The organism is Bacillota bacterium (assembly GCA_040757205.1).
Taxonomy (GTDB): Bacteria; Bacillota; Desulfotomaculia; order Desulfotomaculales; family Desulforudaceae; genus Desulforudis.
Map to the genome: position 1 here is coordinate 1 of JBFLXL010000003.1, position 54,106 is coordinate 54,106.

Consider the following 54,106-nt stretch of genomic DNA (forward strand, 5'->3'; position numbering starts at 1 on the left):
CTCGATCCAAGAGGTCCGGGGGCCGGGAACGTCAACTGTCACGGCTCCCGGTGCCATCCACTCCCGGCAATGACGAGTGCCATTGGCACGCGTCAATCAGTGACAAATAGCTCCGGCAGCAACACCCGGCCCCTTAGGGCGGTGCGTTATGCTGGTCAGCTTTCAGGAAGAGGTTCGCGCATCTGAAGATGGTGAGGTTGCCCGGCCCCAGGGCGGTGCGTTATGCTACAAGTGAGGCGGCGGTTTTTGCAGGGGGTGGGGTCAGGTGTTTTCTTTCGACGAGAGCCAGCTGATCAAGGGTTTGCGGAGTTGCCTGGAGAATGCGGACCGGCTGGTTCAGGAGTCGGACCTCCTGTACGGGGCGGGGCACCTGGAGCGGTCCCTGGCGCTGGCGGTGCTGGCTCTGGAAGAACTGGGCAAGCTGATCTGCATCAACGGGCTGGCCTTCTCCCTGACCCACACCAACCAAGGCGAAGAGTCTTTCCACCACGTCCGCAAGACGCACCAGGCCAAGCTCTCGGCGCTCTACTCCTTCCCCCTGGTCATTTTTCAGTTTGCGGGGCTGAATGAACACGTCTTCGCGGACGAGATGCGCAACAAGAGCATACATAAAATCATTCAGGACTTTCATAGCCATATGGAACGACTTGAACCGTGGATCGGCGGCATCGACAACCTGGAAGGCTTGAACCGCTGGAAGCAACGGGCCCTTTACGTGGACTTCGACGATGAACAGGGTTTCACCGGCCCGTCCGGGTGCGACCCGGAACTGGTGACCGCGGTGCAGGGACTGGCCCGGCATATGGTCGACGGCCTGAAGAAAGTGCTTCTCGGCAACCTGGACCGTTACGCCGAAGCGATCCGGGCGATCCGCCGTACGGTGACCCCGGAGGAGTTCAGCGAGATTCAGCGGTGGATTACCGAAGAACTCAAGCAGATCAGGGGCTAGACGGACGGCGATTATGTCGGCGGCACTGCAAAACGCCGAAGCCCGGCGGCAATCAGCCCGGGACCGACGCCTACCTTCGAGGCGCCCGATCGGTCTCGATCAGCCGATCAGCCCGAGCACCTTGAAACCTGGCGCCGGTTGTGGTAAACTGAACTTCACCGGGGCGGCGTAGCCAAGTGGCTAAGGCGACGGTCTGCAAAACCGTTATTCGGCGGTTCAATTCCGCCCGCCGCCTCCAAAGAAGATAAGAACGGCAAGGATTTGCGGGTTCGCAGTCCTTGCCGTCTTGTTTTTTCAAGGTCGCTTTCGAGGACAAAGGCCATTAACCCGCGGTAAAACCCGCCGGCGGTTGAAGGGTTGACGACAACCGAAAAATTGATGGTTTCAACGATTTTTGGGTAAATCCCTATTGACAATCCGGTGCTGGCGGGGTAATCTGTTCATTGAAGATTATATATATCTAAGATTATTAACGTTACCGCAGATCATTGGTTTTGCCTAGTTTTTATTAAGGGGTGAGGCGGGGATGGACGCAAAAGAGGCGAAAACGCTCAACAAGCTCCGGCCCGGGGACGGCGGCAGGGTTGTCGGCGTGGTCGGTTCCGGCCTTCTCAAGCGGCGTATTCTGGAAATGGGCCTCGTGCCCGGTACCGAAATCAGGCTGAAAGGGATGGCCCCCCTGGGCGATCCGATTGAGGTGCTGGTGAAGGGTTACAGCCTGACCCTGCGCCGGCGGGAGGCCGAGGCGGTGACGGTGGAGGTGGATTAAGTGTTGAGTTCGGTACTGCCTCTGGGGTTCCTTGCACCGGGCCGGGAGGCCGTGGTGCGGGAGGTGAGCGGCGGGAAGGAACTCCGCCGGCGGTTGGGCGAACTGGGGTTCGTCAGGGGCAGCGTGGTAAGGGTGGTGCAAAGCCAGTCCTGCGGCCCGCTGATCATTTCCCTTGGTGACGGCCGGGTGGCACTGGGCCGGGGAGCTGCGCAGAAGATCATGGTGGAAGAACTGGATGGTCGAGAAATGGATGGTCGGTCGCCGGTCAAATAGCGAGTGATTTGAATTTTATTCATTGGGGGGGCGAAATGGTGCAGTCAAGCCAAGCGGCGGCGAAAGCACCGAAAGAGATTACCGTCGGTCTGGCCGGCAACCCGAATTCCGGCAAGACCTCGATGTTCAACAACCTGACCGGGGCGCGGCAGCACGTGGGGAACTGGCCGGGGGTCACGGTCGAGAAAAAGGAAGGCCGGCACATCCGGGACGATGTGGTCGTCCGGGTGGTCGACCTGCCGGGCACGTACAGCCTGGGGGCCTTCTCGGAGGACGAGGCGGTGGCCCGGAACTACATCCTCTCCGGAGAACCGGACCTGGTGATCAACATCGTCGACGCCTCCAACCTGGAGCGCAATCTGTACCTCACCACCCTGCTCATGGAGATGGGCGCCAATGTGGTTATTGCCCTGAACATGTTTGACGAGGCCGAAAAGAAGCAGATCAGGATTGATCTGGAGGCTTTTGCCGGAATCCTGGGCGTGCCCGTGGTGCCCACCGTGGCCGTGCGCAACAAGGGCACTTCCGAACTGGTGGCCGCGGCGGTCGGTGCGGCCGGGAAAGGACCGGGCCGGGCCTTCACGGTGAACTACGGCAAAGAGGCCGAGCCGGGCATTGCCAGGCTGGAGGCGGCCCTGGCCGGGGTGGAGACAATCCGGAACCTGCCCGGGCGCTGGGTGGCCGTCAAGCTGCTGGAAGGTGACGAGAGCATTTACGGCCGGGTGATGCAATCCCCGCGGGCCGGCGAGATCATTAAGCTGCGCGACGAGGTGGCCGCGCACATTGAGCGTGTAACCGGACTGGACCCGGAATCCCTGTTCGCCGACCGGCGCTACGGGTTCATCGGGGGGCTGATCAGGGAAACGGTGACCCGCAAGAGCACCGTCGAAGACCGCCTGTCCGTCTCCGACCGGATCGACCGCGTGGTGACCAACCGCCTTCTCGGCATACCAATTTTCTTCCTGTCCATGTATGCGGTGTTCCAATTCACCTTTGTTTTGGGCGACCCGCTGATCGGTTACGTGGAGGCGTTCTTCGGGTGGCTGGGCGCTAGTGCCGGAGCGCTCATCGCCAACGAACTGATCGCTTCTCTGGTGGCCGACGGCATCATCGGGGGCGTCGGCTCGGTGTTGGTCTTTATCCCGCCGATCTTCCTGATCTTCTTCGCCATTTCCCTGCTCGAGGACAGCGGTTACATGGCGCGCGCGGCCTACGTCATGGACCGCTTTATGCACCGGCTGGGGCTGCACGGCAAGTCCTTCATTCCGCTTTTGGTCGGTTTCGGCTGCAACGTGCCGGCGATTATGGCCTGCCGCACCCTGGAGAACCGGCGTGACCGGATGATCACCATCCTGATCACCCCGCTGATGTCCTGCGCGGCCCGGCTGCCGGTTTACGTGCTTTTTGTGGGCGTCTTCTTCGCCGCCTATCAGGGTCTGGTCATCTTTTCCCTGTATCTTCTCGGGATCGTCCTGGCGATTGTGATGGGTGTTTTGTTCAAGCGCTTCCTGTTCAAGGGCGAAGTGTCGCCCTTCGTGATGGAACTGCCCCCCTACCGGGTGCCCACCCTCAAAGGGGTGCTCATCCACATGTGGGAACGGGGCTGGGCCTTTATCAAGCGGGCGGGGACGGTCATCTTCTCGGTCGTCATCATTGTCTGGGTTCTGGCCAGTCTGCCCGCCGGCGCGGAGTTCGCCGGCCGGGAGAGCTATCTGGGCGCCATCGGCGGCTTCATGGCGCCGGTCTTTGCGCCGCTCGGATTCGGCACCTGGGAAGCGGCGGCCGCCCTCATCTTCGGCCTGCTGGCCAAGGAGGTCGTGGTCGGCACGCTCGGCGTGGTTTACGGCATCGGGGAGGAGGGGCTGGCCGCGGCGATTCAGACCTACTGGACGCCGCTCTCGGCCTACGCTTTCATGGTGATGTCCCTCATTTACATTCCCTGCGCGGCCACCATCGCCACCATCAAAAGAGAGACCAATTCGTGGCGCTGGACCGGTTTCGCGGTGGCTTACAGCCTGACCCTCGGCTGGGTAATGGCCTTTCTGGTTTACCAGGGCGGGCGGTTGCTCGGCCTCGGTTGATCCGGGCCGGCGCCGCGGGTTTTTTGTTTGAGGACGGAAAAAGTGTTAGGGGCCAGACCCCTTTTCTTGCCCCGGGCTGCGGCGGAAAAAGGGGCCAGGCCTCTTTTTGGGCATGTTTGAGGACGGGAGGCGGGTAGCGTGGAAACGGTGGTTATCGTCGGCATCGGCATCGCGGCGGTCGTGCTCATCGGTTTGCAGTTTCGGGGCAAGATGAACCCCAAAGACGGTTCGTCGTCCGGTTGCGGCTGCGGCTCGGGCTCGGGCTGCGGCGGGCGCACAGGCACCGAAAAGCATTGCTCGGACGACCGGAACCGGTCTTAAACCAGAGCAAAGAAAAGAGCAAGAAAAAGGGGGACAGTCCCCCTTTTTCTTGCTCAGTGCAGAAGGCTACATCGCTGTAGCCGTCAGGGCGAGGATCACATCTACTCGGCAAAAAAGGGGGACTGTCCCCCTTTTTTGGTGGGCGGGTCCGCAGAAAATTTTTCGTTTTCTTGCGGGGTTTTCATTGACAAGCTCGGCCGGGTCGGATAAACTAGGGATAAAGTTAAGGTACCTTAATATTATTAAGGTCCTTTACTAAATGCGGGGGGTTATAAGATGTCTATTCTGATCATCGGCGGAGACAGGCTGGGCAGCATTTTGGACAACCTGCGCCGTCTCGGATTCAAGGATATCCGGCACGTTTCCGGGCGCAAAAAGGGCGACCTGGAGCTTAAGGTCACCCAAAACGTGGATGTCGTGCTCGTCTTAACGGACTACGTGAACCACGGGCTGGCCCGGAAGATCAAGGGAACCTGCCGGAATGGACCTTGCCGGACCGTCTTCGCGCGTCGTGCCTGGTGCCACATCAAAAGCGAGATGGACCGGGTACTGTGCGATGAGTGCTGCGGTGCCGGAAGCTGTCCCCGCCGCGCCAAGGGAGCCTGAGGCGGATGGTCGCACGGCCGGGTCTGATGGTGTGTAGCAATGCGCTCGAAGGAGAACACACCAAAACCGTATTTGGGGATGGTCGCACGGCCGGATCTGATGGTGTGTAGCGTCGTCCCGCCCGCCGTTGACCGGAGCGCCTACGAGTTGGGGATGGTCGCCCGACTGGATCTGATGGTGATGTAGCCAGGTTTGTCTCGGCAAGGGGACGTCAGGTCCGGCAAACGTCGTAGAGAAACTCGGAAATGGAGAGATGGGTCTTGCGGGTATTAGTCGCCGAAAATTCCCGGTGCACGTGCTGCATGGGTGCCGCGCCCGCAACCGTCCCCGCCGTGCCGCAGGAGCAAAAGCCCGACTTGTACGACGTCTATCACGACACCATCGAATGCCTGGTGGCGGCCCTGGACACCCGGGATCATTACTCCGCCGGGCATTCGTCGCGGGTGGCCGATATGGCGGTACGGCTGGGCGCCGCCGCCGGGCTGGCCGGAGAGGACCTGGAAACCCTGCACATCGCCGCCCACCTGCACGATATCGGGAAAATCGGCATCCCGGATGCCATCCTCTTCAAAACCGGCCGGTTGACGGAGCCGGAGATGAAGACCGTACAGAGGCATCCGGTTCTCGGGAGCGACATCTTGCGTTCTTCTCCGGCACTGGCGGAGGTATCGCGCATCGTGCTGTACCACCACGAGCGGTGGGACGGCGGCGGTTACCCGTCAGGCCTGGCTGGTACGGCCATTCCGCCGGGTTCCCGGATCATCGCCGTTTGTGACGCCATTAACGCCATGCTTACCGACCGGCCCTACCGGAAGGCGCTGTCCTGGGAGCAGTGCGCCGAAGAGGTCTTGCGGGGTTGCGGCCGCCAGTTCGACGCTCGCCTGGCGCGCCTGGTCCTTGAAAAACCGCTGCGCACCGAGTTTCGGGAGTATTATCGGACCATTGCCTGACCTTTGTTTCAGGTAACCGGTTTGCTTGAACCAGGTGTGATATTCTGTGACCGGCAAAAAGGAGCTGATGATCGCCCAAAGTCAGGATACAAGGGGGTTGACTTCGCCGCGACGCGGTGATAAAATGAGCGAAACACCGCACGGCAAGGTATGGAATCTTGGGTCGGTGTGGTTGATTCGCGCGGAAGGTCGTACGTGTTGTGGGCGGCGGTTCGTAATTCAATAGCCCGCCGGGAGTAAAGCACGAGTTACGGGGGTCAAGGAGGCCTCATCCCCATTCGGATTTGGGGATGTGGCCTCTTTTTTCTATTTAGCAGGGGGTGGTTGCGACTCTTTTCCGGGATGTAGCCGGGGGCGGATGAGTTGCGAAGGGGAGGGTGAGCGCTTAAACCGCAGTAGGCAAAAACTTGTCTTGACAATGGGGGTCCACCTTAAGTTTGAAGGGGAGTGTGGGGAATGAACATAAACCGAAAAGTGCTTGCCTTGGTGCTGGCTATCTCTTTGGCGGCGGGCTCGGTTGCCGGTTGTGCGGGGCCGAGGGGCACGGGGGCCGATTCGACGGGGGCGCTGAAAAACGAACTGGTGCTGGCCATCAGCCGCGAGCCCCGTGGCGGCTTTGACCCCACCACCGGATGGGGCCGGCGCGGGCAGCCGATTTTTCACAGCACGCTGCTCGCGCGCGATAACGACCTCAACGTAGTCAACGACCTGGCCACCGGGTATGAAGTAAGCAGCGACGGCCTGACCTGGACGGTCACCATCCGTGAGGACGCGAAGTTCTCGGACGGTCATCCGGTGACGGCCGCAGATGTCGCGTATACTTTCGACTCGGCCGCGAAAAGCGGCGGGGTTGTTGACCTCACCGTCCTGGAAAGCGCCGAGGCCGTCGACGACAAGACCGTTGTGTTCAAGCTAAAGGAACCGCAGTCGCTGTTCTTAAGCCCGCTGATCGCCACCGGAATCGTGCCGAAACACGCTCACGGGCCCGGTTACGCCCAAAATCCGATCGTCGGCTCCGGTCCCTACAAATTCGTGCAGTGGGACAAGGGACAGCAATTGATCGTCGAGGCTAACCCCTTGTATTACGGACCCAAGCCATATTTCCAGAAGCTTACTTTTCTGTTTTTGGAAGAGGATGCGGCCTTTGCCGCGGCCAAAGCCGGGCAGGTTGACGTTGTGTACGTGCCCCACAGTCTCGCCATACGTGGAGTTCCCGGAATGCGCCTCCTGGCCGTGGATAGTGTGGACAACCGCGGCATCGGGTTCCCGTCGGTACCGTCCGGGCGTAAGACTGCGGACGGACATCCGGTTGGAAACGATGTGACGGCCGACGTCGCCATCCGCAAAGCCGTCAACGTGGCTGTCGACCGGCGGGCGCTTGTCGACGGTGTGCTGGAAGGTTTCGGGAGTCCGGCCTACACCGCGTGCGACCACCTGCCCTGGTGGAACCCGGAAACGGTGATCAAGGATGCCGACCCCGAAGAGGCGAAACGGCTGCTGGCCGAAGGAGGCTGGCAAGACCGCAACGGTGACGGTGTTCTGGAGAAAGGCGCCCTTCAGGCCAGGTTCACGCTGCTCCATCCGGCCGGCGACGCCACCCGCCAGGCATTGGCCCTTGCGGTCGCGGACATGGTCAAGCCGTTGGGGATTGACATCAGGGTCGAGGGAAAGAGCTGGGACGACATCAAGAGGATGATGCACGCCAATGCGGTGCTTTTCGGCTGGGGCAGTCACGATCCGCTGGAGACGTACAACCTTTACAGCAGTAAAACAGCCGGAGTCGGGTGGTTCAACGCCGGCTTTTACAGCAACCCGGTGGTGGACGGTTACATGGAAAAGGCGCTGGCCGCAACCGACGAGAACACGGCGAACAAATACTGGAAGAAGGCCCAGTGGGACGGCACGACGGGTTGGAGCGCCAGGGGCGACGCGCCGTGGGCCTGGTTGGTGAACCTTGATCACTGCTACTTCGTCAGAGAGGACCTTGACACCGGCCGGCAGCGAATCCAACCGCACGGGCACGGCTGGCCGTTTCTGGCGAACATTGCCGAGTGGACCTGGAAGAAATAGGCGATGAAGATGCGGCTCGAAGAGCAAACGCGGATCGCGCGCGGTGCGCACGACGCATTGGTATTCATCGCGTTCACCGCGCGCCGGAGCTTCCGGTTGGGAACGCTGCTGGTGGCGGTGTGCGTCTTTTCCTACTGGCTCGTCAGCCACTCACCGATCGATCCCGTGGACGCCTACGTCGACGCCGACGTGATGCTGGTCGGCCCCGAGCAGCGGGCGGCCATTGCCGCATACTGGGGCCTGGACGACCCGCCGCTGCAAAGGTTTGCAAAATGGGCGGCGGCGGTTGCTCACGGCGACTTGGGCACCTCGATGATCTTTCGTCAGCCGGTGAGCGAGGTGCTTCTGGAGCGGTTCACCGCTTCACTGACGCTCATGGGAGCGGCCTGGTTGCTCTCCGGGTTGCTGGGGTTCGCCTTGGGCATTATTGCGGGTGCGCGGCAAGGTACCTGGATCGACCGCGTCATCTTGTGGTACTGCTACACCCTGGCCTCGACCCCGCTGTTCTGGTTGGGCCTGTTGCTGTTGCTCGTTTTTGCGGTGTGGCTCGGCTGGGCCCCGGTGGGACTCGGGGTTCCCGTGGGCGTTTTGTCCGCGGAAGTGACGTGGGGCGACCGGCTGCGGCACCTGGTTTTGCCCGCGGTGACCCTGAGCATCCTGGGCGTGGCGGCCGTGGCCTTGCACACAAGACAAAAACTCGTAGAGGTGCTGGCCAGCGACTACGTGTTGTTCGCCAGGGCCAAGGGCGAGTCCGAACCGGCCATTCTGTGGCGGCACGGCGTCCGTAACGTGGCCCTGCCGGCCGTCACCCTGCAGTTTGCGAGTTTGAGCGAGTTGTTCGGCGGGGCCGTCCTTGTCGAGCAGGTGTTCGCCTACCCCGGTCTCGGGCAGGCCGTCGTCCAGGCGGGCTTGCGCGGGGACGTGCCGCTTTTGCTGGGCGCGGTCATGTTCGGCGCGGTGTTCGTGTTCGTGGGGAACCTGCTGGCGGACATCATCTACCGCTTCGTCGACCCCCGGATACGACTGGAGGGTTCGGTATGAGCAGTGCGGATGCCGCGGCCGTCAAGCACTCCCGCGCCGGCCGCCTGCCGGGGCTTAACCGCCGGCAGCGGACGTTGGTGGTCATTGTCCTTTCGGCCGCCTTGTTGCTGGGCGTGGTGGCCGGAGGGGTGCTGCGCGGCGACGAGATGCTCGGCACAAACTTGGACCAGCGGAACCTGGCGCCTTCTCTGGCGCATCCGTTCGGTACGGACTGGCTCGGGCGGGACATGCTGACCCGCACGCTGCAGGGACTCACCTTGAGCCTGGTAGTCGGCGTCCTGGCCTCCGCCGTAAGCGTGCTGATCGCCGTCACCCTCGGGATGGCCGCCGCTACTTTGGGCCGCATCGTCGACGGCGCCGTCACCTGGCTCGTCGATCTATTCTTGAGCAAGCCTCATCTATTAGTGTTGATTCTCATTGCTCTTGCATTCGGCGGCGGGGCCACGGGCGTGATTCTCGCGGTCGCCCTTACCCATTGGCCGAGCCTGACGCGGGTCATCAGAGCCGAAGTGCTGCAACTGCGCACCGCCGAGTTCGTCCAGGTCTCGCGCCGGCTGGGCCGGAGCCGCTGGTGGATCGCCCGGCGACACCTGCTGCCGCACGTGGCGCCGCAGATCCTCGTGGGATTCGTATTGCTGTTTCCACACGCCATCCTGCACGAGGCGGGGATCACGTTCCTGGGTTTCGGGTTTTCACCCCAGCAGCCGGCGGTCGGCGTTATCCTGTCGGAAGCGATGCGGTATCTTCAGGCCGGGTGCTGGTGGTTGGCCCTGTTTCCGGGCCTGGCCCTGCTGATTATGGTGCGCGCCTTCCACATTCTCGGCGACAATCTGCGCGCCCTGGCCGACCCGCGCACCGCGCACGAGTAACAAGCGAGAGGTGCTACGATGATTACCCACAAAGCTCGGCGACCGCCGCCCCCAAGGTGCGGTCCATACCCGGAGGTGCTACAATGATTATCCACAAAGCTCCCGAATTTCAGCCGGTTCTGGAGGTTCGAGACCTTTCGGTGTCGTTTGAACAATATGATGCCCGCGGTCTCCAAAAGATAACCTTAAGGCCGGTCACCGGCTTAAGCCTCACGGTCCGCTCCGGCGAGGTCCTGGCGGTGGTGGGCGGGAGCGGTGCGGGCAAAAGCCTGCTGGCCCACGCCATCCTCGGCATCTTGCCGGGCAACGCCCGGGTGACCGGAACCATGCGCTATGCGGACGACGACCTCACGCCCGAACGCCAGGTGGCGCTGCGCGGGAGGGATATCGCGCTGGTGCCGCAGTCGGTGAGTTTTCTCAGCCCGCTTTGGCGGGTGGGGGGGCAGGTGCGTTCGGCGGCGCCCGACGGAAACGCGCCCGCCGCCCAGCGGGCGGTATTTGCGCGGTACCGCCTGGCGCCCGAGGTCGAAAGGCTGTACCCTTTCCAGCTCTCGGGCGGGATGGCCCGCCGGGTGCTCGTTTCCACCGCTACGATCAGCGGCGCCGCGCTGATCATCGCCGATGAGCCGACGCCGGGGCTGGATCCGGCGGCGGTGGCCGAAGCGCTGGGCCACCTGCGCGAACTGGCCGGAGAAGGTAGGGCGGTGATGCTCATCACCCACGACATAGAGGGGGCGCTCACGGTCGCCGACCGCGTCGCCGTCCTGTATGCGGGCGCCACCGTGGAAATTGCTGCTGCGGCGGACTTCGCCGGTGACGGCCGGGCTCTGCGCCACCCGTACAGCAGCGCCCTCTGGCGCGCGCTGCCGCAAAACGGCTTTGTCGTGACGCCCGGCGCCCAACCGACTCCGGATCAACTGCCGCCCGGGTGTCTCTATGCGCCGCGCTGTTCCGGGTCCACACCCGATTGCACCGCCGCGCGGCCCGAGTTCCGGGCGCTGCGCGGCGGGATGGTGAGGTGCTTCCATGCCGCTTGAAGCACGGGGAATAGGCTTCCGTTACCGGCGCGGTCCGTGGGTTCTGCGGGGCGTGGATTTGGCGGTCGAGCCCGGCGAACTCGTCGGCCTTGCCGGCCCGAGCGGGATGGGCAAGACCACGCTGGCCCGCCTCCTTGCCGGGTATGAACGCCCGCTCGAAGGTACCGTCCAACTGGACGGGGCTCCCTTGCCCGCCACCGGATACAACCCCGTCCAGCTGGTGTTCCAACACCCTGAAAAGGCGGTCAACCCGCGTTGGCGCATGCGGGACACCCTCACCGAGGGTTGGGAACCCCTTCCGGAGCTGCTTGCGGCGCTCGGCATCGAGCCGGGGTGGTTCAACCGGTGGCCGAATGAGCTTTCCGCGGGAGAACTGCAGCGGTTTTGCCTGGCGCGGGCCCTCGGGCCACGGACCCGCTACCTGATTGCCGACGAGATAACCACCATGCTCGATGCCGTCACCCAGGCACAGATCTGGCACGTGGTGCTTGGCCTGGTGCGGGAACGGAATCTCGGCGTGCTGGTGATAAGCCACGACCGGCCGCTGATAGAACATCTGTGCCACCGGACAGTGGACCTGAAATCTCGCCCTGTTCTTCCCGCCACATGGTGAAACGCGCCTTGTTGCGCGCCCAAGGTCTTCTATGGCGCGCCGCCCCGAATAATTCCATAATTCCATGGTCAGAATAACTAAAGGCTTTCGGAAGGAGGTGGAGCATTATGCCCGATATCAAGTGCAGCGTTGCCGAATGTCACTACAACCGAAACGTCATGTGTAGCGCATCGATGATTCAGGTGGCCCGTGACGCACAGCTCAGTAACGCCAAGAACTCCGATCAAACCAAGTGTGAGACCTTTAAACCGAAAAGCTGAGCACAGGAGAAGCCGATTGGAGAAGCCGACCCGCACCGGGCCGGCTTCTCCCACTTCTTCCACTCCTCCCGCCCCTTCGAGCGAAAAAAGGGGGACTGTCCCCTTTTTCTCGCCGGCGGGCGGCGGCCAAGCGCCGCAGGCCGCCAAAAAATTTTGCTTGCCAGACTAGAACGCCTGTGTTATTGTTTGATTATCAAACAGTATCAATATCCAACGAAAGGGGGGTGGTCTATGGAGCCGACCGAGAAAATTCTGGAAGAGTTGACGGACGAGTTGGTGCTCTTTTTCAACGGTTTTGCCTCGTGGGAAAGCTCGGTGATCCGGGCCGGCGACCTGACGGTTTCAGAGGCGCACGCCATCGAGGTTTTGGGCCAGCACGGCAAAATGAATATGAAAAGCCTGGCGCAAAAGCTGGGGGTGACCACCGGAACCACCACCGTTACGGTGGACAGGCTGGAGAAAAAGGATTACGCGCGGCGCGAAACAATCAAGGAAGACCGGCGGGTCAACCTGATCGTCTTAACCAAGAAGGGGGAGGATGCTTATCAGGAACACCACCAATACCACCGGCACCTAACCGAACAAATGGCCGCCGACCTTTCCGAGGACGAAATCGGGCAATTCCTGGCCGTCCTCAAGAAGATCAATTCCGGAACCTTTTAACTTTACTCGCAAAGGAGTGTGCCGGCAGGGTGATCGGCAGATATAAAGACAGTAAGTATACTGCAGGCTGCGGTTGCAAACGCCATTCTTCACCGGTGATCGGCAAATATAAAGACGGTAAGTACCGCGAATTGCTGCGCATGCACGAATTCTACCGGGTTCTTTCGGGGGCTTTGCTGATCGCGGCCGGTTATTTTCTTGGCGGAAACGGCTACCCCGTTCCGGCGGACCTGTCGTTGCTGCTGGCCGTGGCCGTCCTGGGAGGGCCGATCATTCTCGGTGCTGTCCGGGGGCTTTTGAACAAGGAACTCAACGTGGACGAGCTGGTCAGCCTGGCCATCATCGCCGCGGTGTTCATCGGCGACTATTTGGAGGCGGCAGTGGTGGCGTTGATCATGACTCTGGGCGCGTTGTTGGAAGAGTATGCGGCGCAAAAGTCCCGTTCCGCCATCAACGCCCTCGTCCAGCTCAGCCCCGAAAAAGCCGTGGTCATACGCGACGGAGCCGAGGTCTCGGTCCCGGTGGAGGAAATCCAGCCGGGCGACACCGTTCTTATTCGTTCCGGGGAAAAGGTGCCGGTGGACGGTAAAGTCACGCGAGGCCACGCCACCTTCAACGAATCATCCCTTACCGGGGAGAGCCTGCCCGTGGAGAAAGCGGCGGGAGACATGGTCTTTGCCGGTTCGGTCAGCTACGCGGGCATGGTCGTGGTCCAAACCCTCAAAACAGGCGCGGCCACCACTCTGGGGAAGCTGACCGAACTGGTGCAGGAGGCGGAAAGCCAGAAAGCGCCGATTCTCAGAGCCATAGACCGTTATGCCAAGTATTTCACCCCGGTCATCATCGGCTTGAGCGTCGCCGTGTACCTGTTCACCGGGGACCTCCACCGGGCGATTACGGTACTGATCGTCGGCTGTCCCTGCGCCTTCATCCTGGCCGCGCCCACGGCGGTCGTGGCGGCGCTGGGTAACGCCTCCCGCAACGGCATCCTCATCAAAGGCGGTGCTTTCCTGGAGCGGGCGGCCCAGGTCGACGCGCTGGTCTTCGACAAGACCGGCACCCTCACGACCGGGAAGCCCGTAGTGACCAGGATAGTCCCGCTTGGCGGCGCTTCGGAAAACCGGGTGTTGGCCGCGGCGGCCGCGGTGGAGAAGTACTCCGAACATCCCCTGGGCCGGGCGATTGTGGATACGGCCGGACGAAGGGGATTGGCGCCGGAGGAACCCGAGCGGTTCAAAAGCGCCCCTGGAATCGGCGTGGAGGCCCTGGTCGGCGGCCGCCGGGTCTTTGTGGGTGGTTTCGGGCCCGGAGAAGCCGCGGCGGAGGCCGAAGGACTTGCCGGGCTGAAGCCACCGAGGGGAATAAAGGCGCTGGTGGTTAAAGAAGACGGCCTGCCCGTCGGTGTGATTTACCTGCAGGACGTGCTGCGTCCGGAAGTCCCCGCCGTGGTCGAATCTCTCCGGGATGCGGGCATCAAAAGAGTGCCGATGCTGACCGGGGACGACGAGGCGGTGGCGGCGCACCTGGCTGCGGCCGGCGGCATCGGGGAATACCGGGCCGGGCTCCTTCCGGAGCATAAGCTGGAACAGATCAAGAAATATCAGCGCCGGGGCCACACGGTGGCCTATGTCGGTGACGGGATCAACGATGCTCCGGCTTTGGCCGCGGCCGATATCGGCATCGCCATGGGGGCGATGGGGACGGACGTGGCTATCGAAGCGGCGGACATCGCGCTCTTAAACGACGACCTTACCAGGCTGCCGTACCTTTTGCGCCTGGCCGGGGCCACAATGAACACCATCAACCTTAACGTTGTCTTTGCCGTCGGCTTCAACGTCCTGGCGTTGGTTCTGTCCGGCGCAGGCTTCTTGACCCCGATCATGGGGGCGGTGGCCCACAACATCGGGTCCGTGCTGGTGATATTGAACTCGGTCCGTCTCATCGCCTTCCGGCCCGGGCGGGGCTTTGCCGCCACATAATTATTCGGCTAATCGGCCGCTTTTCAGGCGGCGGCGCACCAGTTTTTCCAGTTCAACGGCCAGGAAGCCGGGCGTAGCCGCCAGTGCGATGTACACCCACCATTCGGCCGGGAAAGGCAGCGTTCGGAACGGACTGAAGCCGAAGAGCGGTTTGCTGTAGACAATCAATAACTGCAGCCCCAGTGTAAACGACGCCCCCGCCAGGAGCCAGCGATTCGAAAACGGACTCATGGTGAAGGCCGAGGCGGTGACCCACCGTGCGGTGCCCAGGTAGGCCAACTGCACCATCACGATGGTGGTGAAAGCCACCGTCTGGGCCTGGGCGAGCACGGTGCCGGAGGGGTGGCCGCCGGCACCGTTCACGTACAGCAGGAACATGGTGAGCGCGGCACCCGCCGAAACCACCGACACGATGGCCACCTTCAAGATGAACAACCGGTTGACCAGCGCGGCCGCCGGGTCCCGCGGCGGGCGGTCCAAAATACGCCGCTCCTTCGGCTCGTGGCTCAGCGGGATGGCGCAGGCCACGGCCATGACCAGATTCACCCAAAGGATCTGGATCGGCTCCACCGGCAGGCGCAGGGCAAACACCGGCACCAGCGGCGCCAGCAGCACCGCGCCCAGCACCGCCAGTCCCTGCCCGCCGTTGGTGGGGAGCAGGAACAAAATCACCTTCCAGATGTTGTTGAAGGTATGCCGTCCCTCTTCTACGGCCCGCACGATGCTGGCGAAGTTGTCGTCGGCCAGCACCATGTCCGACGCCTCCTTGGACACCTGGGTGCCGGTGATACCCATGGCGATGCCGATGTCGGCGGCCGACAGCGCCGGGGCATCGTTCACCCCGTCTCCGGTGACCGCCACCACGTGGCCACGCCGCTTGAGCTGCTGCACGATCCGGTACTTGTGCTCCGGGGCCGCCCGGGCATACACCGAGACCGATTCGGTCACCGCGTAGAGTTGATCGTCGCTCATGACCTCAATTTCCGATCCGGTCACCGTGCGCTCCTCGCCCAACCCGATCTGCAACTGAGTGGCGATGGCCCTGGCGGTATGGGCGTGGTCGCCGGTGATCATCACCACCCGGATCCCGGCCCGGAGACAATCCTTCACCGCCGCCGCCGCTTCCTCCCGGGGCGGGTCGATCATTCCTTGCAGCCCCAAAAAAACCATTCCGGTGAGGTCGTCGGTAGTGATGGACGTCACGTGGCCCGGAACGTACTTTTGAGCCATGCCCAAGACCCGCATCGCGTCGGCCGCCATGTTGTCCGCCTCGGCGACGATCCGCCGTGCGGCGAGGTCGGTGGTGATGCCGTCCTCCAATTGGCTGGCGCACATCGCCACCACCCGCTCGGGTGAACCCTTGACGTAGATTATGTTCTCCCGGGAGCTTGCGCGCACCAACACGGCCATATACTGCAGTTCCGAATCGAACGGAATCTCGTCCAGGCGCTCGTCCCGGCCGTTGATGCCCGCCTTGAGGGCGGCGACCACCAAGGCGCCTTCGGTGGGGTCGCCGGTAATGCCGTACGCGCCGTTGCCGCTATTGGCGGCGTTGCCGCCGCCGCCTTCGGCGCCTGGTTGGTTGAGGATGGCGTTGTTGCACAGGTAGCCGGCGCGCAAGGTCGCGAACAGATCCGGTGCTTGTTTTTCGGGCCACGCGATCAGGTTTTCGTCTTCGTCCTTAAACTCGCCCCGCGGTTCGTAACCCACGCCGGTGATCACGTAGCTCCGGCCGCCGGCGAACACCTCGCGCACCGTCATCTCGTTCCTGGTCAGTGTCCCGGTCTTGTCGGAACAAATGACCGTGGCGCAGCCCAGGGTTTCCACGGCGGGCAGGCGCCGAATCAAGGCGTTGCGGCGCGCCATGGCCGTCACTCCCAGCGAGAAGGCGGCGATCAGGGCCGCCGGCAGACCTTCGGGCACCATGGCCACCACCATGCCCACCGAGGCCAGGAAGATGTACCCGAGTTCGTAACCCAGATGCAGCCCCAGGGCGAAGTTCACGGCGCTGAGCGCGAAGATGCCGATCATGATCGCCTTAGTGAACTCGCCGATCTTTTTCAAAATAGGCGGGGTGGACTTCTGCGTACCGGTAATGAGGCCCGAAATCTTTCCCATCTCGGTGCGCGGGCCGGTGGCCGTCACCACCCCGCGCCCCACGCCCCGAGCCACGAAAGTGCCGCTGAAGGCCATGTTCCGCTGATCGCCCAGCGGCAGGCGCCCGTGGTGGTCATGTGGTTCGAAGCGCTTGCCGGTGGGCACCGACTCCCCGGTCAGCAGGGCCTCGTCCAGCGCCAGGTTCTTGCCGGCGATCAGGCGCAGATCGGCGGGCACGCGGTCACCGGCCTCCAGCAGCACCACGTCGCCGGGCACCAAGTCACGGGTGGCCGTCGTCCGCGCCTCGCCGTTACGCAGCACCCGGCACTGAGGGACCATCATCCGCCGCAGGGCGCCGATCGCCCCCTCGGCCTTGCCCTCCTGGATAAAGCCGATGATCGCCGTGGCCAGCACCACCGCCAGGATCACCCAGGAATCCAGGTGCTTGCCCAGCCCAAACGCCACCACCGCGGCCACCATGAGCACGTAGAGCAGCGGGTTGTGGAACTGCAGCAGGAAGCGGGCCAGCGGGCCGCGTGCCCTGAGTTCCAGTTCGTTCGGCCCGTACGCTTGCAGGCGCCGGGAGACCTCACCCGGCGTCAGCCCCTCTTCGGTGGTTTTCAATTCGGCCAGCGCCTCCTCGACGGAGAGCGCGTAATACCGCACTTGCTGGTCATCAACCATCCCGAACACCCCTTGATCAAGTTGATTCTAGTAATAAAAATAGCTATTGACAACCCCGCGAAGGCAGGCATATTATTACAATAAAACATTAGGCGCATCTAATCATATAAGTCATGCTTAACAAGGACTGCCGCGGAGGAATAGTGCTGAAACCGGCAGCCGGGAGGGGTGTTTCATGGCGGCGCATACCTAATGAAATGGTCCTGGCCAAGATGCGGCAGTTTGTGCCGCTTATATTTGGTCGGAACGATGGGCGACCGCGCACAGCGGGAGGCGGACGCGACTAGGGAGGCCGGATGGTTTGGGATTTTATTGGAGATTTAATATGCACTCGATTTTCCACGACGCCATTGAATGCCTGACTGCCGCTTTGGAAGCCAGAGATCCGTATTCGCACGGGCATTCCGAGCGTGTGGCCAGCCTGACCTACGATTTGGCGCGCAAGATCGGTCTCCGGGGCCGAGAGTTGGAAACGGTGCATATCGCCGCCCATCTGCACGATATCGGCAAGATTGGTGTGCCGGACGGCATCCTGCGTAAGCCGCACAAGCTTCTGCCCCACGAGTGGGCGCAAGTGAAACAGCATCCCGAGATCGGATATCAAATCCTGAGTAAGTCCCGTCGTCTGAGGGACGTGGCCAGAATCATACGTCACCACCACGAACGGTGGGACGGCAAGGGCTATCCGGCCGGTCTGAAGGGAGAAGGTATCCCTTTAGGCGCTCGTTTGATCGCGGTGTGTGACGCTATCGACGCCATGACTTCCGACCGGCCTTACCGCGCGGCGTTAAGCCCGCAAGACTGTCTGGCGGAGGTCAGCATCGGCAAGGGTATGCAGTTTGATCCGGTGGTGGCGGATGCGGCCGCAGATCTATGGCGACAGTGGGATGAACGGTTTTTTTCTAACAGGATGATCGGGTAGTCACTCCCATTCCGGTCCGGGACTCCCGCCTGTTCCACCTCCCCCGGGCGGGGGGTTCCGGACTTTTTCCGGCCACAGCTGCCGCACCTGCTGTTATTAACGGGGATAAAGCTTTGGTTCCGTCAGGCGCCGCTATTGTCACCAGCGCTATTTGTCACAGCCTGACTGCTCCTTTTTGGTGCTTGGCGGGAGTGAAAACCTATTGACAATACCAAAAAGGCAAGCATATAATCAATTATAGTTAGGTACCACTAATAATATTAGTGGGTGCTTAGATAATACTGCTATCCCAAGGAGGAAACGTGTTGGTTAAGAGCAGCACATCCATCAGGTCTTCATTAAGACCTCACAAATCTGAGTGCGGTCCGGGCTGCCGCTGCAACAAGCGTGTGGAGCCGTACCAACAACTGCAAAAAATGGCCGGGACAACTGCAGGCGGTCCGGGCTGCCGCTGCCACAGGAATGTGGAGACGGAGGAACAAAGCGCCGAGTTTCAACAGCACGCCGACCCGATCGAAAACTTTCTAGTCCGTGTTTTGGGTCTGGAAGAAGAGGTTGCTAGACGAGACGCCTATGGGTTGCGGTATGTTCTGAGTGCCCGGACGGTGCAGAAAATGGCTGCCTATTGCCGGCAGCTGTCAGAGAGCGGTAATAATACAAGGTCTTGAAAAGGCCTCCGGCGCGACAATGGAGGCACAATTCCGGGCAGAAAGGACTGCGGACCGACTGTGGGACAGCCTCTGAGCAAGGACGTGGCCGGCTCCGCGCCGGGTAGGGGAGGGGTTGCTGATGGAGCTTAGAGTATGCCCCAACTGCAACGAACTCCTCTACAGCGCGGCCGCCGCAAGTGCGTGGATATGCCCCGAATGCGGGGCTGAGGTGGATACGACGCGCAGCTCACCGGAACAGGAGTCAGGGTGATATCCGTGCACCGATAATCTACCGATAATCTAAGGATATCCAGGCCGGCTGGTTACAGGGTCCAGGCAAAAAGCCCGCGCGTGGGCACGGAGCAGCAACCGCTAATTTATGGGAAAAAGGGAGGGGGTGGTCGGCCAAGCATACCATCAAAAGTGGAAATGTTTGCATACGAGCCTTGTTTGGCGCCAACGCTTGCAAAGAGAATGAGATTTGGAGGAATGTAAGAAATGGGCCGCTTAATTGACGACATCCTGCACATTGAAGCCGACTTGCGTCACCTGCACGACGATGTCGAACATCTTGCCAAGGACCTGGAAGCCTGCAACTGCAACAGCACCTACCTGCAAGACTTGAAGGACCACTTGGCAAACCTGGACAACCATATTCATGACCTGATGAACCACGTCGGCCACGTCAAAACCGAAACCCAGGCCGACTAGCAAACCATCCAGGCTCCAGAGGATCAGGCATAACGCCCGGTCCTCTCCGGTACGTCCGTCGACTTCTTCTGAAAACCGTTCCAAATCGAGAGGATCAGGCATAACGCCCGGTCCTCTGTCTTTTGTGTCGGGAGTATCGCTAAAACGGGGCGAATTTGGCCGGTTTGAAGCTGGTTCACAGCCGAATGATAATCGGCCCGCGGGGTACAATGAAAGCGGACGCTTTTGGCCCGACTTGCGCTGGGGGGGGATTTCCAAGTGGAAACGAATGTCGAATGGCACGACTGGAAGCGGCTCTTGGGGACGGCGGTGCACGCCGCCAAAGCGGTGGGCGTGCCCGATAGATTCATCGAAGAAGTGGCTTACCGGATCGGCGGGGTGCTGGCCGACCACTTCGACCCCGGAAACCGGGAACAGCGCCTGATCAAGGAACTCTGGGAACAGGGCAATGAGAGCGAAAAGCGGGCCCTGGCGGCCCTGTTCGCCCGGATGCTCGACAACGACGCCGGCCGCCCGGGACCGGCGGACACCGCGAGGCAATCCGACAACCATTGAATTTAAACCGAAAATCCGCGCTGCTGGTCTTTTGCGACCGGTGTCGCCGCGCGGGGACGGTTACGGCGCGAACAGGAACAGGCCGTGCTCCGCGGCCGTCCGTTCCAGGAAGCGGCGCAGCTTTTTCCGGGCTTCGCGGACCTCGTTCTGTGTTATGATACGGTTAGGTAAAAACAGACCATCGGGGAGAGGAGTATTCCGCCCGTGCGACCGACCTGGGACGAAATCTTCATGGAGCAGGCGCACCTGATGGCCCGCCGCTCCACCTGCCTGCGCCGGCAGGTCGGTGCCGTGCTGGTCCGCGACAACCGGGCCATCGCCAGCGGCTACAACGGCCCGCCTTCCGGTCTGCCGCACTGCGACGAGCGCGGCGGCTGCTTGCGGGAGCAACTGGGGGTGCCGAGCGGGCACCGCCAGGAAATCTGCCGGGCTCTGCACGCCGAGCAGAACGTCATTTTACAATTGGCCATCACCGGCCTGAACGGGCGCGACACCATCCTGTACGTCACCCACTTCCCGTGCTTCACCTGCGCCAAGCTCTTGGTGCAGCTCGGGGTCCGCCGGATCATCTACCAGTTTGGGTATCCAGACCAGTTTTCAGCCGACCTCCTGGAGGAAGCCGGAATCCAACTGTGCTTAGTGCGCGAAGGTTGAACCGGCCGTAAGCGCGCGCCACAAACCCGGCGGGCAGACCGCCTTCAAGGTCACCTCGCGATAAGAAGAACAGCCGGCGAACGGGGTGGGAGGCCAGTCCCCCAGCCGGGGCCGGGGGCTCGAGCCTTCGTGGATGAGCGGGGGTTGGCGTGAGCGGCGGGCGTCCAGCAGCCACTGCCGCACCAGTTCGTCCTCGCCGCGGTTGGTCAGGACGGCCCGCAGGCGGCGGGCGCGGGCGGTGGAGGGGCAGCAGATGAAGGTCCGGCACACCAGCGGCCGGGCGTGGTAAGCCCGGCAGGTCCGGTTTTGGCGGTCCAGGAGACAGCAGCTTCCATCGGCGCCGGCGGCCAGAATGATGTCCACGGCCGGCCCGTTCACCAGCACGTGTGCGTAGGCGGCCAAAAAGTCCGCCAACCCGGCTTCGGGGGCGACGGCGGCTTTGAGGTTTAAGCAGTCGATCCAGGTCAGCGGCAATCGCTCGGCGCAGCAGCGGTCGCAGCCCGTGCAGGCGCCGCGGCCGGGCGCGCGGCCCCGGTCAAGGGGCCGCTCCAGGTGTAGCTTCTCACGCCGAGTGCGAAAAAATCTCACACCGAATGCGAAAGATTCGGTGTGTTGGATGGATTTTCTGGTAATTCCTAGAAACGCTTGTGCTGACCTCGTTAGCGTTAGGGGTGGCCGTAGCGTGACGCAGCATTCACGATATTTCTCACAATTACTGGCGGCGCAGCACCAGCCCACCAAAAACACTCTCCCGCAACCGGTAGCTATTACAGTGCATTAACAGCCCAACGTAGCTCTGCACACTGGCGTTTGACGTCTCAAGGCCGACCTCGCCCCGGGCGTAAGCCCGGCTCAAGAACCGGAGTCGCCGGCGCATCTTCTTGGCGGTAGTCTTGCGGAGCCGGCGGTGCGTGGGCCAGGTGCGGTATCCGCAGAAATCGACCCCCTGGTCTGCACTCCGAACGGTGGTCTTGTTGTTGAGCGTCAGACGCAACTGATCCTGTAGAAAGGCGCTGATTTCTTCCTTAAGCCGCCACAAGCGCCGCTTATCTGGATGCAGAATGATCACGTCATCCATGTAGCGAATGTAGTGCCGGGCTTTCAGCACGTGCTTGGCGTGCTGGTCCAGCTCGTTCAAATAGAGATTGGCGAACATTTGGGATGACAGATTGCCGATCGGCATGCCGCATTCCGCCACCCGCTCCCGCTGAAAAGAATGGTCGCCCAACACCAGGCCGAATTTTGTGTTCTCTGCCCTGATGATGCTTTCCAAAAGCCACATCAGGTCCCGGTCTTTGATGATCCGCCCCAGGATCTTGAGCAGCGTGTCGTGATCGACCCGGTAGAAATATTTACTGATATCAAGTTTTAGGACATAGATTCGGCCAGGTCTGCGGTCTAGATACCGAAGCCAGTGCTGCAGCCGGTCAACAGCCCTGTGGGTGCCGTAGCCCGCCCTGCAGGCGAATGAATCCGCAATATAACGCCTGTCAAAGACCGGGTTTAGAACCCGGTATATGGCCCATTGCACCACTCGGTCCCGGAAGGGGAGTGCCATTATCAGCCGCTTTTTTGGTTCGTAAACGAAAAACTCCCGGTACTGGCCGACCCGATATGTGCGCCAGATTAGCTCGTTCTGAATACTAATCAGGCTTTCTTCCAGGTTGCGCGTAAACTCCAACACCTCACGGCGGAATCGTTTGCCTTTCCGGGCCTCTTTGTATGCTGCCAGCAGGTTCTCAAAATCATATATTTGCGGATAAAGATTCCCGTGGCGCTTAATTGCATTGTCCCCCTTTTTGATAAGGGGCCGGGCGTGGCACCGTTCGTCCCGCAGGGCTACTAACTGCCTTCCCGGCAATTCAGTTTTTTACCGGCCGTCTTGCGCGGGCGCGGTAAGGAAGAAGGCCCCTTTACCCCCTGCGCGCTGGATGCTGGCCCGATGAGCCAGCAACTTCTGGCTAGCAGGGTAGAGCGGCGCGGAAGCCGATGTTCGTGTTCACGTTCGAGCGGGCGTTGTTCAAGTTCAGGGCAAACACCCCGGCGTTGGACGTGTTGTTCCAGTTGCCGCCCCGGATCGGCAAGCGCTATGGCCGTCTCCCCAGAATGCTTAGCGGGCGGATTTCAGCCAACCGCCGATCATTCTCCCAATCTCTGTGTTCATCTTGCTCCAGTTCTCATATTGGCGCAGGGGCAAGAACTGCAAGTCTTTCCCTAGCCTGACCAGATATTTGAGCGCCTCTAGTTCCACGTCCGCCTCGTGGATCGCGGCCTGTTTGTGGTAGCGCTTGTTGGCCCTGATGACCGCCCGGAGGAGGCCTAGTATAGCGAGCTTGGTCTCCGCCGCCAGGGTGTGCCGCTCACTGCGCGGATACTGACGCAGGCACACATACCCGTACTGGGCCATGTCGTAGAGTTTTTGCAGGATCTTTAGTTCGTCCATATTCATTGCCTCCGGGCCATGGCGGGCGATCGCCCGCCTGTCAGATTACAGGGGGCAGGTTTCAGATTGCAACAAAAGCGGCGCGGAAGCCGACGTGCGCGAACACGCTCGAGCGGGCGTTGAGCAAGTACAGGGCAAACACCCCGGCGAGGGACGCGCCGGCCCAGTCGCCGCCCCGGACCGGCAAGCGCTCGCCGTTATTTCGCACCCACAGGGAATCCCCACCGTGAGACGCGTCCAGGCGCGCCAAGATCAGGGCCTGCATAACGGTGGGAATACTAACACCGCTCGCAGCAACCACTGTCTCAAACGACTTATTTACCGAATTTGCGTCGGTCGTCCAGTGCTCCACAGTCGTGTTGATCCGGATGCCCGAAGGGGTGGCTGTTTCGGCATCGTACTTCAGTGTGCCCGCGGTCCCCGGGGCCACGAGGCTCCCGTCCGGCAGAATGGCCTTCCACAGCGTGCTGCCAGCGCCCTGGTCGATGGCCTGCGCGGCGTTGTTGTCCGGTATGACCTGGATCTCCCCGTCAACCAACCTCAGTCCGCCGGTCCACTCCCACACGTTCCCGTTAAGGTCGAAGACGCCGCCGTTCGTTCCGTCGTGCGCCCACGTTACCGGGCCGGACCCGGTGGCCACGCGTAGCGTCCGGAACAAGCCGCTGGTCTCCTTGGTGGTCTCGATGCCCTTTTCATGCGCCGCGCCGTGATCGGCACCGTAGTTGTTGTTTCCGCGGGGCATGAAGCCGTTCTTTTTGCACCACAAGGCCAGCGCGGCCCACTCGGCATTGGTCATCAGGTGCCAGCCCGGGCCCTTGGCTTCGCACCGCGCCTTCGCGGTGTCGAAATTAATTGACACCGCCGGGTCCTTGAGTGGCAAACTGTAGGCCCGGTCGTTGATGACGATGTTCTGGTATTTCGAGACGAAGATCTCGTTCTTCTCGACGCCGGCGACGACAAACGCCGGATGGGTGGTGCTGGGGCCGCCGGAGATAACGTCGGAGATCTGGAATCTGGGAATGCGGACCATGATTGACGGCATGCCCTTGTCGTCGAAAATAACGGTGTTCTTCCCGCCACTCAGGGCTTCCACACTGAGCTTCAGATCGTCAAAATTCATTGATCAGCCCTCCTATACCGCCCACAATGTGAGCTGTGTTTTTAATACATCGAACGGTCTCGGGACCAATGCGACGGGGTTTTCCGGATCGCCCGTCGGTTCTTCGTCGTACCCCCGGGCCGAAATAGCAATCTCGGCCACATACTTTCGGCCGAGGCCGACAACCAGCATGTCGTACTCGTTGGAGCACACGTCAATGTGGACCGGAAAGTCCCTCTCGTATCTGCTTAAATCAAGTGCCAGCTCACCGCCCCGAAAGGCCAGGACGTTGCCCTGCAGCTCGTAGGCCACTTTGTCGCCCTGATTTTTCTCAACGGTTATCATTGATACATCCCTCCTTGAACGAAGTATTTAATGGTGACCGAGGTTGCACTGCCCGTGAATTGGATTTTGAAGCCATTCAGGGCCTTGTCGGCAATCTTAATATCACCGACCATGCCCTGGGCAGCCAGCACCTCGGTTAGTACCCGGTAGTTCAGAGTATCCCTGGGCTTCGCCAGGGCCACAGTCCAGACCGAGTTGTTGAAGGGGTATACCTGGTTGTTTGTGAGGGTGACTTGTCCGATCTCCCCCTCCAGGTCGCTCAAGAGCCTCTTATGCTGCAGCATCTGCTGGCCAAGAACGTCCAGCTCGGCACCGCCGCCGAATATCCCCTCCTCGATGTTGTTGAAGTTTGTCGCGGACTGGGGGGTGCCTTGCTGTATCACGGTCTGCCCGTCGACCACGTGGTCTCTCCAATAGGTCCTGTTGTATGGCCGCACGCTCTACACCTCCTGTATCGAGAATGAGAACCTGACCAAGACTCCCTGGATGGCGTCTTTCGCGATGCTGATATCGGCTCTATCAGCGAACAGCTCGTTGCTTACATCGAAAAGCTGGCACCTGTTGACGGTCCCGGCGGCAGTGTGGTCAATCAGCAGGTACACGTACACTTTGTCGCCTTCAATAACAACTTCGTGGATGGGGACGGTGTAAAACGTGCTGCCGACACGGTATCTGCCGTAACTGACTGTCCGCCGTATAAATTCCCTGAATTTGCCCAGCGCCGTCGGTGTGAGCAATGCAACCACCTCCTCTTATCGTCTTTACGGATACGTACCGCAAAGCAGGGTCCCGCAGGGCGGGTAATCAAACCTATAGCTGTTGAATTGGGCAGCAATGTTCAGGCCCGCCGCCAGGATTTTGCCTATGGTCGCCGGGCGCGGGTGCAAGCCGGCCAACGGGTAGCTGAACACATACCGCTCCCAACCCGTGGCAATGCCCAGCACCGACGCCAAGACCTTACCGATGGTCGCGGGCCCGGGGTGCAAGCCGCAAAACAACGTATTACAGGGGATGTACGGGAATAGATAGCTTTTGAGATTGATTTTGACCGTCAGCTCGCTTGCGCCGATCTCAACAACAATCATATCAAGACCGATGTGCGCGGGCTTAATCTCCTCAAGCACAACTCGTACATCCGCTAGGTTAAGTGATGCATTTAATAACTGCACAAACTTAACCGTGAAGCTGTACGCGGCCGGTGTCTGTACGACCTCGACCGTGCCGCCGAAGATTTCAGCGGTCCTCTTTATGAAGTTAACTGTTGCCATGTTCGGTTGGCCCAGCCTGCTCAAAACTGTACTTCGGCGTTGGTTTAGCGGCTTGCCAACAAAAGAGCTGAGGCCCAGCTCTTGCTCCCAAAGGTCGAGGCCCCAGGTGGCCGTGTTGACGAAGAATTGATCCAGGATCTCCTCGACACCGTGCTTGAGGCTGTCCAGCTCTACCCCGGACGCCTGCAGGTTGAACTTGAAAACCCGCGACGCCTGGTAGTAGCGCGGGCAATGCGAGAGCATCTCCTTCCCGCGCTCAGAGGTGAGCATGTCACTACTCATTGAGCATCACCGTCCCCAGGACGGCTACCTCACCGGCGGCAATCGCTACGTTCGCGGTGCCACCGTTAAGCAACAGATCTGAATAATCCAGCACGCCCGCGACGTTAAGCAGTAAACTGCCCATTTTGCCGTAGCGTATTCGATCTTCGTTTTCACGAAAAGCGATTTCCTTGAAGTGGGATGCCAGGGCCCATTCGTAATCGGCCCGGATGCCGGCCAGGCTCCGTGTGCCGTCGTGAATTACCATAGCCGTCACGGCGATGCTGACGCTCTCCGCGGCCGACACCGTGACCGTGGCTCCAATCGGCGCCTTGCCTTCGCCAAGGGCCGGGGCGGGGTCTATGTACGCCTGGACCGCGTCGACCAGGGCCTGGGTGGCCGGCAGTTTGTCGGTGTCCAGAAGGACTACTTTCACAGTGCCGTTGCCGGCCCACAGGGGCACCACCTGAACCCCACCCACACCGGGTACTTCCAGGGCCCACTGCTTGTAATCGACCTTATTGCCCGATGCTCCTGGCTTCCGCCGTCGGACAAGGTATCTGTCTAACAGTGAGGAATCGCTCTCAGCGTTAACCCCGCCGCTGGTAGGGGCTGCGTTGGTCACCGTAGTCACACCGCTCACAGGTACTACCAATAGGTTGATTTTGCCGGCCGCTACGTTACCGCCGGCACCGGCTTCACGGGCTGCGATATTCACAGTAATGGTGCCGCCGGAGGGTATCTCCGCATCTTGCGTGGTGACAAACTCCACAGCGGGTACCGACAAGATCTCATCCGCAGTGGTTGATAGCAGCGTCCCGGCCTGGATGATGGCTCCCGGAGTACCGGTAAACGCAACTTGGCCAGAAGCCTTGACCGCGGGACGGGGGGATAAGCCGACCTCCTGGGCTCGCAGCACCAGGTACGGACCGAATGTGGTTGCAGCAAACCCCCGTTTCAGATAGGTGCCCATATCAACTTTCATCTGAGCGATCTCGGACGCCACGGGCGCCAGGGCATCCCAGATGTAAGACCCCTCGGACTTATCAATATCGTCCGGAATTCGGGCCAGCATCCGCTGCAGGATCGCGCTTTCAGTTTCTTCATCCAAAAAGTCCGGCATGGTCGTCATCCCGTCACCGCCCTTGATCCCAGAGTTATGGTCTCACCGCGCGCGGTGGTCACGTCGAAGGTGAAGTACACCGCGTCACCGTCCCAAGCGAACCGGAAATTCTCCACTGAGGCCGTGCGCGGGTTGACCTTCAGGGCCTCGGTGACCATTCGCTTGATTTCGCTTTCATTCCCAGCCCGGGTGAGGTTTCGGCGGATAAGGTCCTCGAATTCCTGGCCGTAGTTGCGGCCGTAAATGAGGTGACGGTGCCGGGGCGTCAGTAACGCTTTGTTGCACCATTCCAGGTACGCATGCAGTTCATCCGCCAGCGCCACGGTGCCCGTTGGGGTCAGCATGAAGTCGCCGGCGTCGAAATCGAAGCGCCAGGAGCGGGGGAAGGGGGTCCGCGGCCGGGCGCCAGCCGCCGGTTCCGGTTCGTATGTCGGCTCCGCTGTGGGGAAAAGGCCCATGTCAGCTCACCACCTTGGCGATCACTACATAGTCCTGGCCGCCGTGGATTGGGGCGACCAGCACCCGGTCGCCGGGTTTGAGCCCGGCCCGGAAATCAACGCGCACACCCGGGATCTCGATCTCTGCAAAGTCAAACCTTGTGAGTTCGCTGGTCGAGGTCCCGGGCTCCGGATTGCCGTTTTCGTCCACCGGGCTGGTCATGGTGCCGATTTTCGCATGCGCCGGCAGGTGCAGGGTCACCGTCCAGTCGGCCACCAGGTAGTCCTTGATCTCGTGCTTAAAGCTGTCCAGCTTGAGGCCCGAAGCCCTGATTGTGCCGAGTTCCAGGGGGACGCCCTGGAGGGCGGCGGCCGCCTGGCCAGCCGCCTGGCCCTGGATTATCCCCGCGATCTCTTTGAATGGATTCTCCATTACCGCATCAGCCTCCGCCGCACCAGGGCCAAGGGAGCCAGCTCCACACGCATCCGGCCCGGGCTGCCCAGCTCGTGCCGCACGGCCCATACTATGTAATCCGTATTCACTCCGCCCGGGCTGTACAGCCGGACGGCGTCACCGGCCCGGATGGTGTTGATGTCGATGCCTGCAATCGGGAAAACCTCGTCGATACCCCACAGCTCCTGCAGTGCGGCCGTCTTGGCCTGGCCGGCGGTCGTGATCTCGGGGTCGTGAATCAATCTTTGGATGGTGCCGTATTTGTCGGTGTCTTTTTTCTCAAGGGCCAGTACCGGCGAGCGGGCCTCACCTTCGGTCTGGCCAAGGACCTTAACCTGAGTGACGGTGTTTTCGAGTGATCGCTCCTGGCCCAGTTCTTCGATATTCACCGCCGGCTCCAGCACCCACACGGGTTGATTCCGGCCGACCTCGACCAGGTTCAGCTGTTTCCCCACCATCCGGGGACGGTAGGGCTTGCCGCCCTTTTTGATGGTCTCGGCCAGTGAGCTGTCGATGATTTGATACAATGCGTTACTCCGGAACACCCCCTTGGCCAGGGGCACACCGGTGTCGGCCACTGTCCCGAGAGGGACATTCCAGTCCTGGACGATCTTGCGCATCCGCGCCGTAGCCGTCAGCCCGGCGGGGAAGAGGTATTCCTCTTCGCTCTTGAGATAGATGGCCCGGTCGTAGATGGTCAGGGTAAGCTGTTTGACTCCCTTGGTACGAGAGCTGACGCGCCAAATCACGCCGTCCACAAAGACGTGCATCGGGCCGCCGCCAAAGGGCTCACCGGAGAGTCTTATGGCCAGGCCCGGACCGATGGGGGGGAAGCCCTTTACAACGCTGACGTCAACCGTCACGCGGACCGCGATCTCGTCAAGGCTTTCCTCGATGACCGGGGCCAGGCCCAGCAGATCGCCAAGGTGCCATTTGTCCTGCAGGACCAGGTTGTATTGCAGGTTTCCTGCGGATGCGCTCATCAGGGCATCACCAACTGCTGGCCGGGCTTGATCAGGTTGGGGTCGGGGCCGATGACTTCGCGGTTGGCCTCATAGATCTGTTTCCATTTGGCGCCGTCACCAAGCTGCATCTTAGCGATCTTCCAAAGGCTGTCTCCGGCCTTGACCGTGTAGGTGCCGGGTACCGGTTTTGTGTCCGGGCGGGCGGCAACTGTGCTTACTCCCGCGCCCAGGCCGAAGCCGATCTCGGCGGCGGTCCGCACCTTGGTTTCCTGCCATGTCCGGAGAACGATGTCAAAATAGATATCACCCGGGGCGCCGCCAATGATTTGGGTATTGAACGATACGATATAGACCAGGCCGTTGATCGGACTGTCGGTTACAATGAACCGTAAGGGCTGCTTCGCCTTGCGCCAAGCCTCCAGCTGCTTGGCGGCCGCGACCGGATCAGGGATGGACGGATACTGGCAGTATACGTCATACTCATAAGGCAAAAAGCAAGAGAACCGGATTTCGGCTCTCTTGTCGCCCCAAGGAAAGTCCACCTCGCCTATGTTTGTTATTTCTATTGTCTCTTTCAATGTCTCGGTCGCTACCGAGATCTCCTCGGGATTCACCGGAAACCGAAAGGCGGTGTCTTCTTTGGGGTTGATCAGGTATAGATCCATCAGCCTCACCCTTCAAACACCAGTTGCCCTTTCTCGTCAACGATCTGCAGGATTTGCACCGCAAACGGTAGCGCATCCCAACTGATAAGGGTGGCCACCCTGCGCGCGTCATCCAGGTTCTCGTAGCCCGTTATTACGAGTTTGCCGTCCGTAATTGGTTGTTTCACGACAGGGTTCTGCAGCAAAAGCCCGTCCACGCAAATAGCAATAGTCCTTCCAATGTTGGCCTCGGTAGCCTCCGCAAACAACCGGGTGCCCTCTTTGGTTAAACTGATTCCAACTTCCATGTGGCCGCTGGCCGGGTTTCTAACGACTTCTACCTGCTTAATGTGCGTATTGCTGATTACCGTCTTGCCGTCCTCGGTCCTGAACTCCACGAGGCCCCGTTCCAGCAGGAGCTTTGCGGTCCAGATCTCATCGACGTCCGGCAACCAAACGACCAGCTTATCGTCATACTGTTCCACCGTGGGTGCGGGAAACCCGTGGCGCCCGGCACGCTTTTGCAGTGCCTGCTCCAGCTCCTTCAGCTGCGTTTCCTTTAGTTCGCCATCCAGCCCTACTGGGACGACCTGCACAGTCATCCCTGGCTCCGGCATTGCCACCGGGGAAGGGTTGCCGTTTGAGGAACAGCCGGTAACCAGAATGAACACCAGGGCCACCGCCAATACGATCAAAGCCCTTTTGCGCATTGTCTTACACCTCCACCCACATTTTACGCCACTAGGTGTGAGAATCCTTGTTTAGTCAGCCAAATTTTGGAGTACATCACGTACTTTCGTGGCGATTACCGCCGCAACGCCTTCGGCAACTTCGGCCACGTCACCGGCGTTCTTGACCTCAATGCTCTGCTGCACGGCGCCATCGAGATAGACGTTGATAACTGTGCCGCCACCGGCACCGGCCGCCGCAAGCGGCGCGCCCAGCCGCGCACCGGCATCTGCCCACAACCCCAGCGCCCGGCCCCGGAAGCGTTCCGACAGAGGGATGATTGCTTCAGGACCAGCCTCGGCCACCAGACCCAGGTGCGGCTGCGCAAAAATGCCGCCGAGCGCATGTTTGGCTGGTCCGATAGTGCCACCTCTGACCAGCGGTTCGTCTGGACTAGACTGGCGCATGAGCTCCCGCGCCTCATGTTCTTCGTACATCCATGCCTTCCGCTCGGCCTCTTTCCGCTTATGGTAGTAATGCGCCTGGCGGGAAGGTTCCAGGATAAGCGCCGCCCCGGCGCCGGCGAGGAGACCCGGGGTGCCCGCGTACTTGCGTCCGACAGCGCCCATAATAAGGGTGCGCAGCACCGGATGTTCGGCTAGGGCGGTGGTAAAAGCACTGACAACCCCCTTGCCCAGAGCGGTCCCTATGTCTGCGCCGAGTTGGATCACCTTTTGTCCGCCTTCGCCGGTAAGCCATTCGTTGCCGGCATTGACCATCTCATTGAGCACGATGCCTATCTTCCCGCCCCAGTTGGCCCGTTGAAACTCCGGACTTTCAAGGATATCGGCGAACCGGTTGAACACCCGGTTGAGCCGCTCACCCACGGCGGCCGCGAGCCCGTCGGAATCATCGATAACCCTCTTGACGTACTCGGAGAGGCGTTTCAGGCCCGGTATCGACCTGAGCCCCAGGCTTATCGAGACCGCCTCCCATGCCGATTGCAGATACTTCACCGACCCGGACAAAGTGTCCATTTGCATTTCGGACATTTCGGCCGCCTTGTTGGTGTTGGTGATGTCTTTTTCCATCTTGCGCAAGGCAGCGGAACCCTGCTTGATCATGGCTGTCATGCCCGAGCCCGCTTCTTGGCCGAAGAGCTGCATGGCCGTTGCCGTGTCTACCCCGCGTTTCTCAAGGGTTTCAACTATGTCGGCAATGCTGTGCAGCGCCGGGTTCACTTGGTGGGCGCTAAGCCCCAACCGCTTAAGAGCATCCCTGGTCTGCCCCGCAGGATTCGCCAGAGAGACCAGAGCGCCCCTCAGCGTCGTGCCCGCCTGCTCCCCTCGTAAGCCGGCGTTGTATAGGATGCCAAGCGCCGCCGCAGTGCTTTCAATGGTCATCCCGAAACTGCCGGCGATGGGGCCTACATACCTCATCGAGTCTGACAACTTGGAGATGGTGGCCTGGCTCCGGCTGATCGTTGCCGCGAACACGTTCGCCACGCGATTGGCATCCTCGGCCTGCAAACCGAAGCCGGACAGGGTTGCTGCGACCGTCTCTGCGGTAAACGCCAGGTCCGCCTGGGTGGCCGCCGCGAGGCTGAGGGTCCCGCTCAGGGCACCAATCTGCTGATCGACTGTGAAACCGGCCGACGCCAGGTAGTACAGCGCATCGGCCGCCTCGGACGCCTTGAACTGCGTGGTCCGGCCCATGTCGAGGGCGGCATTGGTCAAACGGATCATTTCATCCCGGCCGGCACCGGCCACGGAGGCAACATTTGCCATTGCCTGCTCGAAGCCGGCCGCGGTACTGATCATTCTGCCTATGATCACGCCCGGCCCCGCGGTGACGGCACCCAGCCCGAGCATGCCCGGCACGCTGGTGGCAATGCCGGAAATGCGCTCCCTCGCGCCCGCCGCCGCCGCGCTGACGCGCTTCAGGCTGGTTTCGATTTTCTTCAGCGGACTGGACACCCTGTCGACCAGGCTGACCGTGGGGCTCATCTTCATTCTGTCGAGGACTTTGCCCCGGCGCTCGGTGTCCTGGATGAACCTCTTGACACGGTCCAGGCTGTGTCTGGCGTTGTCTTCGCCGGTTACATCAATGACGATGGCCGCCCGGTAGAATTCATTGGCCATTCTGTTCACCCCTTGCGCCGGGCCCGGCTGGCCTTTTTCTCGTCTTCCAGTTCACGCAAAGCGAAGGCCGTGATCAGCAACCGTTCTCCGCGCGGCAGGTTATAAAACTCGCCAGGGCGCATATGGTGCCGCTGCCAGATATGGTATAGCAGCGTAACCAGCCCGCCCTGGCCGATCAGTTTTTTACGTCGTCGAGGTCGGTGTAGTAGCCGCTGAGATCCAGGATGGCGTCCACCAGCTGGCGGACCTCGCCCGCCAAGAGGATGCGCTTGACGGCCTCCTCGGCGCTGGACGCCTTGAATTTATCGAGGAGCTGTGGGTCGGCCCAGTTGGGTGCCACGGTGGCCGCGACGATGACGGCCGCGTTGAATTCCTCGTCGTTGATGCGCCTTATTTCCTCTCCGCGCTTCCGCCTGATGACGGTGCACTGCTCCTGAATGCGGTCGACTTGCTTGTCGGAGAGCGCCCTGATCTTAACCGGAATGCCCAGCCGTTTCAACAGCACCGTGCGCTCCGGAACGGCATCGGCCGCGCCCAGCAACTTCTTAATGATTTCTTCCTGCGTCATGTCTTCCAACCGCATACATCACAACCCCTTTCTACGGCGCCTCAATCGGGTCCAAGAGTTCATAGCCCTCGAACGTGAAGGGCGTAGATTCTTCAACCACCTCGCCGGCGGTCCAGTTGGCCAGGACGATCTCGTCGGCCATGCAGTTCTTCAGTCTAATTCGTTCGTGCCCGAATGCTTCCGGATCTTCCAGCTTCGAGATGATTTCAAAGCGTCCAAAGCCGTGCGCGATCATCTCGGACGTCACCTTAAAACCACTCATCGTGCCGGTGCCCTTCAAGATGCCTTTCTTGTGCCGCACCCAGGCACTGCCGGGCAGCTTGAGTTCAGTCTTTTCCATTGCCGCTTTAGCTTCTAGATGGTTGACATTGGTCAGCCACCTGCCGTCCTTGAACAGTTTCCCATAATGACCCTGGATCGCCCTTTCAGCCTCAAGCATCTAAGGCCGCACCTCCTTCAGTTTGTGGACCGGCCCGGGCCCGGCGCCCCGGGCGGTCCTCGGTCAGCTGTCCTGGCGGTGCCAGTGCCGGTGGCGTCAGCTACTTGATGTAGCCCGTGCCGTAGATCTTCTCCATGGAGTCGATGATCGTGGCCTCGTAGCGCCAGTAGAATTCGTCCGACTCGGCGTTCGCCTGCAGATCGCGGTCGGTCTCGACCACGAAGTCCGGCGCCAGCAGGGCAGGGGAGAGGGTTTCGAAGTAATTTTTGATCGCGCTCAGCACCGCCGCCTGGCCGTCCTCGTTGTTGAGTACCTTGCCGATGTAGGCGTCGTGAGCCGCCTGGGCAGTGTCCATGTCGATGGCGTCCATGATCCGGATGGGCTTGACTTTCCGCCAGGCGCGGCCCTGGCCCTCCCGGAGGGATGTGAGGGTGTTGATACCCTGTTCGATGATCACTTTCTCGCCGTCGTGCACAAACACCAGGGTTCCGGATTGCAGTGCCCGGACGACCTGGTTGTGCGTGAGCCGGGGGGCGACATCAGTAAAAGGTGTGGCCGCGTAGGTGAGACTTTCGGCCAACCGCTGACCGGTACCCCGGCCCGCCACGTAACAAGCTGCTACTGCGCTCGGCCACCACGTGCCAGCCAGCTCCACACTGGTACCAACGTTAACCACACCCTCGTGATTGAAGCCGGTGGACCGGGCATTCGCGGTCGCCGGCGTCTGGTCGTCGACCGCGCTGCCGCCCAGGTAGGCAATAACCTTCTTGCCCTCGTCGCGCAGCCGTTCGACCCACGCCCGCACGGACGCCTGCAGGCTTGCGTCCGCAGCGCCGTCCAACGCGAACCCCTGGAACTGTCTGGCCTCGAAGGCGTCCATCGCACCAAGGTAATCCGCCGTTATCACGTTCGCCACGCCGGCGTTGCCACCGGTGAGGGGCTGAGTGGCCACGTTGGCGATTGTGCCGCTGCCGGCCGCCAGTTTCTGCGCTTCCAGCCAGACGTTATTCGCGCCGTCGCTGACAGCCGCCACCGCGTTGTCCACGGCGGCGCCTTTGGCGAACGTGTAGGTGTGAAGACGCCTGGCACCTTCGTAGAGGACGATGTCCTGTTTGGTCTCGTCCTGGATGTTGTCCTGTACCGCAACCTTAAAGTCCCGCGTGGTCTCGTACTTAGTGGTGAGCCTCAGTACGTCCAGTGCCGCCGAGTCTTTCAGGGTTATGCCGGCTTTCGCTTCGCTGCCGTCCGCCAGCCGGTAGGCCAGGATCGTTTTCGGCCGTCCCAGGAGGCACATGCGGACGCATGTGTAGGCCGTGAAGCCGCCCCCGGTGTCGGTGCCGAGAATGTCCACCAGGCCCTTTTCGCTGGTGATCTCCACCACTTGCTTCACAGGTCCCCAGTTGGCTTTCACCGGAATGGCCACGATCCCCCGGGCGCCCGGCTGGATCGCCGCCAGGGCGGCCGCGATGAACCGCATGTAAAAGCCCGGCCTAATCGGCTTGCCCGCAGGGTCCCAAATACCGCTCGCCATTATTTCGCCCTCCTTCTCAAGAAGCGGTTAACCGCTTTTTGCACCTCAGCCTTCGTCAGCTCCGGGGCCGGATCGCCGTGCAGCGCTCCAACGACCACTTCCGGTTTTACCCCGAAAAGTCCCTGTGCGTTTTTGATGAATTCTCCCCGGGGATACTTCGCAGGCTTGGTTTTGGCTTCGCCGTTGGTTGCCCCTTCAGTCAACTTGCTTCCCCCCTGTCTTTGTCTTACTTGATTTCTCCGGTGCCGGCAACCTTCTGGATCAGGCTCACTTCCGGCTGCGGCCTGGCGACCATCTTCGTCAGCACCAAAGACACCTGGCCTTTGCGGAAGGCATCGGCCTGCAGATCCGCCCTGGGCGTCACTGCCGTCATATAGTCCTTGGCCTCGGCGTCAATCGGTATCTTGACCGCCCCCGTTAAATCCTGACTGATCCGCAACACCGCCTGCAGTTGACCGTTCGGCGTGAGACCCACCAAATGGATGGCCACGTGCTTCCGCAGCTCGTAGGCGGCGCGGCTTTTATCGGTGGCCTGGATATCCGTCACCCGGATTAGCACCGCTGGTCTGACGTAACCCAGGGGCCAACCGTTCAGGTAGACATTCCATCCCGGCATAAAGCCTTGGATCCACCGAGCCAGCGCCTGCAGCCAGGGATCATCCTGCACAGTCTCCGGCACATCCACGGGCTGCAGGGCCATGGCCGCGAAGCGGAGGGGCCTGGTCAGCGCGTCCCAATCGTCGTCGACGAAGTCGGGGGACGTGGGGCCCAAGTAGTTGCACGTAAAGACCTCTTCGGTTTCCGGGTCGCCGATGAGCTGCTTGTCCAGTGCCGCCACTACGGAATTGACCAGGACATCCAGATCCGTAAAGCTGGTCCGCAAAACATAGGGGTATATCTCAAACACCCGGCGCCAGCCGGCCCAGGCCGACTCCTCGGCGTCCACGCCCTGGCGGATCACCAGATACGGCTTTTCAGTATCCTTGTCGGCGGCGTGGGGTTCAAGCGCCCGACCGCCCAGGGCCGGAATTTCGCTGATCAGCTTTTCGCGCAGCGCATTCCTCAAGGCCGACCCCTCCCGGTACAGTTAACTCCATAGATCATTGAGCGTTTTTTTAACCGCGACCAGGTGGACGTCCAGCGTGGGTAGAATAATCGCGTTCTTGCCGCCGTGAGCGATTTCCAACCAGATACCGTACTCTACGCCGTGGCCAAGGGAGAGGACGACTTTGTTGTCGTCCGGCTGCTCAACACCGGCGTGCAGAGCCTGCCGGGCGTGACCGGTACGGTCCCGCCATTTGGCGCGTTGCTTGGCGTGGGACTCCATCGCACCAGCCCAGGTTTGCATCAGCATCACCGTGGCCGCTTTCTGCCGCTCAATGTGCTTCAGCGCTCCGTCTCCGAAGACCATCGGCATCACCCGTCCCGCAGCAGATTGTTCTCCTTGAGGACCATGTAGAGCCCGACTGACAGCCGTTCAACTTGCTCTTCGTTGAGACCGACACCCATGAAAACGTCCGCCACGTGGACCATTTCGTGGAAGAAGACCTCCATTGTTAACAAGAGCCGGACGCTCTACCCGGTAGGGGAACGGCCCCACCTTGAGGGTCTCCGGAATCTTCATCAACTCACCCTTTCCAGGTCGGCCTGGTAGCCGACCACAACGCCGTCCACGACCTGCGGGTAGACGGCCCGGACGAGGAACGTGCCTAGCCCCGGGGCCTCGAATTTGTCCGTGACGTTGGGGCCAGCCTTGAGATCGGCCGTGTGGTCCACTAATAGGCCGTAAACCGTATCCGTTTCTTTCTTTCCGGCCACGCTGGAGACATCTTGCCCGCCGGCAGGACTGCCCTGCATGAACACGCGCACCGTCAGTGGGCCGATAGTGGAGACCCACTCCACGAACCCGCCGCCGGACCGGACCTTTTCGGTCCGTTTTATGACGATCACAGTCGGGTTTTGCGCGATGGACCACCTGATGTGCTTCTTCCGAGCCGCTACCGGATTCATCGCAGCACCTCCGGCGGGCGCACCCGGATGATCGCCGCGCCCGGCGCGGCCGCCGTCCGGGCCATTGCGGCGTAGGTGTCCGACATTTTCAGGGCGTGATCGACCTGATCTTTAAGCTTGGTCACGTCGTAAGACTCGTTGCCGACCTTGTAGCTCTCGATCTGCCCCTGGTAGAGGCCGGCCTTGATGGTCCAGGCCAGCGACGCCGCCAGGTAGAGGTCCTGCTTGTCATCCAGCAAGGACTCCAGTTCGGCGTCGGTGAAGTGGGTGTCCGCCTCGGTACCGCCGGGCGGGATGGCCTCGTTGATCAGCTTCCGTAGCGGAATTACGTCCATCTATATCAGCCCCCTCATCAGGCCCCTTCCCCGGCGCCGGTCCCATGGCAGCGCTGGCGCGCGACGCTTGGAGAGGGTAGTTGCGACCGTCCCCTTTCCGGCACCGGGGGAGAGGAGGGAGTGGGAGGAAGACCCCACCCCCTATGCGTTGTGAGAAAAATGGTTACTGCAGGGACAGTTCCTGCACGTTTTCGCCGACCGCGGCAAACACTCCCCGATAGGCGTAGCCCACGATCTGGGCTTCCACCAACCGGGCCAAGTCGCCCCGGGCGGCCTCAAGCCGGAGATCCTGCTTGAGCAACGCCTTGAAGCCTCTCTCGGGCCTGACCAGATACGCCTTGTTTTCCGGCACCCCCGGATAGTTGTGCGTCTTTTTGCCGACGGTTACTTCCCAGCCGTCGTAGTAGACCACGGCGCTGATGCCGCTGATGCCCGGATACTTCGTGCCCGCGATCTGGTGTCCGCCCTCCAGGGCCATCTGGATGTCGGCCTCGTTGGCCGAGTTGGCCAGGAGCACCGTGCCCTTGCGCTTCTTCTTGGCCGCATCTTTCTTCGCCGCCTGGATGGTCTTCCAAACGCCGACCCAGGCAGGATCTTCGGCCGCGCCGGCGTAGGCCGTCTTGTTCGCGGCGGGATAGGTGAAGGCGAAGATGGGGTAGAGGTGGATGTGGTTCACCAGCGCGTTGTATGCCTCACCGATCGCTTTATTGAGCATCTCGACCGAGAATGACTGATTGAAGTCCTTCATGAACTTCGTGTACTCGAAGCCGGCGGAGTAAGGCAGAATCCTGGCGGACGGCCCTTCTTCGGCGTACAGCTTGCCGAATTTGACTTCTTCGCCCTCCATGTGTTCGGTGAAGACACACGCCCCGCCGAGCGCCCACTTGGCGTCCACGACGGGCGGAAGGTTCTTGTCCTCGATTATGTCGTAGATCGGGCGATATAGGACCGGCACCTTTTCGCGTCCCAGCTCCACATCCAGCACGGCTTTGCCCACCAGATCCTTGATGCTCTCAATGGAGCCCAGGGTCAACAACTCGCCAATCGGCTTTGTCAGCTGCAATGTCTCCATCTCGCCGTTGACGATGCGTTTGGTGACCTGGTATTCCTTGCCGTCCACAAGGAAGGACACCGGCACCTCGATGGTGCCCGCCCTGCGTTTTTCACGCAGTGTCTCGATACTGATTACTTGAACCATCGACTACTCAGCCTCCTTACGATGCAATGATGCCGGCTGTCCGGAGCTTGGCCAGCAGCGCATTGAAATCACCAACAATGGCCGCCACATCCCCCGCCGTGCTGTTGGCCTGCGCCGCAGCCTGCCGGAGCGCACCGGGCTGATCCGCAAGCTTGAACCGGATTACATTGTTGGCGTCTTTGGCCAACGTCACCCGGCCCGCGTAACGATTGCCGGGCGCCGCCTGGGTAAAGCGGTTGTTGGCGGCGTCCCAGTAGATGTCCGCGCCGCCCGCCATGGCATCGGTGGTCAGGATCTGGTCCGTCTCGTACTCCGCCTGTTCGATGTTCAGCACCAGCTCGGCCGTTTCTCCCGCGCCGGTGGTAACGCTCCGCATGGCCGCGCCCAAAAACCCGCCGATCAGGTAGAACTTACCCGCAGAAATAGTGGTGTTTTGCGGCACGGTCACTTGCACCGCTCTGCCGTTCGATACCTTGGGGTCGGTGCTCTGGTGCACTGTGGTCGGTACCGGTTGACCCTGGTACATCTGCATTCACGTCCTTTCGTTAAATGGCGGTCCGCTTTACGCGCACGTTGGCGGGACCGCCTTTGTCGCCGACGGCGCGCACGGCGCCGGCGACCATTGCCGGCGTGTCAGTGTGCAGCCGACTCAGGGCCTCCTTTACCGACGCTTCGGCCAGCAGTGCGTCGATCTCGCCGACGATCTGCTCCTTGGTCTTGCCCGCCGGCTGCAACATCTTCCGAATCAACGCCTGAGCCATCTCGCCGGCGACTTTTTCTTTGAGCACGCCGTCGACCAGGGCCTGCTGGCTACGCTCGCGGTCTTTGTCCATAGCCGCCTTGGCATCCCTGGCCGCCTGTACGATGTCCATTTCGCCGGTCACGCCCAGGGCTTCGGCCACGGCCTGCAGCGCTGCTTTCTCCGCGCCGGCCTTGCGCTCCACCCACTTGCCGTCAATCGCCCCGGCCACCTGCTCCGGCGTCCAGCCCATCTCCCCGGCCACCTGGGCCAGGGTCACATCACCGCTCTGCAGCAAGCCCTTCAGTTGCTGCACCAACTCTTTCCAACCCATCGCTTTGCCTCCTTCAATCTCACCAGTGGCCACTATTCTGGTTTGCATCCCCGCCCGGTCCAGAGGCGTCCAGTCAATTGAAAGCGCCTCATAGTCAATAACCTCGGTCTCTCCGCCCGCCGTCCGCAGCTTGGGATAGCCGAAGATGGACACCTGCTTAACCCGTCCGGTGCGTATCCAGCGTTTGAGATCCACCGCCGCCTGGTCAACCACGCCCCGAAAATACGCTTTGCCGTTCTGCATCTTGGCTCCGACCCAATGGGTTACAACCGCCGGGAACTGGGTGGGCACATCGTCGGCCTTCTGGTGCCCCAAGAACCCGTTCAGCGTTTGCTCTTGGACACGCCGGACGATGGCTTCCAGCGCCGGCATCTTGTAGTTCCAACCTCGCTTACTCTTGCCCGGGGCAATCTCGACCACGACCTCCAGGGGGTCCTGGTCGCCGGCTTTAAGCGCCGACAGATCCACGCCCGGCGCCGCCGGCACATCATCGGGCCGCATCTCCCCGGAGACGGCTGCCGGCAGCCATGTCATTTCTCCCACATGCAACAAATCACACCTCCTTTCGGGGCATACTGAACACCGCAGGCGTTAACGGGGTTAACCCCCGGCGTTAACATAGCGTTAATACCGCGTTACATGGGCGTTATTTTGCGTTACTAGATTTGGGTACGTGGGTGGGTAGGGGTGTGCCCGGCTACGAGGCTTGCAGGGCCGTATAGGCCCTGCTGCCAAATCATGGGTGCTTTATGGCTTGCCGACGGAGCCTATGCTGTGAACCAGTTCCAAATCGTCGGGGCCGAACTCCTCCAGGGCCGGGGTTTCTCCCTCGTCGCCGAATTCCACTGTGTAGGCTTCATCCGGATGCCGAAACGCCATTACCACCGTTCCGGTGTCACCGTTTTTCAGTCCGTGCTCCGGAAAATCCCTGGTCAATCGTACCACATCAAGTTCCTCGAACTTCATTTCTTCACCTTCTTCTTCTTGGCAACCAGAGTAGTCACCAGCTCGGGGAAGTCCTTGCCCGTCTTGATGCGCCACGCCGTCACCACATCTGCCGTGTTGCCGTTCGGCCCCGTCAGTGCCATGATCACTTGATACCTGTGCCCATATTGATCACGGCCCTTATCGACCGCATTGTAATAGGGCAGGTTATCCAAGATATCTCTCTCCAGGCGCCCGGCGGTGCTCGGGTCATATCCAAGGACTCTCTCGAAAACTATCGCCTTGTTCTTCCCCCTGGGGTGCTCCTTGTCCAGGGAATACTTCAACAGCTTCGGCGGGGCAATATAGGCCCGTTCCAGCCCCGGCAGCGGCTTTTCGGCCCATGCCTTTTCTCTGATTATACCACCTGGCGGCCCGGCGCTAAACCCTTTGTAGACATTATTGTACCAATTTTCCAGGTCGGGCTGGGCAGCCGGGTCCTGTGTCCATTCCTTGATCTTATCGGCCATTTCCTCCGGCTGGGTGTGTACCGGTACCAGAAAGCTCAGTGTGTTCGGATGCGCAGGATAGACCGGCTCGTTACCCGCGGCGTACACTCCCGGCCCCAGACCGTCCTCGTCGGCGGTCGCCAGTACGTCACAGATGTCGTAGATCCGATGCTGTGCCGAAAGACAATACTTGATCCCGACGTAGGAGGGAGTGAGCCGCGCACTGTTGATACTGGCCTGGCCGAAGGCGGCCGTGGCCTCGGTGCGCGCCAGGCGCAGCGCCTCGTAGCTGATGTCCTTCGGCACGCGCCCCTTGAGGCGCTCCCACGCCTCGGGGTAGTCCCGCAGGAGCGTCCCAGTGCCCTGCTTTACGTATCGTTCCAACATCCGGGCGGTCTTCACCGCGTCCTGGCCAGCGGCCGCCGATTCCTGCACGAGCCTGGTCAGTTGCTTACCGTAGTTCTCCCCGGTGCGCCAGATCCGGTCCGACACCTTTAGCCCCTTGTGGGTCCGCTGCCACGCGGCTTCCACCGCCCGGGCGTTGACCCGGGCGAACATGCTGTTAATGCCGGATGCGGTCACCAGGGTGCTGCCCGCATCTTGGAAGAGGGTGGTCGTCACTCCTTTGGAGTAGGTCGTCCCGGCTTCGACCGCGCCGTGGATCTGCCGGCGCAACGCCGCAGCCAAATCGTCCGTCAGCTGGCCGGCCTCCAGCCGCAGCATCTTCTCCAGCTCTTCGAGCTGTTGTTTCCTGATGTAGCTTGAAGGGGCTTTAAGGACCAGTTTCCGTATCTCGGCGGCGATGTGGTCGGCGGACCGCGCATAGACCTGTCTGATCTCCAGATCCTGTTTCAGGCGCAGCTCGATAAACTCCCGCCGGGCCTGCAGGAAACGCCGCTTATACTCCTCGTTTCGGGTGGCGGCCGCGATCTGGTCGATCTCCCGCGGGCTCATTGCTTACCGCCAAACTTGTCGATCTTCGTTTTTTCATCCAGTAGACCTTCCGCGTCCTCCAACCGGGCTCTTTCGATTCGGTTCCTGATGATCCGTTCTCTTTCTCCCGGTTCATCATCCGCTTCGGACTCATAACTGCGCATGGTGTCCACGTACCGACTGAGGAATTCGGCGGCCGCGTCATCGGAGAGGAACCCGCCCTGCACAGCGCGGTCCAGAGCGATGGCGACCTTCTCCAGGATCTCGGCCACCTCTTTTTCGTCGCGCGGGTCCACTTCGTCCCAGTCCAGTTCCGTGGCATAGGTTGAGTACGCTTTGCCCTCGGACTTGGCCGTCATCGCCAATACGATCCGGCCCACGAGTTGCCAAGAGTCCGCAAACTGGTCGCGCTTGCGGGCCACCTTGCGCACCACGACCGGCATTTGCTCTTTGACCGATGACATAGAGCTGGGAGTATGCACACCAAACACGAATTCCGGTGTTTCGCTGGTATCCACGATGCAGTAGAAAACCAGCTTCAGCAGCGCGATGGTATCCCCGGTGGCGCTTTTTACCTCAATGAATTCCGCATCCTCTTCGGTCGAAAAGACCAGCAGTTCGTGGCCCTGCAGATTGATGCTGCCGCCCCGTTTTGCGAACTCCGCCGGGTCGGTGATGTTGAAATTGTGGCGCAGAAACGCGGCCACGTCTTTCAACTTCAGCTTCAACCGGGGAGTGGAATGCATCTTGGAACCTTGCGCGGCGTGCAGCATCAGATCGTGATACAGCTTTAGGAAAGGTTCGACGGGCTCCAGCTCCGAACGGCCGAACAGCGCTGTTTCGTCGCCCTCGTTCCGGAAATGGACGATGGGAATGAAGCCCCAAATATTTTCTTCCGTGCCCGGTCGCACTCCGGGGACTTGGTCGCCGTCGACCACAATAGTCCTGGTATCACGGGTAATCCGCTGAGTGACGGTCGCCTGTCTCTTACTGCCGTGCTCGTCCGTCCAGGTATGCTTGGACTTCAGTATATACTCATATGCATCACCGGTGACCGGGTTACGTTTGATCTCGTCCACTTGCTCAGGCGGGATGATGTGGTACACCAACCGGGTCTTCAGCTCCGGGTAGAGCTCCTTGTCGGTTTCTTCCCGCGTGATCCAGACAAAGCAGTCTCCATCACGCAGCGCGTTGCGGTGTGTCCGCTGCACGCGGGACCGGTTGGCGCCGAAGAATCCATCCAGCACCGCCTGGGCGTCGTCATCATCCGAAAGAAAGCGGGGCACACCCATGAAAGCCACCGGCGTGTTGATGATGCCGCGCGCGAACCCGGCCCCCAGTTTGTACCCATCCCGGCTGTTTTCGTAAAGCTCCCGGGCCAGCTCGTAGTCCACCCGGCTGGAGTCCAGCTGGTAGACCGCATAGCCGCCGGTGGTCACCCCGAAAGGTGAGTACCCGCGCAGCCGGCTCATTTCGCCGATAGCCCGTTTGACCCGTCTTATCCAGCTTCCGCGCACATTATCACCGCCACTTTACCCGTAAATCCTGGCCCGGCGGAAGATCCCCATCAGCCCCGAATCCAGGGTGGATGCGTTCTTGCACAGGGTGCGGCAGCCCTCCAGGGCGTCCGGTCCGTCGTCGTAATCGGCCATGGGGAAATACTTGAGCTGTTCCAGCAGCCGGCGGTGCCTGGGGTTGAACTTGATGTACTTGTTCTTGATATCCGGCTGCAGGGTCTGGATGCGCAGGATCTTATCCTTTGACTGATAGACTTCTTCGATGGGCAGGTACAGCTTCTCACGGGCGCTGGCCTTGGCCAGCTCTTCCTTCAAGAACCACTGAAACTGGTTCGACTCGGAGCCGAACTTAGCATAACCCCGGCCGTAATCCCTGCGCAGCCAGCGTTCTTTCTCCAGGATGTCGGCAATGATCCGGTCCGGGTGCCGCCGCTCAATATCGGCGTCCAAGACGTACATGTAGCCAGTCTGCGTGTCCAAGGCGACGGTAATGACCGCGGAAAAGTCCGATTTTTTGCTCTTGCCCAGAGACGGGTCCACAAAACCGAAAAAGAGAAAGCCTCTGCCGAACTGCATCCCCACGGGGTTGAAGTAGTCAAACCATCCATCGTCAAAGAGGCAGTCTTCGGGGTTGATCGGCTCGTTCTGCAGCTCCGAGTTGAAGCTGGCCTCGCCCTCGGAAACCCGGGTCACCATCAGGTCGTAATAACTGTTTTTCTCCTCCCAGAGAACCCGGGCCCCCTCCAGCATGGCGTCACGATGCTCTTCAAAAAACCGTCGCGCATTCTCCTCGCGGTCTTCGCCAGACAGGTCGGTGTAGATCTCATCCCACTCATCCCACAGCCCCTGGTTCTTGGCGAAGCTCAGTACCGCCTGGTATTTCTTGGTCCGGTAGGCCGGGTTCTTGAGCACTTTGGCCAGCAGGCTGTCGTAGTGCAGGAGGGTGCCGATGTAGATGATGTCCGTGTAGTCGTCGCCCGCTTTGGACACGGCCTTGTAGAACCAGTTCTCCAGCTTCTTGCGCTGCTCCGGCGTCCGGACGTTCTCGTCGTTTTCAATGTCGTCCAGGATGATCAAGTCCGGCCGCCAGTTCTTGTGCTTCCGGCCGCGGACCTTCTTGCCGGCGCCCAGGGCCTCGATCTTGACGCCGGTGCTGGTCAACAGGACGCTGTTCTTCCAGACCTTGCCTTCCAGCTTCCCGAAGTCCTGGATGATCAGCTCGTTTTCTTCCATCTCCTCGCGGATGCTGGTTAGAAAACCCTCGGCCTGCTCGCTGCTGTCCGAGATAATGAGGATATAGTGCTTGTAGCCATAGAGGATGGCGTGCAACGCATTTTTGAACGTGAGCGTGGTGCTCTTGGCGTGCCCGCGCGGGGCGCCGACGGCGCGCCGGGTACCCGTTTCCGTGTCGATGACGCCTTCGAGCCAGATCTGATCCAGCTCCCGGTGAAATTCCGGCGACGGGCGAGAGAAGTAGTGGGGGAAATAAGCTTTGCCGAAGTAGTCCAGGTCCCGCTGCCCGCGGCGTTTTCTGCTCGAGTCGCCGCTGCGGCCTTGGACCAAGCCCTCAAGGATGCTCATGCCGCCACGCCCCTTATCTCCCTACCGCCTTGCCGTCCACATAACTCTCGCCGACTATGAAGGCGATGACCCCGCCGGTGATGGCGAAGTACGCCTCCCGGTCGACCGGGGCTCCCAGGATTTCGTTTAACACCACAAATCCGAAGTTCGCCAAGGCCACAAGGAACTTCCGGGACTTCAGCCGGTCAAAAAAGGGTCTTTGCATGGCCTACACCCCCTTTGCGGGAACAATTACATCCACCGTCTGCGTGGTCGCGTCCCAGTCGATGGTTGCCTGCGGAATCATCTCAATTACGCTCCGCAGCTGCACCCACTGGCTATCCAGTTGCATCTGGGTCCGCCCGTCCACGATCTGCGCCGGGATCTTCGTCCGCCGACCATTAAAGAGTACCGTGACGCCGACGCCGACGCCGGCACTGCCTGCCTCCAGCAACTTTTCCAGCTCTGCCCAGGGGAACATCGTCCCTGGGCAGGCTGTGGCACCCACATCTTTATGGCCGATCACCGGGATGTTGCCATATCGCCTCCGGATGTCCCCGATGAGCCAAGCCAGCGACTGCATCTGCTCCGGCGCCGGTCGCGCACTTGTAAAATCACCGGCCAGGGCGATACCGATTCCGTCAGCGTTTGCAACCGGCGCGTGGGCTCCCTGCATATGCTCGGGCCGGCCCCGCTCGATAACGCCGTTCCGGCGCAAAAGATAGTGGTATCCCACACCGGCCCAATTATTGGGATGGCTTCTATGCCATTGGTGAACAGTCTCAATTGAAACGTCCCCCGATGCGGTGTGGTGTACCACGATGCGCCGAGTGCTTGCCCGCGGGGGCAGAGCGCCATTAAACCGGAGGCCCGTCTCTGTGATCTGCACGATAATCCCTCCTCGATTGATACGCATCCGTGCCCATCCGGGCCACCTCATGCACGAAGTAGCCACCCAGAATAATCTGGATCATCCGCCCCAGTTGGTCCACCGCCCATTCTTCGCCGTATCCAAAATAACTGGCGATGATCATAGGCAGATAAACCAGCACAAAGGAGACCGCCAGACCGTCCTTAAAACTGAACTGCCTGGGGGCGCTGAAGCGATCTTCTATTTTTTTCAGGCTCTCACCCATAAGCTCACACCTTACCACACAAAAGGGGCTGATTTTGGCCGTGCTACGCCATTTGGCCCTCATCGCGGCCAAAGTCAGTCCCTTTAACATCCTGGCTCGAACTGCACCGCCGAAACAGGCGCGGTCCTTACTCGGACTTTTGCAACACGTTTACGCTCAACTCAATGATCTTGGGCTCGCCAAACAGTGGGATATTGACCTTCGCCCGGCCCTTGCGCCGATCCAACTTAACGATTTGCCCCTCTAAACCCCGCAACGGTCCCGACACTATCCGGACCCCATCCCGCTCAAGCAAGGCAGTCGATACACCGATCAGTTCATCGTCCCGCACCAGGCTAAGTACCCGGTTCATCTCCGCCGGCCGTACCGGCTGCGGTCTGCCGGCGCCCAAGATCCGGATTACGCCGCCAATTCCAGTGAGTGTGTAGTAGTCATTCGGCTCCAATGCTGTGTTTACGAACACATAGCCCGGAAACAAACACCTGGTCACCTTTTTTGTCACGCCGCGTCGCCGCTCCATCATCTGTCGGCGGGGGACCAGGGCGTGAATCCCCGCGTCCCGCACGCGGCGGCTGACCTCAGCCTCTTGCGCCGTTTTGGTATGCAGTACATACCACTCAACCATCCTTGTCCTCTAAGCGGGAGACGATCTTGTCATCCAACAAGCAGCAGATCTTCTCATGCAGATCGGGGTTGCGCTTCAGCTCCTTGGCCAGCTCATCCTTGACCTCCTGGACGGCTTGTTTAATCAGCCGACCCTGCTCCGCCCGGAACTTCTCCTTGTGGACGATACTCCTCTGCAGGTAGACCAGGAGCCGGCCCACCTTGTCCAGAGGCATTCGATCCCACTCATCCTCGGCGGTGGCCAATCGCTCGGTCAGGGCATTGATCAAGATCGTCTCTGCGGCGTCCGAGGCCTCGATGTTCTGGTTCTCCTTAACAGTCTGGACCAGGAGCCGGGTCTTCTCATACGCTTCCTTCAGCCGCCGGGCGGCCGCGTTCTTGTTCAGCGCATACCGTCCGACGCTGGATTTTGATATCCGAAAGGCTCCATGCCCCCGTGATGTAATTTCGGCCGCGATCTGCTCGTAGGTATAGTTCACGTTGGCCAGCATCTCATCCAGCCGCGCACGGACATCTTCCGGAAGTTCGTCCACCCGTGACTTGATCCGGTGGCGTTCACGCTCCTTGCCCATTACACGTCAACCCCGGGATCTTCCCGGGAACCCTCCAGCAGGTCGATCCCCGTGGGCGTCAACCGCACGGCAATGTCATCCTTGAGCACGTTATAGGACTTGATCTTGTCATCCGTGAACTCGATATAGCCCTTTTGCTCCAAGTAGTTGATGTAGTTGCCGATATCGTATGAGACAATCAGGCCGTCCCCGAAAAGGGAAGAGGCGATCTGGCGGCAAAAAAGCGTTAAGTTCTGCGACTTCAAGAGGCTCCTCAGGATATATCCCCTGATTGCCTTGTTTTTCCTTATTTCCATCGTCCGCTCCGGGCTCTCCATTACGCACCCTTCCTTTCGATCCACGACTGAATCCTGTCTAGTTTCTTTTCCAGGATGCCGGCAAAGCGGATGAAGTCGTCCTTGGCGGTGTAAATAAACGGCAGATCGGCCTTCAGTTCATTCAGGCCCCTCTCCAGCCGCCGGGCCTCATCCTGGCAGTCCCGGCTCACCTGGGCGATTGCTTCCTTGTTCTCCTTGATTTCCTCGTCGATCCGCTTTTTCAGATCTCGCAAGAAATAGGCTATCGTACTAATCGCCAGCAGTGTGGCCGTTTGCACCACCCAGGAGAGATCCATTGAGCTACCTCCCGAATAGATAGATGGTTTAGATGGTTTGCATCCCGGTCCCCACCAGCCACAGGATGCTGCTCCGCCGCCCTTCCTTCCCGGCGCGCGGCAACCCGTCGGCCGGGGCGAAGCTCCTCACAAAAGCCCGTTTTGGCTAAGGGCTTCGACTAATGTTGCTTTCTGTTGCATCTTTACTTTGGTTAATTGTACCGATAATTCCTTTGATTTTGCGGATTGGTCACAAGTTGTTGACACGTTTTGTTGACACGTTTTACTGAAACGTGTCCGAGCTAAAGTCCTTTAAGGCTGACTGACAATGGCGAATTCTCAATAACTCTTCGAATACTGCGTTCCGACATCTCGAATTTACGGGACAAATCATCAATGTTGTATCCATTGAACTCCGCCCTGATCCGCCGGTCACGGGCTTCTTGGACTATGCGTGCCGGTTGCGGAAAGTAAAGCTGCCGCCCGCCGAACTCGTGGGCCAGCAAAAGGGTTGCTTCGAGCCCGATCAGCTCCGCCATCCGGTGATACGGCTCCGGCAGATCTTCCGTCTCAATCTCGATGTTATCCCGCTCCTGCAGCTCCCGCATCGCCTCACGCTCCTCCTTTAGGTTTCTTCGGCAGCGCCTTGCTCCTGGCGCTCCAAGAGCTTCTTAAGTCCCTCGATTACCCGCCATGCCTGGGCGGTCGTCAACCACTCCAGCCGGTCCACGCCAGCGTACTTCTTCACAAAACCTTGGACCCGCCTGGGATTGTCCGCCCAGCCCAGCGCCCGGGCCAGTTCGTTGATCTTCCAGATCTGTTTCCTGCTGGCCCGTCCGGATCGCGCGCGGCCGATCCGGCGCTCAAGTTCATCAATCACCCGGATCGCCTCCGCCTTTGTGAGCTTTGACATGCTCTCCTTGCCGGCCACGTTTTGGATGATAGCCCGCCGCAGATCGTCGTCAATTCCCAGTTCCCGCGTCACCGCGAAGATCTTCTTGCGCTGCGCCGCCGTGATCGGTTCACCCATCTGCTTTGACCTCCTCCCACAACGAGCTTTGCTCAGGCTCCCGATCCGCTTCCAGCTTCAGCGCCAACTGGCCGGCCATCTCCGCCACCCACCCGGCCCGGTCATACGCTTTGGCCCGCCCCAAGATCGACACCGCCCGGCGGACTAGAGAGGCACGCACCTGGCGCAGTTCCTTGAGTTCTGTGATCATGTAGTACCCGCCGTCTACCGCACTGGTGCTGCCGATGGGCAAATGGTGCTGCTCGACCAGCTTTTTGATGATCTCCCGGACTTTGCGCTCGGGGAGGCCAACCTTGTAACCGACGTGCCGGGCCTGGACAGCTTTGCCCCGGCCCCGGCACTTGGCGATGATTTCGGCCACCCGTCGCTCTTCCGGAGACATCTGGGGCATCAAACTTGTCTGATCCACCTGTGCCACCTCGCATCACCTGACGGTTACCGCTACAAACATTCCGTCGTATTCCCGAGCCAGCACCACGGCCCGGGAGCTCCCCCGGAGCCTCACGTGGTACTTGCCGTCCTCAAGCCTTTTCAGGCTTCGCTTTCGGATCGTATTTGCGATCCAGGCCCGCTGCGCCGCGGGAGATGCATTCCCGATCCTCTCCTGGTAGCGCTCCACAAAGTGTCCGGTGAGAAAAACCGTTACCCGCCTTTTCCTCATCGGTGTCACCCGCCAATCAACTAAGATACAGCTTCTTGATCATCTCCCGTTCTTTCTTCCGGTCCCTGGAATCGCCGCCCGTGCCAGGTCGGGCTTGTAGAACATACCTCGGCCACAGTCCTTCGATTCTTGCCAAGTGATCAATCCGGTTTTTCCAGTACGGCTCCGTAAACGCCCAGTCAATGCATTTACGCCACTCATCCAAGCTCGGAGCATTTCGGCCGGCCAGCATCACCCTGGCCGTTGCCAGTTGCCGCAGGTGCCAGTCGCGGGGGAAACGGAGCACCCCGCGCTTCTTGAGCGCTTCCTTGAGATAGTTGACTAGTGCCTTTTCGTCCTCCGCGTAACCCGTCTCAGACCCCTTTGGCGTCACCGTTCACCGACAACCCCCTTTCGCGGCTCCTCTTCCCGTCACCCGGACAGCGCCCTGGTAACAGGAAGGGGAGAGGGGAACATCCCCTCAGCCCTGATCACGCAGCCTTTCACGATCCCACTCGTACCAAAACACATCGTCCACATCGACACCCGCGCCCACCTTTAAGATCTCGGCCGGGGGGTACTTTTTCAGTGCTTCCTTGTCCACCTTTTCCGGTGGCTGCACCACACAGTCGGTCATCCCAAAAGCCTTGAGGTTTCTAATGATCTCCGCCAGCCTGTTGGCTGCCCGGGGCAACTTGACCTTCGTGCTCTTCCGAAAGCCCAACTTGCCGAAGTTCAGAAGCATCGTTTTTTTCTTGCCCAGGTCGTCGCGGCGGGCCTCGGTGAACTCCTTGATTTCCACCTCAAGCTTTTTGACCCGATCCTTGTGCGGCTTGGCCCGCATCTCGGCATCCAACTTCAGATCGTGGATCATCTCTGTCAGCTCAGCCTCAATAGCCTCGACGGCCAGCTCACATTCCCCGATCTCTTTTAAATTGAGGTTCACATCATCCCAGCTCCGTAACGCAGTGCCTTCGATTCTCACCCGTGCCATGCGTTATCTCTCCTTTATGTCCCCTTCATAGGGTTGGTAATAATGCACCGATTCCTCGCCGCAATAGCCGCACTCAAAGAACACAGCCACAAGACCGTCGTCGGGGTAGTTCTTTGCGGTTCCAATCTCCGCGTCCGGAAACGCTTTTTCGCAGTTTCCGCAGACCGGCATATAACCATCGCCTGCATCGTTGAGCCGATACTTCCCTCTCTTTGGCATCAAGTACCCCTCCCTTTGAGTTCCGCCGGCAGCACCACCTTTGCCGACTCTATCTGCCTGAGCCTCGACTCACATTCATCCGCATATTGCCGTAGCGTCGCGGCGACATTGCTGGTTAAGCTGCTCTCTGCAAGAAGCTCTGCACAGCATTCAGCATCCCGGCGCAACTCCTGAAGGATGTTGATCACTTCGCTGACGGTCAGGGCTTCCGGCCCGGCCGCCTCGGACTCACAGGTGGATGACACACGTCCGGATTCTCCGGCTGCCGGCATCTTGCTGGGTCTGAGGCTTACGCCGATGAGCTTCTGCTTGCGCTTCCACAGGGCCTCGCGCCAGTCCTGGCCTTTAGGGACTCCATCTGTTTGGAGCGCCAATTCCAGGTCTCCGGCCTCAGTCACCGCCGGTGGCACCGGCGCACTGTCCCCATCAGCTCTCATCTGATCATCCCCCCTTTCTCTGTTCCTGCCGGGCCGGGCCGTCGCGCTGGACCACGCGGACCCGGACCCCGCTAATGATGTGACTCCTCGACACCGAGAACGTGAACCCCAGTCGGTGGCGAACCTCCAGGAACCGCGGGAGCACCTTAACGATCTCCCCAACATTGCCGTAATCGCGCGCATTTTCTTCTCTTATGCCACCCGCCGCCCAGTCGATTTCGACTACATCCCCCGGGCGATACAACCCCTGCAGTGCAGGTACAGTGGGGGGGGGGTGATCTTCTGGCCACCGGTGGTCACCTCGCCATCACTGGGGCCGTCTTATAAGCAACCAGCACCTGCTTGCGTCCCCAGCGCAGAGCGTCGTTCCTGGCCGCCGACCCGGCGCCCATATAAAGATCGATTGACCTGCCCCGGATGGCCGCTCCCGTGTCTTCGGCCATCCGCCAACCCAGCCCCTGAACGTAGATCCAGCTGCCCAGGGGGATGACTCCGGGGTCCACCGCCACGGTATGTCCCGGTACCGGAATAGTCATGCTGGCTGTGAAACCGTCGCCATTCCCGCACTGCGCGGTGTAAGCTGTGGACTCGAACGTCTCCACCTGCCAGATTTCCACCCACTCCTGCCACCGCGCCCGCAACTCCTCGTTTTCCCGCCGCAGCTCAACAATCTCGTCCAGCAGCATCCGGTTGAGGTCCAGCAGCTCCTGTCTGCCGGCAAGTTCCTTCTGCAGCCTATCGGCTCCGGACAAATAGCTGCACCCGATGACCAGGAGACCAAGCAAGAGCAGTACCGCAGGCAGAATCTTTAACCGTTCCGCGCCGCCAACCCGGCCAACGTGACCAGGGCCAAGGCGATAAACCCGGCAGCAACCCAATCAGCCAACACCATCATCCATCACCTCGTACGCTTCCGGCACGCACATGGCACAAAGCGCTTCGTCCTCGATCTCCGCGCCAACACGCCGGTCGCCTTCGCTCACCAGCCCACCGCACCGCCGGCAAGGCACCTGCCAGCCCTTTTCCACCAGTACCCGGGCCGGTACCCGGCCGGCCTCCGCGTATTGGTCAAACTCCTTGACGCGCCGGACCGAAATTGAGGGGTTGGTCGGCACCATTTGAGGGTCTTCTACCGCCTCGAATGCCTCATCGCGCGTCCGGGTGAATACCACCTGGCTGCCGAGAGCATCCGTTACCACCCAGGCCCGCAGGCTTTGCTCGGGCATCAAATCTCACCTCACAATCCGCTCCGCCGCCGCCCCCCACAGATCAAAGTGGGGGAGGCCGCTGTTGCTCACGTGCATCCAAGAATCCGGTATCCCGTTTGTTCGGCACCAGCTCCGGAGCTTGTCCGGATCGCTGCAGAGCACCTTGACGATCAGCCGCCCCCGGTGCCGGTGGCGAATCACAGCGATCTCGCCAGCCCGGGCCTTGCCCAGTGCCGCCGCCCGCTGGTTGCGCACCAGGTGCATCACCCAACAGACCAGGCACAAGTGATAAGTCGTCCCGCCCCCCCCCCCGACCACGGCAGGCCGAGAGGTCGGCCGCACACGAAGCAGTTAGCTGTTGAGTGCATCAAAACCGGCCTCCACTATCGCCGCCCGCTTGATAATGGCGGTCCGAACCACTTGAAGCATCCACGGCTTCCGGAATGTCCAGCCGTCTGAAAGCCCGGGATGTTTCGTTAGCCGCCCGTTCGTCAGGCCATCGCTGCCACCCGTCAACGAAGAGGGGCAAGGCATCCGGGGCATATACCTGCAAGATTTCCCATGCTTCGCCGTACAGCACCTACATCACCGCCCATCTGATCATCTGTCCGGCCAGCATCAGGCCGGCCAAGACAACCACGGCCCAGCCCAGCCAGCTCAGCTTGTCCTCGATGAGTCCGCGCCCAGCACGCTCCAGGAACTCATCCGTCCGAGCCGTCAGCGCGGCCCGGATGATCTGGCCGTTCAACTTGTAGGGCTTGCGCTTTAGGATCATGTGAGACATGCGATTCCTCCTCTCGGCTTGCCACCGGTTTCCCGGCCCGCGCTATGCGCGGCCATCAGGTGCGGGGAAGCCCCCCGTCACGACCCCGGGCTGAGCCCGGGGTTTCGGCGTTAACTCGGCACCCACGCCCAGGCCACCCGCTCCCGTGCGATGTCCCAGTACACCACCATCGTCGCCCCATACCGGTCGGTGATCATCTGGCCGGCCGGGAGCAGGGGGAAGTCCTCGACCCTGATCGCATCCAAATGGAAGCTTGCCTCTATCCAATCCCGGACCGCCTTCTCCATTGCTAATCACCCCTTGCGCCGAGGGTTTCGGCATCTACGCCTTGAAACTCAGCACGATCTGGCCCAGCTCTTCGACCAGGTCCTCGGTGATCTGCTCGCCCTGGGTCACATCCAAGAGCCGCCCCAGCGCTTTGACTAACTGGCGAATACCACGCCTGGCGCCTATGGCGCACAGCAGCCGCCTGGCCGCTGGCGTCGCGTTGATCCGTGCCAGGAACACGTGGGCTTCCTCATCGGTCAGGCCGTTCAGTCGCACGTAATACCCGATGCGGTCGCGCAGACGGGCCATTTCCGGCCGGTCCTCGGCATAGAGGAGGATCTTTTCCGCCAGCACCTCATTGCCGACCAGCACCACGCCCACCCGGGCCTTGTCGTAGATCGCC

At 60.8% G+C, this 54,106-nt stretch carries 73 protein-coding genes and 1 tRNA gene (1 of these 74 cut by a window edge); 20 read left to right on the forward strand and 54 right to left on the reverse strand.

The features are described 5' to 3' along the window. Positions 1–265: 265 nt before the first annotated feature. From AB1402_02800 to AB1402_02875, 16 genes are all read left to right on the forward strand, one after another. The gene (locus tag AB1402_02800; protein ID MEW6540532.1) at positions 266–949 is read left to right on the forward strand and encodes an AbiV family abortive infection protein; all 684 of its coding nucleotides are present in this window, start codon (positions 266–268) and stop codon (positions 947–949) included. Between the two features lie 162 nt (positions 950–1,111). Further along, positions 1,112–1,187: transfer RNA gene (locus tag AB1402_02805), tRNA-Cys, on the forward strand. 288 nt (positions 1,188–1,475) lie between these two features. Beyond that, positions 1,476–1,718: a FeoA domain-containing protein gene (locus tag AB1402_02810; protein MEW6540533.1), complete on the forward strand. Its 243-nt coding sequence runs from the start codon at positions 1,476–1,478 to the stop codon at positions 1,716–1,718. A 3-nt stretch (positions 1,719–1,721) separates the two neighbouring features. Continuing rightward, on the forward strand, positions 1,722–1,991 hold the full coding sequence (locus tag AB1402_02815) for a FeoA family protein (protein MEW6540534.1): 270 nt from the start codon (positions 1,722–1,724) through the stop codon (positions 1,989–1,991). Between the two features lie 35 nt (positions 1,992–2,026). Continuing rightward, positions 2,027–4,072 (forward strand): ferrous iron transport protein B, encoded by a 2,046-nt coding sequence (gene feoB / locus AB1402_02820; GenBank protein ID MEW6540535.1) that lies wholly within the window; start codon positions 2,027–2,029, stop codon positions 4,070–4,072. 138 nt (positions 4,073–4,210) lie between these two features. Further along, positions 4,211–4,393, forward strand: coding sequence for a hypothetical protein (locus tag AB1402_02825; protein ID MEW6540536.1), 183 nt, complete (start codon positions 4,211–4,213; stop codon positions 4,391–4,393). Between the two features lie 276 nt (positions 4,394–4,669). After that, a complete protein-coding gene (locus AB1402_02830; GenBank protein ID MEW6540537.1) occupies positions 4,670–4,999 on the forward strand; it encodes a DUF2325 domain-containing protein in 330 nt (109 codons plus the stop codon). 260 nt (positions 5,000–5,259) lie between these two features. Then, the gene (locus AB1402_02835) at positions 5,260–5,949 is read left to right on the forward strand and encodes an HD-GYP domain-containing protein (protein MEW6540538.1); all 690 of its coding nucleotides are present in this window, start codon (positions 5,260–5,262) and stop codon (positions 5,947–5,949) included. Between the two features lie 456 nt (positions 5,950–6,405). Next, positions 6,406–8,019: an ABC transporter substrate-binding protein gene (locus tag AB1402_02840; GenBank protein MEW6540539.1), complete on the forward strand. Its 1,614-nt coding sequence runs from the start codon at positions 6,406–6,408 to the stop codon at positions 8,017–8,019. 9 nt (positions 8,020–8,028) lie between these two features. Next, positions 8,029–9,060, forward strand: coding sequence for an ABC transporter permease (locus tag AB1402_02845; GenBank protein MEW6540540.1), 1,032 nt, complete (start codon positions 8,029–8,031; stop codon positions 9,058–9,060). Beyond that, entirely contained in the window at positions 9,057–9,929 is an 873-nt protein-coding gene (locus AB1402_02850) for an ABC transporter permease (GenBank protein ID MEW6540541.1), read from the forward strand. The genes AB1402_02845 and AB1402_02850 overlap by 4 nt, the downstream gene beginning before the upstream one ends. A gap of 83 nt (positions 9,930–10,012) precedes the next feature. Continuing rightward, positions 10,013–10,966: an ABC transporter ATP-binding protein gene (locus AB1402_02855; protein MEW6540542.1), complete on the forward strand. Its 954-nt coding sequence runs from the start codon at positions 10,013–10,015 to the stop codon at positions 10,964–10,966. Beyond that, positions 10,956–11,579, forward strand: a complete 624-nt coding sequence (locus AB1402_02860) for an ATP-binding cassette domain-containing protein (protein ID MEW6540543.1) — start codon at positions 10,956–10,958, stop codon at positions 11,577–11,579. The genes AB1402_02855 and AB1402_02860 overlap by 11 nt, the downstream gene beginning before the upstream one ends. A 107-nt stretch (positions 11,580–11,686) precedes the next feature. After that, positions 11,687–11,839, forward strand: coding sequence for a DUF1540 domain-containing protein (locus AB1402_02865; protein ID MEW6540544.1), 153 nt, complete (start codon positions 11,687–11,689; stop codon positions 11,837–11,839). Between the two features lie 231 nt (positions 11,840–12,070). Continuing rightward, positions 12,071–12,502 carry a MarR family transcriptional regulator gene (locus tag AB1402_02870; GenBank protein ID MEW6540545.1) on the forward strand — a complete coding sequence of 144 codons (432 nt, stop codon included), beginning with the start codon at positions 12,071–12,073 and terminating at the stop codon, positions 12,500–12,502. Between the two features lie 29 nt (positions 12,503–12,531). Then, complete coding sequence (locus tag AB1402_02875; GenBank protein ID MEW6540546.1) at positions 12,532–14,481, forward strand: cation-translocating P-type ATPase; 1,950 nt, start codon at positions 12,532–12,534, stop codon at positions 14,479–14,481. Here AB1402_02875 and AB1402_02880 read toward each other — a convergent pair whose 3' ends face one another. Further along, positions 14,482–17,262: an HAD-IC family P-type ATPase gene (locus AB1402_02880; GenBank protein MEW6540547.1), complete on the reverse strand. Its 2,781-nt coding sequence runs from the start codon at positions 17,260–17,262 to the stop codon at positions 14,482–14,484. Between the two features lie 325 nt (positions 17,263–17,587). On the opposite strand from AB1402_02880, the gene AB1402_02885 reads away from it, so the two are divergent. From AB1402_02885 to AB1402_02900, 4 genes are all read left to right on the forward strand, one after another. After that, positions 17,588–18,184 carry an HD-GYP domain-containing protein gene (locus AB1402_02885; protein MEW6540548.1) on the forward strand — a complete coding sequence of 199 codons (597 nt, stop codon included), beginning with the start codon at positions 17,588–17,590 and terminating at the stop codon, positions 18,182–18,184. Between the two features lie 1,148 nt (positions 18,185–19,332). After that, positions 19,333–19,545: a hypothetical protein gene (locus AB1402_02890; protein MEW6540549.1), complete on the forward strand. Its 213-nt coding sequence runs from the start codon at positions 19,333–19,335 to the stop codon at positions 19,543–19,545. A gap of 258 nt (positions 19,546–19,803) precedes the next feature. After that, entirely contained in the window at positions 19,804–20,100 is a 297-nt protein-coding gene (locus tag AB1402_02895) for a DUF3243 domain-containing protein (protein ID MEW6540550.1), read from the forward strand. Between the two features lie 204 nt (positions 20,101–20,304). Next, complete coding sequence (locus AB1402_02900) at positions 20,305–20,754, forward strand: cytidine/deoxycytidylate deaminase family protein (protein MEW6540551.1); 450 nt, start codon at positions 20,305–20,307, stop codon at positions 20,752–20,754. On the opposite strand, the gene AB1402_02905 is transcribed toward AB1402_02900, so the two are convergent. The 53 genes from AB1402_02905 to AB1402_03165 form a co-directional block, all read right to left on the reverse strand. Further along, positions 20,737–21,342, reverse strand: a complete 606-nt coding sequence (locus tag AB1402_02905; protein ID MEW6540552.1) for a YkgJ family cysteine cluster protein — start codon at positions 21,340–21,342, stop codon at positions 20,737–20,739. The genes AB1402_02900 and AB1402_02905 overlap by 18 nt on opposite strands. Positions 21,343–21,466: 124 nt before the next feature. Next, complete coding sequence (locus tag AB1402_02910; GenBank protein ID MEW6540553.1) at positions 21,467–22,438, reverse strand: reverse transcriptase/maturase family protein; 972 nt, start codon at positions 22,436–22,438, stop codon at positions 21,467–21,469. Between the two features lie 277 nt (positions 22,439–22,715). After that, on the reverse strand, positions 22,716–22,838 hold the full coding sequence (locus AB1402_02915) for a hypothetical protein (GenBank protein MEW6540554.1): 123 nt from the start codon (positions 22,836–22,838) through the stop codon (positions 22,716–22,718). 26 nt (positions 22,839–22,864) lie between these two features. Continuing rightward, the gene (gene avd, locus AB1402_02920) at positions 22,865–23,197 is read right to left on the reverse strand and encodes a diversity-generating retroelement protein Avd (protein MEW6540555.1); all 333 of its coding nucleotides are present in this window, start codon (positions 23,195–23,197) and stop codon (positions 22,865–22,867) included. A 61-nt stretch (positions 23,198–23,258) separates the two neighbouring features. After that, complete coding sequence (locus AB1402_02925; GenBank protein MEW6540556.1) at positions 23,259–24,317, reverse strand: SUMF1/EgtB/PvdO family nonheme iron enzyme; 1,059 nt, start codon at positions 24,315–24,317, stop codon at positions 23,259–23,261. Between the two features lie 12 nt (positions 24,318–24,329). Beyond that, positions 24,330–24,641: a hypothetical protein gene (locus tag AB1402_02930; GenBank protein MEW6540557.1), complete on the reverse strand. Its 312-nt coding sequence runs from the start codon at positions 24,639–24,641 to the stop codon at positions 24,330–24,332. Next, entirely contained in the window at positions 24,638–25,078 is a 441-nt protein-coding gene (locus AB1402_02935) for a hypothetical protein (GenBank protein MEW6540558.1), read from the reverse strand. Before AB1402_02935 ends, AB1402_02930 begins: the two co-directional genes overlap by 4 nt. A 3-nt stretch (positions 25,079–25,081) precedes the next feature. Further along, positions 25,082–25,378 carry a hypothetical protein gene (locus tag AB1402_02940; protein ID MEW6540559.1) on the reverse strand — a complete coding sequence of 99 codons (297 nt, stop codon included), beginning with the start codon at positions 25,376–25,378 and terminating at the stop codon, positions 25,082–25,084. Between the two features lie 24 nt (positions 25,379–25,402). Next, positions 25,403–26,191, reverse strand: a complete 789-nt coding sequence (locus AB1402_02945) for a putative phage tail protein (GenBank protein ID MEW6540560.1) — start codon at positions 26,189–26,191, stop codon at positions 25,403–25,405. After that, positions 26,184–27,302, reverse strand: a complete 1,119-nt coding sequence (locus tag AB1402_02950) for a baseplate J/gp47 family protein (GenBank protein ID MEW6540561.1) — start codon at positions 27,300–27,302, stop codon at positions 26,184–26,186. The genes AB1402_02945 and AB1402_02950 overlap by 8 nt, the downstream gene beginning before the upstream one ends. After that, positions 27,299–27,751 carry a DUF2634 domain-containing protein gene (locus AB1402_02955; protein ID MEW6540562.1) on the reverse strand — a complete coding sequence of 151 codons (453 nt, stop codon included), beginning with the start codon at positions 27,749–27,751 and terminating at the stop codon, positions 27,299–27,301. Before AB1402_02955 ends, AB1402_02950 begins: the two co-directional genes overlap by 4 nt. Position 27,752: 1 nt before the next feature. Next, positions 27,753–28,163, reverse strand: coding sequence for a DUF2577 family protein (locus AB1402_02960; protein MEW6540563.1), 411 nt, complete (start codon positions 28,161–28,163; stop codon positions 27,753–27,755). After that, complete coding sequence (locus AB1402_02965; GenBank protein ID MEW6540564.1) at positions 28,163–29,167, reverse strand: phage portal protein; 1,005 nt, start codon at positions 29,165–29,167, stop codon at positions 28,163–28,165. Before AB1402_02965 ends, AB1402_02960 begins: the two co-directional genes overlap by 1 nt. Further along, on the reverse strand, positions 29,167–29,814 hold the full coding sequence (locus AB1402_02970) for a LysM peptidoglycan-binding domain-containing protein (protein MEW6540565.1): 648 nt from the start codon (positions 29,812–29,814) through the stop codon (positions 29,167–29,169). The genes AB1402_02965 and AB1402_02970 overlap by 1 nt, the downstream gene beginning before the upstream one ends. Before the next feature lie 5 nt (positions 29,815–29,819). After that, positions 29,820–30,503: a hypothetical protein gene (locus tag AB1402_02975; GenBank protein ID MEW6540566.1), complete on the reverse strand. Its 684-nt coding sequence runs from the start codon at positions 30,501–30,503 to the stop codon at positions 29,820–29,822. A gap of 51 nt (positions 30,504–30,554) precedes the next feature. Further along, on the reverse strand, positions 30,555–32,603 hold the full coding sequence (locus AB1402_02980; GenBank protein MEW6540567.1) for a phage tail tape measure protein: 2,049 nt from the start codon (positions 32,601–32,603) through the stop codon (positions 30,555–30,557). A gap of 175 nt (positions 32,604–32,778) precedes the next feature. After that, entirely contained in the window at positions 32,779–33,186 is a 408-nt protein-coding gene (locus AB1402_02985; GenBank protein ID MEW6540568.1) for a hypothetical protein, read from the reverse strand. Positions 33,187–33,202: 16 nt separating this feature from the next. After that, a complete protein-coding gene (locus AB1402_02990; GenBank protein ID MEW6540569.1) occupies positions 33,203–33,610 on the reverse strand; it encodes a phage tail tube protein in 408 nt (135 codons plus the stop codon). Positions 33,611–33,710: 100 nt separating this feature from the next. Next, positions 33,711–35,141: a phage tail sheath subtilisin-like domain-containing protein gene (locus tag AB1402_02995; GenBank protein ID MEW6540570.1), complete on the reverse strand. Its 1,431-nt coding sequence runs from the start codon at positions 35,139–35,141 to the stop codon at positions 33,711–33,713. Continuing rightward, positions 35,141–35,344 (reverse strand): hypothetical protein, encoded by a 204-nt coding sequence (locus tag AB1402_03000; GenBank protein ID MEW6540571.1) that lies wholly within the window; start codon positions 35,342–35,344, stop codon positions 35,141–35,143. The genes AB1402_02995 and AB1402_03000 overlap by 1 nt, the downstream gene beginning before the upstream one ends. Positions 35,345–35,367: 23 nt before the next feature. Further along, the gene (locus tag AB1402_03005) at positions 35,368–36,207 is read right to left on the reverse strand and encodes a hypothetical protein (protein ID MEW6540572.1); all 840 of its coding nucleotides are present in this window, start codon (positions 36,205–36,207) and stop codon (positions 35,368–35,370) included. Positions 36,208–36,228: 21 nt separating this feature from the next. Next, complete coding sequence (locus AB1402_03010) at positions 36,229–36,558, reverse strand: hypothetical protein (protein MEW6540573.1); 330 nt, start codon at positions 36,556–36,558, stop codon at positions 36,229–36,231. A gap of 206 nt (positions 36,559–36,764) precedes the next feature. Further along, positions 36,765–37,151 (reverse strand): hypothetical protein, encoded by a 387-nt coding sequence (locus tag AB1402_03015; GenBank protein ID MEW6540574.1) that lies wholly within the window; start codon positions 37,149–37,151, stop codon positions 36,765–36,767. After that, positions 37,148–37,486: a hypothetical protein gene (locus tag AB1402_03020; protein ID MEW6540575.1), complete on the reverse strand. Its 339-nt coding sequence runs from the start codon at positions 37,484–37,486 to the stop codon at positions 37,148–37,150. Before AB1402_03020 ends, AB1402_03015 begins: the two co-directional genes overlap by 4 nt. Positions 37,487–37,649: 163 nt before the next feature. Next, positions 37,650–38,684: a hypothetical protein gene (locus AB1402_03025; protein ID MEW6540576.1), complete on the reverse strand. Its 1,035-nt coding sequence runs from the start codon at positions 38,682–38,684 to the stop codon at positions 37,650–37,652. Between the two features lie 16 nt (positions 38,685–38,700). After that, positions 38,701–39,216: a capsid cement protein gene (locus AB1402_03030; GenBank protein MEW6540577.1), complete on the reverse strand. Its 516-nt coding sequence runs from the start codon at positions 39,214–39,216 to the stop codon at positions 38,701–38,703. A gap of 13 nt (positions 39,217–39,229) precedes the next feature. Next, the gene (locus AB1402_03035) at positions 39,230–40,300 is read right to left on the reverse strand and encodes a transcriptional regulator (GenBank protein MEW6540578.1); all 1,071 of its coding nucleotides are present in this window, start codon (positions 40,298–40,300) and stop codon (positions 39,230–39,232) included. Between the two features lie 204 nt (positions 40,301–40,504). Beyond that, positions 40,505–40,723, reverse strand: coding sequence for a DUF4926 domain-containing protein (locus AB1402_03040; protein ID MEW6540579.1), 219 nt, complete (start codon positions 40,721–40,723; stop codon positions 40,505–40,507). Beyond that, complete coding sequence (locus tag AB1402_03045; protein ID MEW6540580.1) at positions 40,720–42,144, reverse strand: DUF6883 domain-containing protein; 1,425 nt, start codon at positions 42,142–42,144, stop codon at positions 40,720–40,722. Before AB1402_03045 ends, AB1402_03040 begins: the two co-directional genes overlap by 4 nt. Continuing rightward, complete coding sequence (locus tag AB1402_03050) at positions 42,141–43,640, reverse strand: phage portal protein (protein ID MEW6540581.1); 1,500 nt, start codon at positions 43,638–43,640, stop codon at positions 42,141–42,143. Before AB1402_03050 ends, AB1402_03045 begins: the two co-directional genes overlap by 4 nt. A 15-nt stretch (positions 43,641–43,655) precedes the next feature. Continuing rightward, positions 43,656–45,221, reverse strand: a complete 1,566-nt coding sequence (terL, locus tag AB1402_03055) for a phage terminase large subunit (GenBank protein MEW6540582.1) — start codon at positions 45,219–45,221, stop codon at positions 43,656–43,658. 13 nt (positions 45,222–45,234) lie between these two features. Beyond that, positions 45,235–45,426, reverse strand: coding sequence for a hypothetical protein (locus tag AB1402_03060; GenBank protein MEW6540583.1), 192 nt, complete (start codon positions 45,424–45,426; stop codon positions 45,235–45,237). 3 nt (positions 45,427–45,429) lie between these two features. Further along, the gene (locus AB1402_03065) at positions 45,430–46,089 is read right to left on the reverse strand and encodes a peptidoglycan recognition family protein (GenBank protein ID MEW6540584.1); all 660 of its coding nucleotides are present in this window, start codon (positions 46,087–46,089) and stop codon (positions 45,430–45,432) included. After that, positions 46,058–46,336: a hypothetical protein gene (locus AB1402_03070; GenBank protein ID MEW6540585.1), complete on the reverse strand. Its 279-nt coding sequence runs from the start codon at positions 46,334–46,336 to the stop codon at positions 46,058–46,060. Before AB1402_03070 ends, AB1402_03065 begins: the two co-directional genes overlap by 32 nt. Positions 46,337–46,463: 127 nt before the next feature. Continuing rightward, positions 46,464–46,961, reverse strand: a complete 498-nt coding sequence (gene loaP / locus AB1402_03075) for an antiterminator LoaP (protein ID MEW6540586.1) — start codon at positions 46,959–46,961, stop codon at positions 46,464–46,466. Then, positions 46,954–47,532 carry a phage protein Gp27 family protein gene (locus AB1402_03080; GenBank protein ID MEW6540587.1) on the reverse strand — a complete coding sequence of 193 codons (579 nt, stop codon included), beginning with the start codon at positions 47,530–47,532 and terminating at the stop codon, positions 46,954–46,956. The genes loaP and AB1402_03080 overlap by 8 nt, the downstream gene beginning before the upstream one ends. Continuing rightward, positions 47,532–47,849, reverse strand: coding sequence for a hypothetical protein (locus AB1402_03085; GenBank protein MEW6540588.1), 318 nt, complete (start codon positions 47,847–47,849; stop codon positions 47,532–47,534). Before AB1402_03085 ends, AB1402_03080 begins: the two co-directional genes overlap by 1 nt. Further along, a complete protein-coding gene (locus AB1402_03090) occupies positions 47,849–48,145 on the reverse strand; it encodes a hypothetical protein (GenBank protein MEW6540589.1) in 297 nt (98 codons plus the stop codon). The genes AB1402_03085 and AB1402_03090 overlap by 1 nt, the downstream gene beginning before the upstream one ends. 281 nt (positions 48,146–48,426) lie before the next feature. Beyond that, a complete protein-coding gene (locus tag AB1402_03095; GenBank protein ID MEW6540590.1) occupies positions 48,427–48,732 on the reverse strand; it encodes a Mor transcription activator family protein in 306 nt (101 codons plus the stop codon). A gap of 17 nt (positions 48,733–48,749) precedes the next feature. Continuing rightward, positions 48,750–49,154: a regulatory protein GemA gene (locus tag AB1402_03100; GenBank protein ID MEW6540591.1), complete on the reverse strand. Its 405-nt coding sequence runs from the start codon at positions 49,152–49,154 to the stop codon at positions 48,750–48,752. Beyond that, complete coding sequence (locus AB1402_03105; GenBank protein MEW6540592.1) at positions 49,147–49,563, reverse strand: hypothetical protein; 417 nt, start codon at positions 49,561–49,563, stop codon at positions 49,147–49,149. Before AB1402_03105 ends, AB1402_03100 begins: the two co-directional genes overlap by 8 nt. Before the next feature lie 15 nt (positions 49,564–49,578). Continuing rightward, on the reverse strand, positions 49,579–49,815 hold the full coding sequence (locus tag AB1402_03110) for a hypothetical protein (GenBank protein MEW6540593.1): 237 nt from the start codon (positions 49,813–49,815) through the stop codon (positions 49,579–49,581). Positions 49,816–49,831: 16 nt separating this feature from the next. Continuing rightward, positions 49,832–50,188, reverse strand: a complete 357-nt coding sequence (locus AB1402_03115) for a hypothetical protein (GenBank protein MEW6540594.1) — start codon at positions 50,186–50,188, stop codon at positions 49,832–49,834. Between the two features lie 87 nt (positions 50,189–50,275). Next, positions 50,276–50,788, reverse strand: coding sequence for a host-nuclease inhibitor Gam family protein (locus AB1402_03120; GenBank protein MEW6540595.1), 513 nt, complete (start codon positions 50,786–50,788; stop codon positions 50,276–50,278). Positions 50,789–50,791: 3 nt separating this feature from the next. Further along, complete coding sequence (locus AB1402_03125; GenBank protein MEW6540596.1) at positions 50,792–51,007, reverse strand: hypothetical protein; 216 nt, start codon at positions 51,005–51,007, stop codon at positions 50,792–50,794. Next, positions 51,007–51,444 carry a hypothetical protein gene (locus AB1402_03130; protein MEW6540597.1) on the reverse strand — a complete coding sequence of 146 codons (438 nt, stop codon included), beginning with the start codon at positions 51,442–51,444 and terminating at the stop codon, positions 51,007–51,009. Before AB1402_03130 ends, AB1402_03125 begins: the two co-directional genes overlap by 1 nt. Before the next feature lie 4 nt (positions 51,445–51,448). Then, on the reverse strand, positions 51,449–51,589 hold the full coding sequence (locus tag AB1402_03135; protein ID MEW6540598.1) for a hypothetical protein: 141 nt from the start codon (positions 51,587–51,589) through the stop codon (positions 51,449–51,451). 151 nt (positions 51,590–51,740) lie between these two features. Next, the gene (locus AB1402_03140; GenBank protein ID MEW6540599.1) at positions 51,741–52,196 is read right to left on the reverse strand and encodes a 3D domain-containing protein; all 456 of its coding nucleotides are present in this window, start codon (positions 52,194–52,196) and stop codon (positions 51,741–51,743) included. Between the two features lie 126 nt (positions 52,197–52,322). Continuing rightward, positions 52,323–52,670 (reverse strand): hypothetical protein, encoded by a 348-nt coding sequence (locus tag AB1402_03145; protein MEW6540600.1) that lies wholly within the window; start codon positions 52,668–52,670, stop codon positions 52,323–52,325. 6 nt (positions 52,671–52,676) lie between these two features. Next, positions 52,677–52,907, reverse strand: coding sequence for a hypothetical protein (locus AB1402_03150; protein ID MEW6540601.1), 231 nt, complete (start codon positions 52,905–52,907; stop codon positions 52,677–52,679). A gap of 325 nt (positions 52,908–53,232) precedes the next feature. Beyond that, positions 53,233–53,436, reverse strand: coding sequence for a hypothetical protein (locus AB1402_03155; GenBank protein ID MEW6540602.1), 204 nt, complete (start codon positions 53,434–53,436; stop codon positions 53,233–53,235). A gap of 110 nt (positions 53,437–53,546) precedes the next feature. Then, a complete protein-coding gene (locus AB1402_03160; protein MEW6540603.1) occupies positions 53,547–53,723 on the reverse strand; it encodes a hypothetical protein in 177 nt (58 codons plus the stop codon). A 34-nt stretch (positions 53,724–53,757) separates the two neighbouring features. Beyond that, positions 53,758–54,106, reverse strand: the end of a protein-coding gene (locus AB1402_03165; GenBank protein MEW6540604.1) for an AAA family ATPase. It continues 665 nt past the right edge of the window; 349 of the gene's 1,014 nt are visible here — the last part of the coding sequence; its start codon lies beyond the right edge, outside the window — the gene reads right to left on this strand; the stop codon is at positions 53,758–53,760.

What these genes read in the sequence shown, in the direction of transcription:
- AB1402_02810 (MEW6540533.1), top strand. Translation starts at nt 1,476, where the DNA reads ATGGACGCAAAAGAGGCGAAAACGCTCAACAAGCTCCGGCCCGGGGAC.
- feoB (MEW6540535.1), top strand. Translation starts at nt 2,027, where the DNA reads ATGGTGCAGTCAAGCCAAGCGGCGGCGAAAGCACCGAAAGAGATTACC.
- AB1402_02830 (MEW6540537.1), top strand. Translation starts at nt 4,670, where the DNA reads ATGTCTATTCTGATCATCGGCGGAGACAGGCTGGGCAGCATTTTGGAC.
- AB1402_02840 (MEW6540539.1), top strand. Translation starts at nt 6,406, where the DNA reads ATGAACATAAACCGAAAAGTGCTTGCCTTGGTGCTGGCTATCTCTTTG.
- AB1402_02845 (MEW6540540.1), top strand. Translation starts at nt 8,029, where the DNA reads ATGCGGCTCGAAGAGCAAACGCGGATCGCGCGCGGTGCGCACGACGCA.
- AB1402_02850 (MEW6540541.1), top strand. Translation starts at nt 9,057, where the DNA reads ATGAGCAGTGCGGATGCCGCGGCCGTCAAGCACTCCCGCGCCGGCCGC.
- AB1402_02855 (MEW6540542.1), top strand. Translation starts at nt 10,013, where the DNA reads ATGATTATCCACAAAGCTCCCGAATTTCAGCCGGTTCTGGAGGTTCGA.
- AB1402_02860 (MEW6540543.1), top strand. Translation starts at nt 10,956, where the DNA reads ATGCCGCTTGAAGCACGGGGAATAGGCTTCCGTTACCGGCGCGGTCCG.
- AB1402_02865 (MEW6540544.1), top strand. Translation starts at nt 11,687, where the DNA reads ATGCCCGATATCAAGTGCAGCGTTGCCGAATGTCACTACAACCGAAAC.
- AB1402_02870 (MEW6540545.1), top strand. Translation starts at nt 12,071, where the DNA reads ATGGAGCCGACCGAGAAAATTCTGGAAGAGTTGACGGACGAGTTGGTG.
- AB1402_02880 (MEW6540547.1), bottom strand. Translation starts at nt 17,262, where the DNA reads ATGGTTGATGACCAGCAAGTGCGGTATTACGCGCTCTCCGTCGAGGAG.
- AB1402_02885 (MEW6540548.1), top strand. Translation starts at nt 17,588, where the DNA reads ATGCACTCGATTTTCCACGACGCCATTGAATGCCTGACTGCCGCTTTG.
- AB1402_02890 (MEW6540549.1), top strand. Translation starts at nt 19,333, where the DNA reads ATGGGCCGCTTAATTGACGACATCCTGCACATTGAAGCCGACTTGCGT.
- avd (MEW6540555.1), bottom strand. Translation starts at nt 23,197, where the DNA reads ATGGACGAACTAAAGATCCTGCAAAAACTCTACGACATGGCCCAGTAC.
- AB1402_02925 (MEW6540556.1), bottom strand. Translation starts at nt 24,317, where the DNA reads ATGAATTTTGACGATCTGAAGCTCAGTGTGGAAGCCCTGAGTGGCGGG.
- AB1402_02930 (MEW6540557.1), bottom strand. Translation starts at nt 24,641, where the DNA reads ATGATAACCGTTGAGAAAAATCAGGGCGACAAAGTGGCCTACGAGCTG.
- AB1402_02945 (MEW6540560.1), bottom strand. Translation starts at nt 26,191, where the DNA reads ATGAGTAGTGACATGCTCACCTCTGAGCGCGGGAAGGAGATGCTCTCG.
- AB1402_02950 (MEW6540561.1), bottom strand. Translation starts at nt 27,302, where the DNA reads ATGACGACCATGCCGGACTTTTTGGATGAAGAAACTGAAAGCGCGATC.
- AB1402_02955 (MEW6540562.1), bottom strand. Translation starts at nt 27,751, where the DNA reads ATGGGCCTTTTCCCCACAGCGGAGCCGACATACGAACCGGAACCGGCG.
- AB1402_02960 (MEW6540563.1), bottom strand. Translation starts at nt 28,163, where the DNA reads ATGGAGAATCCATTCAAAGAGATCGCGGGGATAATCCAGGGCCAGGCG.
- AB1402_02965 (MEW6540564.1), bottom strand. Translation starts at nt 29,167, where the DNA reads ATGAGCGCATCCGCAGGAAACCTGCAATACAACCTGGTCCTGCAGGAC.
- AB1402_02970 (MEW6540565.1), bottom strand. Translation starts at nt 29,814, where the DNA reads ATGGATCTATACCTGATCAACCCCAAAGAAGACACCGCCTTTCGGTTT.
- AB1402_02975 (MEW6540566.1), bottom strand. Translation starts at nt 30,503, where the DNA reads ATGCGCAAAAGGGCTTTGATCGTATTGGCGGTGGCCCTGGTGTTCATT.
- AB1402_02980 (MEW6540567.1), bottom strand. Translation starts at nt 32,603, where the DNA reads ATGGCCAATGAATTCTACCGGGCGGCCATCGTCATTGATGTAACCGGC.
- AB1402_02985 (MEW6540568.1), bottom strand. Translation starts at nt 33,186, where the DNA reads ATGCGGTTGGAAGACATGACGCAGGAAGAAATCATTAAGAAGTTGCTG.
- AB1402_02990 (MEW6540569.1), bottom strand. Translation starts at nt 33,610, where the DNA reads ATGCTTGAGGCTGAAAGGGCGATCCAGGGTCATTATGGGAAACTGTTC.
- AB1402_02995 (MEW6540570.1), bottom strand. Translation starts at nt 35,141, where the DNA reads ATGGCGAGCGGTATTTGGGACCCTGCGGGCAAGCCGATTAGGCCGGGC.
- AB1402_03010 (MEW6540573.1), bottom strand. Translation starts at nt 36,558, where the DNA reads ATGCCGATGGTCTTCGGAGACGGAGCGCTGAAGCACATTGAGCGGCAG.
- AB1402_03015 (MEW6540574.1), bottom strand. Translation starts at nt 37,151, where the DNA reads ATGAATCCGGTAGCGGCTCGGAAGAAGCACATCAGGTGGTCCATCGCG.
- AB1402_03020 (MEW6540575.1), bottom strand. Translation starts at nt 37,486, where the DNA reads ATGGACGTAATTCCGCTACGGAAGCTGATCAACGAGGCCATCCCGCCC.
- AB1402_03025 (MEW6540576.1), bottom strand. Translation starts at nt 38,684, where the DNA reads ATGGTTCAAGTAATCAGTATCGAGACACTGCGTGAAAAACGCAGGGCG.
- AB1402_03030 (MEW6540577.1), bottom strand. Translation starts at nt 39,216, where the DNA reads ATGCAGATGTACCAGGGTCAACCGGTACCGACCACAGTGCACCAGAGC.
- AB1402_03040 (MEW6540579.1), bottom strand. Translation starts at nt 40,723, where the DNA reads ATGAAGTTCGAGGAACTTGATGTGGTACGATTGACCAGGGATTTTCCG.
- AB1402_03045 (MEW6540580.1), bottom strand. Translation starts at nt 42,144, where the DNA reads ATGAGCCCGCGGGAGATCGACCAGATCGCGGCCGCCACCCGAAACGAG.
- terL (MEW6540582.1), bottom strand. Translation starts at nt 45,221, where the DNA reads ATGAGCATCCTTGAGGGCTTGGTCCAAGGCCGCAGCGGCGACTCGAGC.
- AB1402_03060 (MEW6540583.1), bottom strand. Translation starts at nt 45,426, where the DNA reads ATGCAAAGACCCTTTTTTGACCGGCTGAAGTCCCGGAAGTTCCTTGTG.
- AB1402_03070 (MEW6540585.1), bottom strand. Translation starts at nt 46,336, where the DNA reads ATGGGTGAGAGCCTGAAAAAAATAGAAGATCGCTTCAGCGCCCCCAGG.
- loaP (MEW6540586.1), bottom strand. Translation starts at nt 46,961, where the DNA reads ATGGTTGAGTGGTATGTACTGCATACCAAAACGGCGCAAGAGGCTGAG.
- AB1402_03080 (MEW6540587.1), bottom strand. Translation starts at nt 47,532, where the DNA reads ATGGGCAAGGAGCGTGAACGCCACCGGATCAAGTCACGGGTGGACGAA.
- AB1402_03085 (MEW6540588.1), bottom strand. Translation starts at nt 47,849, where the DNA reads ATGGAGAGCCCGGAGCGGACGATGGAAATAAGGAAAAACAAGGCAATC.
- AB1402_03090 (MEW6540589.1), bottom strand. Translation starts at nt 48,145, where the DNA reads ATGGATCTCTCCTGGGTGGTGCAAACGGCCACACTGCTGGCGATTAGT.
- AB1402_03095 (MEW6540590.1), bottom strand. Translation starts at nt 48,732, where the DNA reads ATGCGGGAGCTGCAGGAGCGGGATAACATCGAGATTGAGACGGAAGAT.
- AB1402_03100 (MEW6540591.1), bottom strand. Translation starts at nt 49,154, where the DNA reads ATGGGTGAACCGATCACGGCGGCGCAGCGCAAGAAGATCTTCGCGGTG.
- AB1402_03110 (MEW6540593.1), bottom strand. Translation starts at nt 49,815, where the DNA reads ATGAGGAAAAGGCGGGTAACGGTTTTTCTCACCGGACACTTTGTGGAG.
- AB1402_03120 (MEW6540595.1), bottom strand. Translation starts at nt 50,788, where the DNA reads ATGGCACGGGTGAGAATCGAAGGCACTGCGTTACGGAGCTGGGATGAT.
- AB1402_03125 (MEW6540596.1), bottom strand. Translation starts at nt 51,007, where the DNA reads ATGCCAAAGAGAGGGAAGTATCGGCTCAACGATGCAGGCGATGGTTAT.
- AB1402_03130 (MEW6540597.1), bottom strand. Translation starts at nt 51,444, where the DNA reads ATGAGAGCTGATGGGGACAGTGCGCCGGTGCCACCGGCGGTGACTGAG.
- AB1402_03145 (MEW6540600.1), bottom strand. Translation starts at nt 52,670, where the DNA reads ATGCCCGAGCAAAGCCTGCGGGCCTGGGTGGTAACGGATGCTCTCGGC.
- AB1402_03155 (MEW6540602.1), bottom strand. Translation starts at nt 53,436, where the DNA reads ATGTCTCACATGATCCTAAAGCGCAAGCCCTACAAGTTGAACGGCCAG.
- AB1402_03160 (MEW6540603.1), bottom strand. Translation starts at nt 53,723, where the DNA reads ATGGAGAAGGCGGTCCGGGATTGGATAGAGGCAAGCTTCCATTTGGAT.